This window comes from Hymenobacter rubripertinctus, from assembly GCF_003583925.1.
GTDB lineage: Bacteria > Bacteroidota > Bacteroidia > Cytophagales > Hymenobacteraceae > Hymenobacter > Hymenobacter rubripertinctus.
Genome location: NZ_QYCN01000002.1, coordinates 1 through 55696 on the forward strand (window position 1 = coordinate 1; position 55696 = coordinate 55696).

The window sequence follows — 55696 nt, forward strand, 5'->3', positions numbered from 1 at the left end:
TTTGAACATCTTTCGCAAGTTCAGCCTCTTTCTTCTCACGCATGAACCGAGTAAGATTAGTCTGAAAAGAAAGCGTAAAAAGGCCGCCAGAGACGACGGATTTATGCTGGAACTGCTCAAAAGTGCCTAATTTGGTGCGGTAGCCCTATTTCGCCAAACATTTTGATTTCCGTTTCGCCGTTTTGCAGACGGCGGCCCCGGGTGCCCTCCGCCTGGTAGCCCACGAGCAGCAGCGTATCCTGAGGTCGGGGCAGGCGGTTGAACAGGTGGTGCACGATGCGTCCGCCGGTGAGCATACCGCTGGAGGAGATGATGATGGCCGGCCCGGTTTTCGCGTTCAGACCCTTCGATTCCTGCGCTTCCGTCACGAAGCGTACCCCCGGAAAGTCGAATATATTACCGTGTCCGAGACGGTGGGCGGAGGGGTGGCGCGGGTACAGATCCGACACGCGGATACCCATCGGGCTGTCGACGTAGACCGGCACCCGGGGCACGCGGCCTTCGGCAATGAGCTTTTTGAGGTAGTAGAGCAGGGTTTGGGTGCGGCCCACGGCGAAGGCGGCAATGAGCAGCACGCCGCCCCGGTCCAGCGCCTCCGTCACCACCTTAACCAGTTCGGCCTCGGGGTCGTCGATGCGGGCGTCCCGGTCGCCGTACGTGGACTCTACCAGCAGCACGTCGGCGGTGGCAATGGGCGTGGGGTCGAACAGCACCGGATTGTCGTAGCGGCCCAGGTCGCCGGAAAACACCAGCTGCTTGCGTTGCTGCGCGCCCTGCACGGCCAGCTCCACGATAGCCGAACCCAGGATGTGGCCAGCGTCGCGGAAGGTGAGCGTGAGCAGGCCGTCGAGCAGGCTTACCGGGGCATCGTAGGCCACGGTTTCTATCAGGGGCAGCAGGTGCTCTACGTCGGTTTGGGTGTAGAGCGGTTCGGCCGGATGGTGCTTGGAGTAGCCCTTTTTGTTGGCGTACGCGGCTTCTTCTTCCTGGAGTTTGGCCGAATCGAGGAGCATGATGTTGAGCAGGTCGGCAGTGGCCTCGGTGCAGAGGATGCGGCCCCGAAAGCCGTCCTTCACCAGCTTGGGCAGGTAGCCGCTGTGGTCGATGTGGGCGTGCGTGAGCACAACCAGCTCTACACCGGCCGCCGTCAGCGGCAGCGGCTCGCGGTTGCGCAGGCGCAGTTCTTTCAGCCCTTGAAACAGGCCACAGTCTACCATTAGCTGGTGGGGCCGAGCGGTGTGGTCGTCGAGGGTGAGTAGGTATTTAGAGCCCGTAACGCAATGCGCGGCGCCCAGAAATTGCAGGGTAACATCCATGGTATTAACAGAAAAGCTGGCCCGAGTAATTACACCACAAGGGTACGCTAGCCACAGCCCCCAAGCCTTGACGAAAGTCATCTTGAATGCTTGATCTTGGACAGGGAGGTTGGCGGCGACAGACCGGTTCTTTGTACTAATCCGGCACCTTCAAGCTTGCTACCCGGCCCAGCTGAATCTTGTTACCCAAGCCACCAAGGCCAGCGCCAATACCTGAGCCCGGGCCAATCCGCCTCACGCAAATTCGCACACTGTCTAAAGTAGACCTCAGAATCAGTCTTTTTTCTCATCAAATGCAAAAATTAGTGCTGCTGCGCCACGGCCAAAGCATCTGGAACCAGCAAAACCGTTTCACTGGCTGGACCGATGTGGACCTGACAGCCGAGGGGATGCGGCAGGCCGGGCAAGCGGGCCAGCTTCTGCGCCAGCACGGGTACAGCTTCGATATCGGGTTTACCTCGGTGCTGAAACGAGCCATTAAAACGCTGGATATCACCCTGGAAGAGCTGGACTTGCTCTGGATTCCGGTGCAGAAATCGTGGCGGCTGAACGAGCGGTTTTACGGCGCGTTGCAGGGCCTTAACAAAACGGAAACCAGCGAAAAATACGGTGCGGAGCAGGTGCAACAGTGGCGGCGCGCCCCCCAGGCCCACCCGCCGGCCCTCACCCGTGCCGACCCTCGCTTTCCGGGCCACGATGCCCGTTACCAGCACCTAACCGCCCGCGAGCTGCCCCTAACCGAGAACCTAAGCGAAACGCTGGCCCGCGTGCTGCCTTTCTGGACCGAGCAGATAATACCCGCGATTCGGGGCCACCAGAAAGTGCTGGTGTGCGCGCACGGCAACAGCCTGCGGGCCCTGGTGCAGTACATCGACCACCTGACCGATGCCGAAGTAACCGGGCTTGACATTCCTTGCGGGGTGCCGCTGGTGTACGAGCTCGACGACGACCTGAATCGCCTGCGCCACTACTACCTGGAGTAGGTAAAGGGTTGTCAGTTGCTCGTTGTCAGTTGTCAGTCAGATTAATATAATCCACTAGCAACGAGCAACTGACAACGAGCAACTGACAACTAATTCCTGCTGCTCCAACCCGGCTATTCCCCAGTGGCGGGCAGGATGGCCTCTTTCAGCTTACGCAGTAGCAGCGCCACCATCGGCTCGCCTTCGGGCAGGCCTTGCTGCCGCCACAGTTCCGCGCCGTCGCGCAGCAGTACGAAAGCGGGCACGCCCCGGCCATCGAAGGCATGTACCACGGCCGGGTGGCTACCTTCATCCACTTTCAGGACGTGAATAGCGGTGCCGAGCTGGCGCTGTAAGTCTTGCAGCAGCAAGTTGGTGGCCGTGCGGGCGAGTAGGCTTTCCTGGCGGCTGCCCGGACCCACGGTGGGCAGCAGCACCAAGAGCACGGCCGCGTGGGCGGGTAGCAGCGGAAGGATGGCGGTTGGAAACATGGGCCGGGAAAAAACAAGCAATCAAGCTAAACAGTAGACCTTAGCAAGCTAACCAGGCACGTGCTGTAAGCGGGTCAGCATTAGGTAGTCATAAAACTACCGCAAGCTGCCGCGAGCCTGTATGATGGATATCAGGGAGCCAGCGTGACATTTGTCAAGTCTGGCAGTAGAAGTCCGCGCGTGCTAACTACCTTTCGGGGGCCTCCGCACCGCTAATTCGTTGCCATGCCCATGCTCTCGCAGGCCTACCTGGCCGCCCTTACCGAACTGCTCTACACTCACTCCGGCGAAATGGCGGGGGTGTACGACCTGCGCCTGGGTTGGTTCACGCACGTTAACCCGGCCGGGGTGCAGCTGCTGGCCTACCCCTCGGAAGAAGCCTTTCTGGCCGACCCCAACCACTCGTTGCGCACCCCGCCCTGGACGACCGCCCAGTGGCAGCAGCTGTGGGACATCACCCGCCGCGAGGGCCACCACGAGCTGGAAGCTGACATCCGCCGCCACGTGGGCGAGCCCTTTCGGGCCTACGTGAAGCTAACGTATTTCGAGGTCGAGGGTCGGCCCTTGCTGCTGGTCAACCTCACCGAGCATAGCCGCCTGCAACAGGCCGAGCGCGCCCTGGCTCACAGCGTGCGCCGCTTCGAGGCCGTGTTTACCAACGCCACGCTGGGCATCATCGTCTCTGACCGGGCGGGGCAGATGGTATCGGCCAACGAGCGGGCCGGGCAGCTGTTTGGCTACGCCCCGGCCGAGCTGCTGGGCCAGCAGATTGAAGTGCTGGTGCCCGATGCTGCCGGCCGGCACCACGCCCAGCTGCGCGAATCCTACAACGCCAACCCGCAGGTGCGCGAGATGGGCCACGACCGCCCGCTGGCCGGCCAGCGCCGCGACGGCTCGGTGTTTCCGGTGGAGGCCAGCCTGAGTTATTTCTACCTGGATGAGGAGTTGTACGTGGTGGCCTACCTCGTAGACCTGAGCGCCCAGCAGGCCGCCGAGCAGGAGCTGCACACCCAGCACCAGCGCGTGGCCCGTCTCAATGCCGAGCTGGAGCAAAAAGTAATCGACCGTACCAACGCCCTGCTGCTGACGTTGGAGCAGCTGGAAAAGCGCGGCGACCAACTGGCCCTGGCCCTGCAAGCCGAGCAGGAACTGGGTGAGCTCAAATCGCGCTTCGTGCGCATGGCGTCCCACGAGTTCCGCACGCCCCTGACGGCCGTGCTCACCTCGGCCGACCTGATTGAGGAGTTTCCCGGCAGCCACCAGCAGGCCCAGCGCCTGAAGTACGTGGACCACATCCGCACTTCGGTGCAGCACCTGAACAACATTCTGGAGGAATTCCTATCGGTGGGCCGCATTGAGGAAGGCAAGATTGAGGCCCACCCCGGCAACCTGAACCTCACCAGCCTGGTGCACGATACGGTGGCCGACATGCAGAGCCTGCGCCAAGCCGGCCAAACCATCGACTGGCACGTGGAATGTCCCATTCCAGTGCGGCTGGACGCCTCGCTGCTGCGCAAAATTCTGATGAATCTGCTCTCCAACGCCCTCAAGTACTCAGGCGAAAACTCGGTGGTTACGGTGCGGGCCAGCTGCCAACCCTGGGAACTGACGATAACCGTGCAGGACCAGGGCGTGGGCATCTCCCAGGAAGACCAGGCCCACCTGTTCGAGCAGTTTTTCCGGGCTCCCAGCGTCATTACCGTGCCCGGCACGGGCCTGGGCCTCTACATCGTAGCCCGCTATTTGGAATTGATGGGCGGCACCATCGACCTGCAAAGTGCCCTGGGTGAAGGCACTACGGTTACCGTTCGGCTGCCGCTGACTACACCCGATTAGCGGGTTAAAGGCCCAGCAAACGACAAAAAAAGAATGTCATGCTGAGCTTGCCGAAGCATCTCTACCGCAGTAGTATATGATTACCATTGCGGTAGAGATGCTTCGGCAAGCTCAGCATGACGGGCCGCTAACTTCTTTACTCTCCCTTCCGCTATGCCTGCCATCCTGCTCATCGAAGACCATCAAATCATCCGCGAAAACACGGCCCAGCTGCTGGAGCTGGCCGGCTACGGGGTGCAAACAGCGGAAAACGGTGAACTGGGCGTGCAACTGGCCTTGGCCGCGCGGCCTGACCTGGTCATCTGCGACATTATGATGCCCGTGCTCGACGGCTACGGGGTGCTCCAGATTTTCAACCAGCACCCCCAGCTCACGGGCGTGCCGTTCATCTTCCTCACCGCCAAAACCGACTTGGCCGACCGGCGGCGCGGTATGGCCCTGGGGGCCGATGACTACCTGAGTAAACCCTTCGAGAAGGCCGATTTGCTCAGCGCCGTCAGTGGGCGGCTCAACCGCTTTCAGCACCTGAAGCCGGAACCCAACCCAAACGGGGACCAGCTGCATCAGTTGCTGGATGAGGCGGAGCAAACCGGCGACCTGGCCAGCCTCTCGCTGGACCGCAAACCCCATCTGATTCGCAAGAAACAGGATATTTACCTGGAAGGCGACGAAGCCACGCGGCTGTACTTTGTGCAAAGTGGGCGGGTGAAAACGGTGAAAACCACCGAGGGCGGCAAGGAGCTGCTGGTGGGCCTGCACGGCCCCGGCGAGTTCTTCGGCTACCTGCCACTGCTGCAACACACGCCCCACGGCGACTCGGCCATTGCCGTGGATGAGGCGGAGCTGCTCTATATTCCGAAGGAAGATTTTATGGCGCTGCTGCTGCGTAACCCCGAGGTGGGCCAGCAGTTTGTGCGGCTGCTGGCGGGCCAGGTGAGCGGGCAGGCCGAGCTGCTGCTGACCATGGCCTACAGCTCCATCCGCCGACGCGTAGCCGACGCGCTGGTGCAACTGCACGAGCGGCAGGCGGGCACTGAGGCCGCCGAAACAGGCATCCAGCTCACGCGCGATGACATGGCCGCTATGGTGGGCACGGCCCCGGAGTCGCTGAGCCGCACGCTCAACGAGTTCAAACACGACGGCCTGATTGCGCTGACTCCGAACACCATCCGGGTGCTGGAGCCCGAGAAGCTGCGGCGGGCGCACTGGTAGTCTGCGGGGCGGGGCTGCCTTAGCGGGCGGCGCAGACGAAGGTTGACAAAGCTCATCTTTGGAGGATAAGATTTGTCATTTCCGGGATTTGTAGGGGCTGGTAGCTTTGGCTCTGCCTGATCAGGGGCCTTTCCCGGCACCTGGGGGCATTACCTTACCCGCTCCTTCCATGATGAAAAACCTGCCATTTGGTACGGCCGGCCGCGCTGGTTTGCTGCTGGGGCTACTGCTACTGGCCGGGCGGCCGGGGGTCCTGCTGGCCCAGTCGGCCACCCCGGCCGAGGGGCCAATGCTCACGCAACCCGCCGTGCTGGGGATGCTGGCGCTGCTGCTCGTTATTGTTATCGGGGCCGCCATTGTGCTGGTGTCGCGGGTGGCCTCGCTGGTGCGCGGCAGCCAGCCGCCGTCCACCGAAAACGAGGCCGGCCGCTTCGACGAAACCGTAACCAACCTCTCGCCCGCCCAGCTGACGACTATCGTGGCCCGGCAGCAGGCGCAGGACTTCGGCCTGCAAGGGGCGGAGCTGGGCAGCAACAACCCGGCCCGCGACCCCCAGGGGCTGGTGCAGCACGTGGAGATGGACGTGCATTCGCCCTGGCTGCACGAGAAGCGGCATGTGGCCCGCCTCGACAATCTCGACCCCCAGTTGGTGCGCCTCGTGTCGTGGTATTTGCTGTGCGCGGCTTTCTGGCTGGTGCTCGGCACCACGGTGGGCTGGTACGCGGGCGTTAAGTTTGTGAGCCCCGACGTCGACCACGTGGCGGCGCTCTCGTTCGGCCGGCTGCGGCCGGTGCACACCAACATGGTGTTTTGGGGCTGGACTTCGCTGGCGATGCTGGGCCTGGGCTACTTCGTGGTGGCGCGCACCAACAACACGCCGCTGTTCAGTATTAAATGGGGCTGGTGGACGCTGGGCCTTATAAACGCCAGCGTGGTGCTGGGGACCGGCTGCTTGATGGCCGGCATCAACAACGGCGGGGGCGAGTACCGCGAGTACATCTGGCCCGTTACGCTGCTGTTTGCCGTAGGCGTGATTCTGGCCCTGGCCAACTACTACCAGACCGTGGCCCGGCGCACCACCGAGGAATTCTACATCTCGAACTGGTACATTCTGGGCGCTACCATCTGGGCCATCGTGCTCACGGTGGTGGCCTACCTGCCCTGGTACCAGAACGGCATGGGCGAGACCATCATCCAGGGCTACTACATGCACATGGGCGTGGGCATGTGGTTCATGACCTTCACGCTGGGCCTGATGTACTATTTCCTGCCCATGTCGCTCAACAAGCCCATTTATTCCTACTCGCTGGGGGTGCTGGCTTTCTGGACCCAGCTGTTGTTTTACTCGCTTATCGGCACCCACCACTACATTTTCAGCCCCCTGCCGTGGTGGCTGCAAACCATTGCCATCGTCTTCAGCGTGGGCATGATTATCCCGGTGCTGGCCGGCACTATCAACTTCCTGATGACCTTTAAGGGCGGGCGCAAGCGGGTGGGCGACTCCTACTCGCTGCCGTTTATGCTGCTGGGCACCTTGTTCTATTTCGTGGGCTCGTTCCAGGGCTCGTTGCAGGCCCTGCGCTACACCAATCTGGTCTGGCACTTCACTGATTTCAATGTGGCCCACTCGCATATCACCATGTACGGCATCGTGTCGTTCATGCTCTGGGGCTGCATTTATACGCTCGGGCCGCGGCTGCAAGGCCGCGAGCCGCGGCAGGCGCTGGTGGGCGTGCACTTCTGGTTCGCGCTGGTGGGTTTGCTCGGCTACAGCATGTCGCTGATGATTGGCGGCACGCTGAAAGGAATGAGCTGGATGGCGGGCGAGCCGTTCATGAATTCGGTGGTGCTGATGGCCCCTTACTGGCTGTGGCGGGCCATTGGTGGCACGTTTATGCTGCTGGCCCACTTCGTGTTTTTCTATAATCTGGTGGAGATGTTGCGCCCCCGTAAAACGGCCTCGGCACCCTTGGCTACCACCCCCGAACCCCGCCCTTATGAAATCCTGGAGTCCGTATAAAAACCACCGCCTGTTCGTGGGCACCGTGTTCGGGGTGTTTGTGGGGCTCACGCTGCTGATTGCCGTGCAGCCCGCCGCCCAGATTCAGGCCAACAACGCGCCCTTACCAACCGCCGAGGCCCTGACGGCCGAGCAGCAGGCGGGCCTGCGCGTGTTTATCGGCGAGGGCTGCGTGGCCTGCCACACCCAGCAGGTGCGCAACATCGACATGGACAAAGCCTGGGGCGGCCGGCCGGGCATTCCGGCCGACTACGCCTGGCGGCAGCGCCTCGACGTGTGGCGGGCCACCCCGTCTACGCTGGGCTCGGAGCGCACCGGCCCCGACCTGACCGAAGTAGGCGAACGGCAGCCGAGCGACCTCTGGCACCTGCTGCACCTCTACCAGCCCCGCAGCGTGGTGGCCGCCTCCATCATGCCGGCCTTCCCGTGGCTGTTTGAGGACAGCGTGGCCGGCACCCCGGCGGGCCTGGCCCTGAACATTCCGGCGGCCTGGCGCGCGCGGGGCAGCCAAGCCACTATTGTGCCCACGCGCCGGGCGCAGCAGTTAGTAGCCTACCTGATGTCGCTCAAGCAAGCGGAACTGCCCACGGGCAGCGAGCCCGCCTTCCTGGCCTTGTCGCCGCCTAAAGCCGAACCGGCCGCCGCGCTTGGCACGCCCGGCGTGGCCCTGCTGCCCGACGGAGCAGCCCTCTACACCACCCACTGCCAGGCCTGCCACCAAGCCAACGGCGAAGGCCTGAAAGGTGCCTTTCCGCCCCTGAAAGGCAGCCCCGTAGTGAACGATAAGGACGCTACGCTGATGGTCAATATCATCCTGCAAGGCTACAACCCCCGCCCCGAATATGGCGTCATGCTGCCCTTTGCCGACAAGCTGACCGACGCGGAAATAGCGGCCATCGTTAGCCACGAGCGTAGCGCCTGGGGCAATACCGGTGCCCCGGTCACCGCCGATTTCGTGAAGCAGCTCCGCGCTTTAGTGCAGCCGGTGGCGGCCCTTTAAATCCTTCTTACCATGAAAAAGAATCTGCTATTACTACTGGCCGGCCTGCTGCTTACGGTACCGGCTTTGGCGTGCCCGGTCTGCGAAAAACGCCAGCCCAAAGGCTTTGCCAACGTCACCCACGGCGTGGGGCCGGGGGGCTGGTTCGATTACGCCATGCTCTACGGCTCGATTACCATCGTGGTACTGGTGTTTGCGTGTTTCTTCTGGTTTCTGTTGCGCCCCGATAACGCGCGCAACCGCGCCCGCCGCCAGCAGATTTCCTTCTCCTAAGCACTCGGGCATAACGTACTTTGCTTTACAAAACGAAAGCTAACAGCTAGTGGCTACAAGCCAACAGCTAAATATTCAACGACTCCCTCGCCATGCTCACTCCCGCGCTACTGCCTGCCTCCGAGGAACAGCAGGTGCTGCTGTTTCTCGACGACAACCCCGTGCCGTTTGCCCGCTACGCCCCGCCGGTTAAAATCGACCTTGATACCACCCGGCTTGTAGATGGGCCGCACTCGCTACGGGTGGTGGCCCGCTCCTCCAGCGGCGTGGAGGGCGTGCAGAACATTGCTTTCATCGTGCGCAACGGCCCGGCCATTACGGTGCTAGGCCTGCAGAACGACGATATTGTGTCGGATGTGGTGCCGCTGACCGTGACGGCTTACGGGAGCGAGCGAACCGACTCATTCGTGATAAAAGCGTCGGAAACGCCCCAGATTATTCCAGCCTGGGTGTGGGCCACGCTGCTGGCTTTTATTGGCTGGGGGGCCTACTACCTCATCACCTCGCTGGTGATGCCGGTGCCCGCCACCTGACGTTTTCCCCGCAACAACCGCCCTCCAATGCCCACTTCCGCGCGGCCCGACCTGAATGACCTGCACGACTCCGCCGATATCCGGCGGCTCATCGACGCATTTTACGCCCGCGTGCAAGCCGACGGGCTACTCGGGCCGGTGTTTGCCAGCCGAATTCCCGCCGGCCACTGGCCTACTCACCTCGACACCATGACCCGCTTCTGGAGCGCGGCGCTGCTGGGCCAGGATGCTGGCTACCGGGGTAACCCGGGGGCCAAGCATTTGGCGTTGCCCCTAGAAGCAGCGCATTTCACCCGCTGGCTAACCCTGTTCGGGCAGACCGTCGACGAGCTGTTTGCCGGTGCCCGCGCCACTGAAATCAAAGCCCGAGCCCAAAAGATGGGCGACCTATTCCAGGCCAAAATAGCTATGGCCCGCGCCAACGGCGGCCTGGCCATTTTGTAAGCACAACCACCCGCTAGCCAACCACCACCTTATTTCCCCTTCCCCATGAAAACCAGCTCAACCGATGCCACCCCCCAACGGCCAGAAGGCCCGCGCCTGCTGGATGCCCCGCTGGTCGTGCTGGACCTGCCCGCCCTGCTCACCCAAATCCGCCAGGAGCCCAGCTGGCAGGAGGGCGACCGGAACTCCATCACGGCCTACAAAACCGATGGTCTGCGGGTCGTGCTGCTGGCATTACGCGCCGGGGCCGAGCTGAAAACGCATACCGCGCCGGGCGTTATCAGCGTGCAGGTACTGGAAGGCCGCATTGCCTTCACAGCCGGTGCGCAAGTGGCTGAGCTGGCCCCGGGGCAACTGTTGGCCCTGCACGCGGGCATCCCGCATAGCGTTGTTGCGGTAACGGAAGCGGTGTTTTTACTGACCCTGGCAGTCAGTAAACCGTAGCGGCCGTCGCCACGTTTCTGGACGCCGCGTACGGCTTCCCGGCCGGGGTGTGGCCTGCTGACCGGGTTTTTTTTGATGCTTTACAACGGGGCTTCTCCACCGGCTAGGCAAGCCGGTTTTATCAAAGCGAGCTGCCATGAGAACCTTCATTTTGCTCCTAACGGCTCTGCTCTGGGGACCGGTGGCCCATGCCCAGGCCATCCCCGATGCTCAGGTGCCGCCGCTGGCCTTCATGGCGCTGCAACAGCTGCATCCGCAGGCCCAGAATGTGAAGTGGAAACGCGTCCAGGGCTGGTATCAGGCCAGCTACATGCAAAGCAACGCCCCCCGGTTGGTGAGGTTTGACATCAACGGCGAAGTGCAGGCCACCGGCCACGATATAGCCCTGGGCGCGCTGCCGTTACCGGTCCAGCACACCCTGGTCACGTATTACCCCACCCGCACCATTTGCCAGGCGTACGAAGTCGTAAATACCCACACCGGGGGCCTATCCTACGAAATGGCCACCTGCGAAACCAATTTCAGCCGCACTATTACGCTGACGGGTAACGGCCGGAAACCATCTCGCCGCCGCCCCCAATAAAGGGGGACAGCAGCCTGGCGGCGGGCTTTATGCTACTCCTTTACCGGCGCAGCCAACGTGCTCCGCAGCAGCGCGTAGCCCAGCCCACTGGCAACTACCGACGCCACCAGCACCGCCAGCTTAGCCATATCGGTATCGGGCGAGTGGGCACCTAAGGCCAGTAGCGTGACGAAGATGGACATGGTGAACCCGATGCCGGCCAGCATGCCCACGCCCCACACCTGCCGCCAGCTTACGCCGGGCGGCAACGAGCCCCAGCCCAGGCGCACCGTGAGCCAGCTCAGGGCCCCTATGCCCAGGGGCTTGCCCACCACCAGCCCTACCAAAATACCCAGGCCCAGCGGCGAAAGCAGCCCCCGCACGGCTGCCGGCGCGATTACCAGGCTGCTGTTGGCGAAGGCAAACAGGGGAATAACCACGAACGCCACTACCGCGAACAGTTGGCTCTCCAGGCGTTGGGCCGGGGAGCTGCTACGGCGGCCCAGGTTCTCCATTTGCGCGCTGATGCCATGCGGCTTGGCGTCCTCGCCCTGCGTTTCGTTGCGCAGCCGGCTCAGCTGCTGGTGCAGCCGTTGCAGCATATCGGGGCGCGGGCGGGCGGCCCGGAACGGAATGGCGGCCGCCAGCAGCACGCCGGCCAGCGTGGTATGGATGCCCGATTCGAGCATGAAGAACGTTAGCAACACGCCCAGCGGCAGGTAGGCCCACAGGGTGCTGATGCGCAGGTAATTGAAAACCAGCAGCAGGGTCCAGGTGCCGATAGCCAGACACAAATAGTTCAGGTACAGTGTTTTGGTATAGAAACCGGCAATAACGACCATGGCCCCCATATCGTCGACTACGGCTAAGGCCGTGAGAAACACCTTGAGGCCCAAAGGCACGCGCGGCCCCAGCAATTGCAGTACGGCCAACGCAAAGGCAATGTCGGTAGCCATGGGAATGCCCCAGCCACCGGCTGTGGGCGTGCCGTAGTTGAAGACCGCATAGAGCAGCGCCGGCACCAGCATACCGCCCAAAGCCCCGGCCAGTGGTAGGGCCGCCTGGTGCAGTGAGGATAATCCGCCGCCCAGCACCTCCCGCTTGATTTCCAAGCCGACCATTAGAAAAAATAGGGTCATCAGCCCATCATTTATCCAGTCGAGCAGCGAGTGGTCGAGCACTAGGTTGTGCACGGTAATGCGCAGGTGCTCGTGCCAGATGGCCGGGAAGTAGCGGGCCGGCCCCCAACTGGTGTTGGCCAGCACCAGGGCCAGCACCGCACTGGCCAGCAGCAACAGGCCGCTCGCCGTCTCTAGGCGGAAGAACCGCGTGAAGGGCCGCACCAGCGAGTGAAAGAGTCGGGCAATGGGCATGGGAAGAGAGGAAGGATGGCTGTCAGTTCGTTGGTACCACGCGCGAGGCTTGGCTAAAAAGGACGAACTCAGGTAGCACGACTGGGTGCTACGGATGCGCTTGACGCCCGCGGTTGTGGCTCCACGGCCACCATCCGCCGCCGGATGATAAGCTTCTGGATTTCCACCACCCAGAACACCACGCTGGCCACGGCGGCGGTAATACCCAGCTCGGCCACGGTAAGCGGTTGGGTACTGAAGATGGCGTTGCCCAAGGGCACGTAGATGATGAGCACGTGCAGCCCCACCGTCAGGACCACAGCCCCCAGCATGGCCTTGTTGGAGAGCAACCCGAGGCTGAAAATGGATTCGCGGCCCGAGCGAATAGCCAGCGCCAAGCCCAGCTGACTGAAGCAGAGCACGGTGAACGTCATCGTCTGCCAGTGCGGCAGGCCCTGCCCGATGGACCAGGCCTGCATGCCCATGGTGAGGCCGCCCACCAGCAGCCCAATACCCAGGATAAACCAGCCCAGTCCGCCCCCGAAAATGGTCTGGCGTGGGTCGATGGGCGGGCGCTGCATGGTGCTCTTCTCCGCCGGCTCGTAAGCCAGCGCCAGGCCCGGCAGCGCGTCGGTTATCAGGTTAATCCACAGGATGTGGATGGCTAACAGCGGCACGGGTAAACCGAAAAGCGGCGCGCAAAACAGGGCGGTTATTTCCCCCATATTGCCTGTCAGAATGTAGCGGATAAACTTGAGGATGTTGTCGTAGATGCGCCGCCCGTGCCGTACGGCCTCCACGATGGTGGCAAAGTTGTCGTCGAGCAGAATCATGGCCGCGGCCTCCTTGGCCACCTCGGTGCCGTTGATCCCCATCGCAATGCCGATATCGGCGTTTTTGAGAGCCGGCGCGTCGTTCACCCCGTCGCCCGTCATGGCCACGAACTGGTGGCGGGCCTGCAAAGCGCGGATGATGCGCAGCTTCTGGGCTGGGTCGACGCGGGCGTACACCCGCACTTTTTCTACCACCGCGGCAAAGGCCGGCTCATCCAGCGCCGTTAGCTCGGGGCCAGTTAGCACCAGCTCTTCCTGAGAGGAAATAATGCCCAGCTTTTCGGCAATAGCCTTCGCCGTGAGCTTGTGGTCGCCGGTAATCATGACGGGAATAATGCCGGCGGTCTGGCACTCGGCCACGGCCTGACGGGCCTCCTCGCGGGGTGGGTCCATCAGGCTGGCAAAGCCGAGGAAAGTGAGGCCGGTTTCCACGGCGGCGGGGGTGAGGTCGGGGGGCAGCTCGGGCAGTATTTTGGCCCCGTAGGCCAGCACCCGATAGCCCTGGGCGGCTCGCGCATCCACGCGCCGCCGCAGGTCGGCCACGCTGGCCTGCTGGCTGTCGGCGAGCTGCCCGAACAGCGAGCCGGCGGCTCCTTTTGTCAATACCAGCACGCCCTGCGGGGTTTGGTGCAGCGTGCTCATGCACCGGCGCTCCGAATCGAACGGCAGCTCGGCCAGGCGCGGAAACTGCTTTTCGAGCGCGGGGCGGGCGTATTCTTTGCTAGCCGCGTACCTGGCCAGTGCTACTTCGGTCGATTCGCCCAGCCAGTTGTTCTCGGGGCCGCACGTGGCGTCGGTGTTCAGGGCTAAGGCCGTAAGTAGGGCGTTGCGGTCGGCGAGCCCGGGCAGCGTTACCACCGGCACTTCGTAGAGGTCGTCCACCGTCATCTGGTTGCGGGTGAGGGTGCCGGTTTTATCGGTGCAGATGTAGGTAACCGAGCCCAGCGTTTCTACGGCCGGCAGCTTGCGCATCAACGCGTGGCTTTTCATGAGCCGGCCGGCCCCCAGCGCCAGCGAAATGGTGACCAGCGCCGGCAGGGCCTCGGGCAGCGCCGCAATGGCCAGCGAGATGGATACCAGCAGCAGGTTCTCCCAGGGCTCACCCCGCAGCCAACCCACCCCAAAAAACAGGGTCGCCAGCCCCAGCACTACCACCGAGAGGTGCTTGCCCAGCGTGCCCAGCCGCTTTTGCAGCGGTGTCACCACTTCGGCCGTCTGAATGAGGGCGGCAATCTTGCCCAGCTCAGTTTGCATGCCCGTCGCCACCACGTAGGCCGTGGCCCGTCCGTTGGTAACGGAGGTGCCCTTGTAGCCCAGGTTGACCCGGTCGCCGAGCGGATAGTCGCCGGGCGGCAGCGTACCGGGTGTTTTCTGCACGTCGCCCGATTCGCCGGTCAGCGACGACTCGTCTACTTTCAGGGCGTGAGTTTCCACAAAGCGCACATCGGCCGGCAGCACGTTGCCGGCTTCGAGCAGCACCACGTCGCCGGGCACCAGCTCGGCGGCGAGTACCTGCCGCGGTTGGCCGTCGCGGAGCACCAGGGCGTGGCTGGCGGCCATTTTTTGCAGGGCCTCCATCGCCTTGTCGGCCCGGTACTCCTGCACGAACCCGATGATGCCGTTGAGCCCCACAATGGCCAGAATGACGTAGGCCGACTTGGCCTCGCCAATGAGCACGGCCACCCCGGCAGCGGCCAGCAACACCAGAATCATCACGTCGGACACCTGGTGCAACACCAGCTGCCAGATGGTTTTCTGCCGGGAATCGGCCAGCTGGTTGGGGCCGTGCTCGGCCAGGCGCTGGCCGGCCGTGGTCGCGTCGAGCCCGGCCGGTGAAGTCGTCAGCGCAGCGGCTACGTCGGCCACCGGGGTTAAGTGACAGTCCATTGGTTGGTTAGCTTTTAGCTGATGGCTAGCGACTTATGTTGTTCGGAATTAGGAGAGCAGGCGCATAAGCTTGTAGCACGAGGCAGGCGCTTCATGCATCGTTGCTGGTGATGGTTCAACAATGGGCTGAAAGCATCGGCCAGCTACTGCGTGTCTTCTTCAGGCTATTTCCGCAGGCTACGATCAAATCGAAGTTGTCAAACACGGCCCCGAAAGCGTGGCTCAGCGAGTAGCCCGGTTCGCTGCCTTCCTGCACGCAGTCTGGCAGCCCAGTTATCGGCCGACGGCTCCAGTTTCTACGGAGGGCCTAAGGGCCGTGCCAGGGAGAAAGAATTAACGGGCCAGGTATCCCCCATCAACCGGGTAATATGAACCGGTCACGAACGAAGACTTAGCGGAACTAAGCCAGATAACCAGCTCGGCCACTTCCTCGGCCCGGCCCAGCCGGCCGATGGGGTGCAGGTCCACCAGCCCCTGCTTGGTTTCGGCCGAAAAAGCCCCTAACAGCGGCGTATCAATATAGGCTGGGCCTACCGCATTGATGCGGATGCCTTGCGCGGCATACTCCATGGCGGCCGTTTTGGTGAGGCCTACTACGCCATGCTTGGCCGTAACGTAGCCCGCCAGTGTGGGCGTGCCCACCTGCCCCAGAATAGACGACATATTGATAATCGAACCGCTACCCTGTTTCAGCATTACTTCCAGCTCATATTTGAGGCAGAAGAATACGCTGTTCAGGTTTACGTTGATAATCTGCTGCCAGCCTTCGAGCGAATAGTCCGCCGTCAGGCTCAGTTCGCCCGTGATGCCCGCGTTGTTGCAGGCCACGTCGAGCGTGCCAAACGCGGCTACGGTTGCCTGCACCAACTGCTGGCACTGGACCGGGTCGCCCACATCGGCCCGGAAAAACCGGGCCTTTCCCCCGGCAGCCTCAATCCGGGCGGCTACCTGCCGGCCCTGGGTTTCGTTGATGTCCGACACCATGACGTTAGCCCCGTATTGCCCATAGAGCAGGGACACGGCCTGGCCAATGCCGGAGGCACCCCCAGTAATTAGTGCAGTTTTCCCTTGCAAATCGTTGTTCATCGGTTTTTCTTGTCGGTAAGGATATTAGTAATCAACTCAGTTGCCCAACAGGTATGCGTTCAGCTGGCTACTGATAACAGGGTGTCGCGAGTAGTTTTAGGCTAGGGTGGGCAGCACCAGCACGGGCACCGTGCTAGCGAGCAATACTTCAGCCGTTACACTACGGCCAAACAGTTTCCCCCAGAAGCTGCGAGGCCGCGCCAGCATTACCAGTAAGTCCGTGTCGCCGGCCTGGGCAGCGTGCAGAATACCGTCGGCCGGCCGGGCCGCCACCGTGCGGCGGAAGCGCATGGGAACCGGCAAATCAACGCCCAGTCCCGTGCGCCGCACCGAATTCAGCACCTCTTCCTCCGAAACGTCGGTGGCGGCATCCGGCGCCACGTGGAGCACGGTTAGCTCCACGCCCAGCGTGCGCGTCAGGTGGCGCATGGCCCCGGCGTGGGGGCCGATGGTGAAATCCTCCCCATCAACCGCCAGCAGCACGCGCCGCGGCAGGGCAGGGCTGCTGACAGTATGCGGCACAATCAGCATCGGATACGGGGCCGTGCGCAGGATGTCGAGGGCAGTGGTTTGGACCAGCTCGTCGGGCGTGGCCGAGTAGTCGGGCCGGCCCAGCACTATCAGCAGCGGGTGGTGGCGGCTCACGACATCGGCCACGGCGAAGGCCACCCGGCCGTGCCCAATCTCAACCGTCATCGGCACAGCCAAATCATCGGCTACCCGGCTCAAGGCCAGCGCCGTGGCTTCCTTGCTCAGGTTCGAGAGCTGGCCGGTGAACATTTCCGGGTCGAGCAGCGAGTCGCGGCGCACGTGTAGCAGCACCAGCCGGGCCCCGAGGGGTTTGGCTAGGTTGGTGGCGTATGCCAGGGCCTGGTCGGCGGCCCGGAAAAAATCGGTCAAAATCAGTAGCGAAGGCGTCGTCATCGGGCGATGTTTGGAGCAGAGGTAACAGTGGGGGTAAAGTACCGGGAGGCGAGCGATAACTGCCATGTTCAATATCAAGCCCCCGCCATGACTTTCGTCAGGAAGTCGGCAGCGCGGAGGGCATACGCTCTTGTGTCTCCGCTCCTTGCTGATTTCTCGAAGCCCGCCTTTCAGTCCGGGTGCTGTCGGCAACTCCTCCCTGCGGCCCACTTTCTCCCCGACTCACCATTGTCTTGTCCTGAAAAATACTGCTCGGAATTCTGAACAGCGCGCGTTTACCTTGGTACCCTTTTCTTGAACGAGGTAGCGGGGCCTTACAGCAACGAGAGAAAGGCAATGAAAGCTTGTTCTTTTTCGGCTTCTTGGTTGGGGCTCAAAAAAAGGTTGAGCCGTTCCTCAACTGCTGCTCGGTCAATCAGGTGTAAGTCGAGCCACTCATGACTCCAGAAATCGAGGGTGCCTAGCAGGGTTTCGGATTCGACTTCGACCCGTTCTAAGTAGCCAAAATCGCCTTCCCCGCAGGAGCGATAGACCAGCGAGCACCCGGTTAATTGGGGCGCCATCTCTTCTTTAAACCAAGCGAGCGTATAGCGGGTAGGCATGTTGAAACCATTAGCCGGACGAGGATTCCGAAGGCTTAAACATACCCTCCTTTCCGTGAACACCTCGCAGCTGCTCGGTACCTGGTGGCCAGTTGGCCCCAACAGAGCGGGGCGAGTTTAAGAAACTCGTCTACGATTCAACGTTTACGAAATGCACCGAAGGGATGAGTTTCGTAAACTCTCAAGATTGAGCCTAGTCCCCCGCCAAAGTACCACGTCAGCCTAGTGCCGTTCCGTAGGGCCGAAACCACCACTTTTTCGAGGCGGGTCGGAGAACTAATCTTATGTTAAGAGATAGAACCTAGACAAGGAATGACGAATTTTTGCTGCCTCACTACCCCTAAAATCCTGCCGCAAAAAACCGGGTTTTATCAGAGTCAGTGGGCAGCAGGCACAGCATCAGAAAAGTGGGTTGTAGGGATTATGAGGGCGGATGTCGCCAAGTTGAGGGTGTGGCCGCTAAGCCCCCACAACGGCCCGCACGGCTTCGGCGCACCGCTCGCCGTCCATGGCGGCCGACACGATGCCGCCGGCGTAGCCCGCGCCCTCGCCGCACGGGAATAGGCCCCGCAGCACCGGGTGCTCCAGCGTGTCCCGGTCGCGGGGAATGCGCACGGGCGAGGAGGTACGGCTTTCCACGCCCACGATTTGGGCCACGTTCGTGGCATAGCCCGGGATTTTACGGCCGAAGTTCTGGAAGCCTTGGCGCAGCCGCTCAGCCAGGTTCGTGCCCAGCACCTCGTCCATTGGCACCGACACGAGGCCGGGCTGGTAGCTGGTTTCCAGCAGCTGGCCGGAGGTTTTGCCATTCAGGAAGTCGCCCAGCAGCTGGGCCGGGGCCTTTTGGGAGTTGCCGGCCAGCTGGCAGGCGCGCTGCTCGATTTGCTGCTGGAGGCGCAATCCGGCCAGGGCGCCATGCTGGCGCACATCCATATCAGTTAGCTCCACGGCAGCCACGATTCCCGAGTTGGCGAAGCGCGAGTCGCGGCGGCTGGGGCTCATGCCGTTGACCACCACCTCGCCGGGGGCCGTGGCGGCGGGCACAATAAAGCCGCCCGGGCACATGCAGAACGAAAACACGCCCCGCTGCTCATTGCCTACCTGCGTCTGGTGCACCAGGGCGTAGGAGGCGGCCGGCAGCGGGCCGCGGTCGGGGCGGCGGTACTGGGCCTGGTCGATGAGCTGCTGGGGGTGCTCGACGCGCACGCCCAGCGCGAAGGGTTTGGCCTCGATGAGCACGCCCCGGCGGTGCAGCAGCTCGTAGATGTCGCGGGCCGAGTGGCCGGTGGCCAGAATCACGGCATCGGCCGTCAGCTCCTCGCCGGTGGCCGTTACCACGCCGCGCAGGCGGTTTTCGGTGATGAGCAGGTCATCTACCCGCGTTTCAAACAGTACCTGCCCGCCGGCCTCCCGCACCGAGTCGCGCAGGGCGGCCACCACGGCCGGCAGCTTGTTGGTGCCGATGTGGGGGTGGGCATCCACCAGAATATCGGGCGTGGCGCCGTGCTGCACCAGCAACCGCAGAATGCGCTGCACGTCGCCGCGCTTGGTGGCCCGGGTGTAGAGCTTGCCATCGGAATACGTGCCGGCCCCGCCCTCGCCGAAGCAGTAGTTGGAATCGGGGTTGACGAGGTGCTCCTTGTTGATGGCCGCCAGGTCGCGGCGGCGGGTGCGCACGTCCTTACCGCGCTCCACCACAATCGGCCGGATGCCCAGCTCAATGGCCCGCAGCGCCGCGAACAGCCCCGCCGGCCCGGCGCCCACAATCAGCACCGTCCGGGTGGCCTGGCGCACATCGGGGAATGTGAACCAGGGCCCGAACAGCTCGGCCGGCGGCGGCTGGCGGTAGATGTCGGCCCGCAGGCGTACCAGCGGCTGGCGGCCCCGGGCATCGACCGAGCGTTTGCGCAGGTGCACGAAATCGGCCTGCCCGGGGCGCAAGCCGGCGGCGGCCAGCAGGGCTTCGTAGCGGGCCAGCTCGTCGTAGGCCTGTTCGGGGGGCAGCAGCAGCTCAATTTCCTGGGCCGCAGTAGGAGGGGAGAGGGACATAAGATGGGGAAAGCAAGGGAAAGGGAGTTATCCTTTTACGCGGGGCAAAGATACGCCCCCGCCCGGCTCCGGCGGGAGTCCGACCCCGGAAAAACGCTGCCCGAACTCGTCCGGGCCTCAGCAAAAACCTCCTCCGGGGGCAGGCGGCCAGTTGGCGACCCGTCCCCGGAGGAGGTTCAGAAAGGAGAAACTCGCAGGTTTACCCGTTGGCTGAAGGCGCGTCGGGCCGGCGTTTGGGCCAGAACTGCTCCATGCTCTCGTTGAACAGGGCCAGGGCCTGGGCGCGAACTTCGCCGGAGGGGTGGCGCAGCAGCCGACTGAGCAGGTGACGGTACATTTCGGTGGTCACCTCAAACCCCTGCGAACTGATGAGCCCGTGGTGAAGCAGGTCGCAGTTGGCGGCTACCGAGTTGGTCACCGAGTCGGAGAGGTCCTCCCGGGCCTCATCGGCCGCCCGGAACGACTCTTCCAGGCGCGTGTTCATATCGGAGGGGTAGTACTGGTCGGGAGCCATAGGGCCGTAAGGTGAGAAAATGAGCGAATGGATTGCTAAACCCCGCCGGGTTCGGATAAAGTTCAGCTAAGACCCGGAAAAGTCTTGTTTCAGCCAGGCAATGATAGTATAGGCAAAAGATAGTCAGATTATTACGGTTCGACGGTGGTGGCCGGGAATATTTCCGGGTCCAGGATCCGCACGGGCCTTTTGTGCTCATCGATGGCCACGAACGTAAACAGGCCCGACACGGCCCGGTGGCGGTCTTCGGAGTACATCTGCTCCACGAACAGCTCCACCCGCACCTTCAGGCTGGTGCGCCCCACGTGCTCCACCCGCCCGATCAGCTCCACGAGCGTGCCGCCGGGAATGGGGTGGGTGAAATCGACTTTGTCGGAGGATACGGTCACCATTTTGAGGCGGCTGAAGCGGGTGGCCGTAATGAAGGCAACCTCGTCCATGAGGTGCAGGGTGGTGCCCCCGAACAGGGTGTCGTAGTGGTTGGTGGTGTTGGGGAAAACGGCCTTGAAAATGCGGGTTTCGGCCCGGCTGATTTTTTCGTCGAGGGTTGGCATGGTGGAAAGGGGGGAAGAAAGGGTGGAAAAAGCGACTTTCCCGGTCTGTTTGCCGGAGCCTGCCCCTTGCCGGATATCCCTGCTGCGTGCCCCGCGCCCGGCCCCGCCGGTAGTGGCAGCCCGGCCGGGCGGAACCAGCTTCGGCCCGCCGCGGCACTCAGCAAGGCACCCGGGTCGCGGGGTAGCCTCCTTGGTCGAAAGCGGCGGGCAGGTTTCCTGACTCGGACCCGGCCCCCCGCCCTTCTCACCCGCCAAAGCGGGCAATGGGCAACGTGGGGGAGCCGTAGCCGCCGTAGCGGCCGGTCCTCACAGTAGCGCGTCTGTCCGGGAGTTGCACCCGGTTCCCTTTTCAGGCCCCACCCGAAAGCAAGGCCACCTGCCGCTCGCGTCTGAATGGAAAAACAGACGAAGAACGGGGCGAAGGTAGGACGAATTGGCCTTATTGCCGGAACCGGGGCTGCCGGCCGTTGCCGCCCCGGACTGCCCCGATTCCGGCTGCCGAGCAAGTATCAGGACAATGCGCCTAAATTTGCGCGGACAAGTTTCCCGTTTTCACCAGCTTATTGCTTCACCGAATGATTCGTATTTCCCGGCCTTATTTCTCAGGTAGCAAGGATATCAAGCAATTAGTGAGCGATTTGCTGCGGCGGCGGCAGGCCAGCCTGGCCGGCAAGCAGGTGCTGGACGTGCCCGCCGGCAATGGCGATACGGCCCAGCTGCTGCTGGAGCTCGGGGCCCGGGTTACGGCCTCGGACCTGTACCCGGAGTTCTTCCGCTACCCGACCATTCCGTGCATAAAAGCCAACCTGAACGGAACGCTGCCCTTCGCCGATGCCAGCTTCGACGTGGTGATCTGCCAGGAAGGCATCGAGCACATGCCCAATCAGCTGCACCTGTTTCAGGAGCTGAACCGGGTGCTGCGGCCGGGGGGGCGGGCCATCATCACCACGCCCAACTATTCCAACCTGCGCACCCGCCTGAGCTATTTGCTGCTGGAAAGCGAAGGCTACAAGCTGATGCCGCCCAACGAAGTCGATTCGGTGTGGGCGGCGGAAAATGCCCGCGTCATCGACGACGTGTACCTGGGCCATATTTTCTTCGCCAACCTGACCAGGCAACGGGCGCTGGCGGCCCTGTCGGGGCTGGGTATCGTGGAGGTGCACCCCACGCGCGTCAACTACACCTCGTTGCTGCTGCTGCCCTTCTACTACCCGTGGATGCGGCTGGCGGGCGGGCTGGCCCGGCGGCGGGGCCTGAAGAAGGGCACTCCCTCGGCCCGCCGGCCCGCCACCTACGCCGAGCTGGCCCAGCTCAACCAAAGCCTGACCGTGCTCACGGGCGGCCACCTCATCGTGGAATACGAAAAACAGCTGGAAACCTCCGACGCGGTGCAGCTGCTGACGGGCAAGCTCGCCCTGGAAACCGCGCGCACCTAACCAGCCGTCCGGACTTACTTAGCAGATTTCGCGTCATGCAGCAGGTGCTTGAGCTCTTTTCCAGTGGCCGGTATTACCGTTCGGGGCGGTTGTCGCAGCACTTGCTGTGGCTGGCCTGCGGGGCGGGGGTGGCGGGGCTGCTGGCGTTTCGGGCCCTGATTGCGCTGAGCCCGCTGGTGGGCGTGCTGGCGGTAGCGGCCAACCCGGCACTGCGCCCGGCCGCTGCCCGGTACCGGCGCAACGGGGCGGCGCTGCGGGCGGCGGCCCTCGTGGGGTTTCTGCTGCTGAGCGGGTTCTATACCAGCGAATGGGCCACTTGGCGGCACGAGCTGTTCCGGAGCCTGACGTGGCTGGGCGTGCCGTTGGCCTTTACCCTGGCCGTGCCCCTGAGCGGCCGGCAGCGGCTGGCCGTTGGGGCGCTGTTCGTGCTGGGCGTGGCCGCCGTGGGCCTGGCCACCACGGGCCAGTACCTGCGCACTGCCCCCGCTGCCAACGAGGCCATCCGCGTCGGGCAGAACATGCAGGCCGTTACCGGCACGTTTCACGTTGCCTTCGGCATTATGCTGGCTCAGGCTTTCTTCTGGGGCCTGTTGCTGCGGCGCAGTGCGCTGGCCGGGCGAGTGCTGCGGGGGGCATTGCTGGCGGCGGCCCTGGGCATCGGGCTCACGCTGCACGTGCTGGCCTACCGCACGGGGCTGCTGGTGCTCTATGCGGGGCTGCTGGCCTATGTCGGGCACTTGCTGGTTGGCCGCCACCTGGCCCTGGGCTTGCTGGCCCTCGGGGGGCTGGTGCTCGTGCCCTGGCTGGCTTACCACACCCTGGGCTCGGTGCAGCAGCGGGTGAGCGCGACCATCTACGATGTCCGCCAGTACACCCGGGGCGGCGATATTAATGAGTATTCGCTGGCCCGCCGGCTGGCGGCCGTTGCCACGGCCCGGGCCGTCATTGAGCAGCACTGGCTGCTGGGCGTAGGCCCCGCCGATGCCCACGCCGCCATGCTCGACCAATACGGCTGGCGCGACTTTGGACTGCGGCCGGAAAACCGCATCAACGTGCACAATCAATACCTGAGCACGTTGGTGGGAGGTGGGCTAGTGGGGTTGGCCCTGTGGCTGGCCCTGCTCTTCGGCCCCCTGGTCCGGCCGGCTGCCCGCCGCAACCCCTACGTGCTGGTGTTCATCTTCACCCAGGCCACCACTATGCTGGTAACCGACATTCTGAGCCTGCAAATCAGCCTGAACCTGTTCGTGTTCGGGTACGGGTTTCTGGTGGTAGCTGCCGAAACCGATGAGCTGGTGACCCGGCCACAAGCCGCCGCCGCCACGAGCCTCGGCGGCGGCGAGCAACCTATTGGCGAACTTGAGGTATAGTTATTGCGGCTGCCCGTTACCGCTCCGGTTTTGGGGGCTCCGCCCAGCATCACCCCGCTTTCTATGCCCGTTACGTGTACCCGCTCTGCTTCCGTGCGATTTTCTCTCCTGCTCCTGCTCGCCCTCGGGTTTCAGCTGAGCGCTTGCTCCGAGCAGGCCCCGCCCGCCGAAGAACGGGCCGCCCGGCCCAGTCCGCCCGCCACCGTTTCCACTACCGTGCCCGGCGGGGCGCACCTCACCATTCGCTACAGCCGCCCTTCGGCCAAGGACCGTAAGGTATTCGGCGGATTGGTGCCCTACGGGCAGGTGTGGCGCACGGGGGCCAACGAGGCCACCACCTTTGCCGTCGACCGGGCCGTAACGGTGCAGGGCCAGCCCCTGCCGGCCGGCAAGTACGCCCTGTTCACCATCCCGACGGAAAAGGAGTGGACCATTATCTTCAACAACACGGCCACCCAGTGGGGGGCCTACGAGTACCAGGCTGCCCAGGATACGCTCCGGGTGCAGGCCCGGCCCACCGCCCGCACCCCGCGCCTGGAGCAGTTTACCATTTCCGCCAGCCCCACCGGCCAGGTGCTCATGGCCTGGGAAAATACGCAGGTCGCGTTTGAGGTCCAGTAGGGCGGGAGAGCATCGAAAAGGATGGGACCGGCTGCCGGCTGCTGCCGGAACCGTTTTTCAGCAGGTGCAGGGAGTGCGCGAGGAGCTCTTTGGGGTGCTAAGCTGCGGCGGGTGGCATTGCTAAGGCCGCGAGACATCGTTAGCAAGAACAGGGAGAGAAAGAGGGCAGGCCGTAGCACCGGTGTCAGGGCTTCGCTATGTCGTCAAGGGTAGGTATTTCCGCACGCAGGCCGGTTGGCGGAAGCAGGTCGCTAACCTGGCGGGCCAGTACTTGGCTGTTAAGCGGAATGCCGCGCGTGTTCAGGTGCGTCGCGTCGCGCCAGTAGCCGATGTTGTGGGACAGTTCCGCAATGGGTTGACTGGCGTAATTCAGGTAGGGCACCTGCGCGCGCTGTAGCAGTGAATCGACCAGGCGGCCGGCGGCCGCAACGTGGTGGGGCTGCTGGTAGTAGCTGTTGGTAAAGCAAATCAGGCGGACGTTCTGCTGCTGGCAGAGCTGCACGAAATCCTGCAGGTAGCGCAGGTGGCCCCGGTTGAGCTGGCCGGACTCCGCGTTGAGCTTAGCCAGCGAGTAGGCCGTGCGCAGACTGTCGGCTGCCGCCGGCACCGAGGGCTCGTAGCCCTGGTTGAGCGGCTGATCCGGGTGCCGCCGCTGCATGTACCAGTTGCGCAGCAACCCCGGAATCCGGCCGTTGTGCCGGTAGAGGCCGAAGCACTGCTTGAGCGGTTCGAGCCACGAGGCTTCCCGGCTGTAGGCCGTTACCAGCGGAGCCTGCCCGTAGTAGTATTTGAGCAGGTGAATGTCTTCGGCCCGGGTGGGGCGGATGTACTCATCCAGGTCGATGTGCAGCAGGATGGCCGGGGGCAGGCGCTGCTGCTGGTGCAGCACACTTAGCAGGCCGGTCTGAAATACCTGGGTAGTGCCGTTGTGGGCCAGACTGAAGGCACCGGGCAGGCTGTCGGGGCACACGTTGACGGCCGTGCGCGAGTTGCCCAGCACGACCAGCTGGGGCAGATCCGGCAGGCGCAGATAGGTAATGAGCAGCCCGTCGCGCTGGCCCAGCACTACCCGCTCGTGCAAGCGGTCCAGCACCCAGGCTCCGCCCTGGTCCAGTGCCAGCAGCAGGGTGGAAAACAGCAGAAAGAAGAAGCCAAACTTTTTCATGGCAGCAGTCGGCGGGCCGGCGTTAAAACTGGAAGTAGATGAACTGGTCGCCCGTAGCCACCCCAAAGGTCAGAATCAGCAGCGTCAGGGTCAGGGCCACGGCCAGCGGGCGACCCCAGCCGTAGGCCGGGCTCAACTCCTGGAAGCGGTGGCGGCGCAGCCACGCGAATTCAACCAGCAGCAGCAGCCCCACGCGCACGCCAAAGGTGGCTACCATCCCCCAGTCGGTCGTCAGGGCCACTTCCCGCACGGGCTCGATCAGGTGACGCGTGATGTAGAGGGCCTGCTCCAGGGTAGTGGCCCGGAAAAACACCCACGTCAGGCAGATCAGGTGAAAGGTGAGGGCGACGCGCCCCACGCGCCCGGCCCAGCTCATCGGCCGGTCTACCTGCACGCCCAGCAGCTTTTCCGTGCTCAGGTACAGTCCGTTGAGGCCGCCCCAGATAACGAAGTTCCAGGATGCCCCGTGCCAGAGGCCGCCCAGTAGCATCGTCAGCAGCAGGTTGCGGTAGGTCAGCAGCTGGCCCAGCCGGCTACCGCCCAACGACACGTACAGGTAGTCGCGCAGCCAGGTGGAGAGGGACATGTGCCAGCGCCGCCAGAACTCGGTCACGCTCTTGGCAAAATAGGGCATGCGGAAGTTCTCCATCAGCTTGAAGCCCATCACCTGCGCCGAGCCCAGGGCCATGTCGGAATAGCCCGAAAAGTCGCAGTAGATCTGCCCGGCGAAGGCGTAGGTGGCCAGCCAGAGCGAGAGGCTGGAGTGCATCTCGTAATTATTGTACACCGAGTTGACGTACTCGGCCAGCACGTCGCCAATCACCACTTTCTTGAACAGGCCCCAGAGCATGCGCTGCAGCCCGATGACGACCTGATCGAAGTTGAAGTGTTTTTCCTCGTGAAACTGGGGCAGCACGTTCTGGGGCCGCTCAATGGGACCGGCCACCAGTTGCGGGTAGAACATCACGTACAGGGCGTAAATGCCCAGGTGCCGCTCGGCCGGGTAGTTGCCCCGGTACACCTCAATGGTGTAGCTCATGGCCTGAAACGTGTGAAACGAGAGGCCGATGGGCAGAATAATATACAGGTAAGGCAGCTCGTAGCGGACCACGTGCAGCCCGTCGAGTAGCGCGTTGATGTTATCGGTGAAGAAATTGTAATACTTGAAAAACGCCAGCACGCCCAGGTTGGCCACCAGGCTCAGCACCAGAAACTGCTTGCGCCGGCGGCCGGCGGCCTGCTCAATCTGAATACCGGCCACGTAGTCTATGCCGATGGTGAGCAGCAGAATCAGGATATAGACCGGAATGAAGGCCATGTAGAAACCGCAGCTGGCCAGCAGCAGCAGCAACCAGCGGTAGCGGTGTGGCAACAGGTAGTAAAGCACCGTCACGACCACGAAAAAGACGAGGAATTCGAAGGAATTAAACAGCATAGGATAAACCGGATAGGCATCAGGAGGCCGTGCCCTACGTCAGCGGGGCCGGTGTACTCGTCAACGAAGCCAGGTGGCGGGCCTTGGTCGCGCCCACTCCGGCAGATGTCGGGTCAGGGTAGCGGAAGCGGCCGGAAAGAGACAGGCGTTTGCACAATGATCAGGTTAAGGCAAACGATGCTTTGAGGTGCTTTTATCAAATATATGCTTAAAAAACACATATTCATAATGAAAATAATTATATTGTGTAAACAAATTTCACGTCCCCATGCGCAGGGCTTGTTCACTTCGTCCGCCGTGGCATCGGGTACTTTCGCTCCACGTACATGAGGCTACCACAACTGCATACAAGCTGGCTGGCCGGGCTGGCCGGGTTACTGACGACGAGCAGCGGGGCGGCGCAGGCCGTGCGCATCATGCCCGTGGGCAACTCCATTACCCAGGCCGATAACAACTACAACAGCTACCGGCGGGCGCTCTGGCAGCTGCTGCGGGCGGGCGGTTACAGCGTAGACTTTGTGGGCTCGCAACGCCTGCACCAGGGGGGGGGGCACCTCCCAACCCCGACTTCGATCAGGACCACGAAGGCCACTGGGGCTGGCGCGCTGATCAGCTATTGGCCCAGATGCCGGGCTGGGCGCAGACCCAGCGGCCCGATATTGTGCTGCTGCACGTGGGGTCCAACGACATATTTCAGGATCAGAGTGCCACCAGTACCCGCGACGAAGTCGGGCAACTGATTGATGTGCTGCGGGCGGCCAACCCGGCGGTGAAGGTGGTGGTGGCCCAGGTCATTCCGAATGCGCAGGCCGGTGCCACGGCCAACCTGAGCGTATACAACAGCCTGCTGCCCGGCCTGGTCGCACAAAAAAATACGCGCCAGTCCCCCGTAGTGCTGGTGGATCAGTTTACGGGCTTCGTGCCCGCCACTGACAGCTATGATGGCACGCACCCCAACGCAGCCGGCGAGGCCAAGATGGCCGCTAACTGGTACGCGGCCCTGCGCCCCCTGCTGGCTGCGCCCTTACCCGTGAGCCTGACCCGGTTTATGGCCACAGCGGTGGCGGCGGGCGTGCGGCTGGACTGGCACACGGCCACGGAAGTGCGCAACGCGGGGTTTCAGCCCGAACGCAGTACGGACGGCCGGCAGTTCGGGCCGCTGGGCTTCGTGCCCGGGCAGGGCAGTACGGCCAGCGGGGCCACCTATTCTTACCTGGACACGTTGTATCGCCCGGCGGGCGTGGCCTACTACCGCCTGCAGCAACTGGATACGGACGGAACCCGCACCTTTTCGGGGGTAGTGCGCGTGGGACCGGGTCCGGGCCGGCCGCTTACGCTGTACCCGGTACCGGCCACCGACTGGCTAATGCTGGAAGGCATCCCTGGCCAGCAGCGCACCCTCCAGGTATACGACCTGCAGGGCCGGCAGCGGATACTGCCGCTGCTCGCGCCCGGTCAGCGGCTGGATATCCGCCAGTTGCCGGCCGGGGTCTACCATATCCGGAGTGCGACTGCCTGGGGCCGGTTCGTGAAACGGTGAGCCCTGCGGCCGGCCGGTTGCTGGATGGGATAGTCAGGACACTGGGTTCCCTAGGGGGCTACTGCGCGCTGCCCAGCACGCTTTCCACCCAGCCCTTGCCCCAGTCCTGGAGCTCCTGGACCGTCCAGAGTTGGGGGTAGAAGATGCGGCGCTGGAACTTAGGGGGCAGGTACTGCTGCCAGTTGGTGCCCCCGGTGGCGGCAATGGCATCGGGGTTGCGCTCCAGGTAGCGCACGGCCGACTTGTAGTGCATCAGGGGCCAGTTCACGTTCACGTTCACGTCGAGCTGACGGAGCTGGTGGAGCAGGCGCGGGTGCTGCTGGCCCTCGGGGCCGGCGGGCAGGCGCTGCACCACAGCCCAGAGGTTGCGATGCTCGTAGTGGCGGGCGTGGTCGGCGAGCAGGCCGGTGTACTTCTTCTCAAACTCGGTAAGCGTGAGGGCCTTGGCCCCGGTTTCAACCACCGTGGCCCCGGTTTTCCAGTAGATGCAGCCCAGCAGCTCGTCGTGGGCGGCGGCCTCGCCCAGCAGGCGGCGCTGCTCCTCGGGCACCAGGTTGGAGAGGCTGGTGCTGGCCAGCTCGATCATGCGGTACTGCACGCTCTGGAAGCCCGAGGCCGGCATCAGGGCCAGCCGGAACTCCAGAAACTGGTGCTTGTCCATGCCGTCCACCATCACGTCGAACGAGTCGATCAGGTTCTCGAAGTAGCGGTTGATGCGCCCCACCCGCAGCGTTACTTCCGCCACCGTGGGCGCGGCCAGCTCGCCGAGCTGCTCGTACTCGCAGAGGCAGAGCTTGAAGTAGAGCTCCGTAATCTGGTGGTAGATGATGAAGATCCGCTCGTCGGGAATGGTGGTCAGCGGGCGTTGCAGACTCAGCAGCGTTTCGAGCTGAATGTAGTCCCAGTAGCCCAGGTAGCGGGTGTGGTAAAACCCTTCGAGGTAGGCGGCCAGGTCTTGGTCGTCGGCGGCGTAGCGGGTTTGCAGGCGGCGCAGCTGGGCCAGCACCGCCGGGGAGAATTCCGATTCGGGTGTCGTCATAAGCGGGGGTAAAGGTAGGATTTATGGGGAAGTGGGCGGGAAGAAGTAAGAACTGAGAACCTCATTCCGAGCGGAGCCGAGGAATCCCGCGTGCTGACGTTGCGCCAACTCTTCAGCCGACAGGGGTGTTATTGCACGCGTCATTCCCCGCTCCGCCCGGAATGCCGTTCTCCCTTCTCACCTCTCCCTTCGCCATAAATCCTACCTTTACCCCGCTATGGCAGAGAAATCCAGTATTTTCGACATGATTGGGCCCGTGATGATCGGGCCGAGCTCCTCGCACACGGCCGGGGTAGTGCGCATTGCGCGGGCGGCCATCCGCATGCTGGGCAGCGCCCCCACCCACGCCCTGATCACGTTCTACAACTCCTTCGCCCGCACCTACGAGGGCCACGGCTCCGACCGCGCCATCGTGGCCGGGCTGCTGGGCATGAACACCGACGACGTGCGCATCCGCGAGGCCTTCGACCACGCGAAAGAGGCCGGCTTGAGCTACTCGTTTCAGGGCGTGGGCAATGCCTCCACCATGCACCCCAACACTATCCGGCTCCAGCTGCGCGACGAGCGCACGGGCGGGGCCGTGGAAGTCATCGGCCAGAGCCGGGGCGGGGGCGTCATCCGCATTGTGGAAGTGGATGGGTTTCCGGCCGATTTCTCCACTTCCCTGCACACGCTCATCATCGACGCCGACGACGAAGTGGGCTCCATTGCCTTTATTGCCTCCGTTATTTCGCGCGATGAATGCAATATTGCCACTATGTTTGTCTCGCGCAAGGGCAAGCACGACGCGGCCCGGCAGTTCATCGAAATCGACTCCGAGTTGCGCCCCATCACCCTCGAATACCTGCGCCAGCTGCGCTGGGTTCACCGCCTTACCTACATCGCGGCCCTCGACTGAGGCCGGTTCAGGGCCGGTTCAGGGCCGGTTCAGGGCCGTAGCCGGCGCGTTGGTTGATTGCCGGGCGGCGGTTTCGGGGGCATCGGCTACCTTTGGTGGCCCCGGCCACCGGGCTCCGTCGGGGGCGCGGCCGGCCGGCCGGCGTTGTAGTATCCGCCATCTAGATCATTCTTCATGAAGCGTTTTTATTGGTTACTGATGAGTTCCGGCCTGCTGGTGGTAGCCCCGGCCCAGGCCCAAACGGTGCCCGCCCAGCCCCCGGCCGGCAGCATGGCGGCCCCCGCGCCGGCCGGCCCCTGGTCGTTGCAGGCCGCCGTCGACTATGCCCTGGCGCATAACCTGACGGTGAAACAGGCGCGCCTGAGCGCCCAGACGGCCGACGCCACGCTGCTGCAAAGCCGGGCCGCCCAGTTGCCCTCGGCCAACCTGAGCGGGACGCAGAACTGGAACTACGGTACCAGCATCAACCCGCTGACCAACGTGTTCCAGAACCAGACCACGCGCACCAACAACTTCTCGGCCGCTTCCCAGCTCACCCTGTTCTCGGGCTTTCAGCTGCGCAACACCGTCAAGCGCAACGCCCTCGACTACGAGGCGGCCCTGAGCGACATCGAAAAGGCCCGCAACGACCTGTCGCTGAACGTGGCCTCGGCCTATTTGCAGACCGTGCTGGCCCAGGAGCTGCTGCGCACCAACCAGGTGCGGGCCAACAGCACCCAGCTGCAGGTGGAGCGCACCCAGAAGCTGCTCAAGGCCGGGGCCGTGGCCGAAAGCAACCTGCTCGACATCCAGGCCCAGTTCTCTACCGACCAGCTCAATGTGATTACGGCCCAGAACCAGCTCACGCTCACGCTGCTGCAACTGGCCCAGTACATGAATCTCGACGAGGCGGCCACCGAAACGCTGGCCATCAGCACGCCCGAGCTGCCCGACCCCGATGAGCAGTCGTTGGCCGACCTGAACCCGGCCCTGGTGTTTGAAACGGCCCAGACCCGGCAGCCCGAGATTAAGGCCGCCGACCTGCGGGTGCAGAGCTCCGGCCGGGGCGTCGACCTGGCCCGGGGCGCGTATTATCCGCGTCTGGCGTTCGGGGCCAGCATTTTCACGGGCTACTCCTCGCTCTACGTGCGGCCCATTTCCACCGGCGACTCGGTGCAGATTCCCTTCCCGGTCTTCACGCCCGACCCCGTCACGGGCCTGCCCATTGCCACGCCCTTCTTCGCCCTCTCGCCCAAGCAGGCCATCCGCGGGGCGGAGTCGTCCACGTTCGGCAGCCAGCTCCAGGACAACCTGGGAAAGTCGTTGCAGTTCTCGCTGCAAATCCCACTTCTCAACGGCTTGCAGGCCCGCACCAACGTGCAGCGCGCCAAAATCAACCAGCAGCAGGCCGAAGTGCGCTCCGAGCAGGCCCGGCTGGTGCTGCGCCAGACGATTCAGCAGTCCTACGCCGACGCGCTGGCTGCCCAGCGCCAGTACCTGGCTTCCCGCCGCCAGGTGGAGTCGTTGCAGCTGGCGTACAGCAACGCCGAAATCCGCTTCAACAACGGCCTGCTCAATGGCACGGAGTTCAACATTGCCAAAAATAACCTCACGGCCGCCGAGTCGAGCATGATTCAGGCCAAGTACAGCTTCATCTTCCGCCGCAAGGTGCTCGATTTCTACCAGGGCAAGCCCATTGCTTTGTAGGGCTCAGGGCGTAGGTTTTAGAACCCGGGGCGACGACAGGCGGGGGCAATATGGCTGCCGTCAGTGCCCGCCTTCCGTCAAGCCGCCAGCCCTTCGCCCTTCGATGCCATGCTCTGCCCCCCAAGCTCTGACACCTACGCCCTAAGCCCCAAAACCTAAGCCCTGAGTAATGAAAAACAACCGTACGCTGTATATTCTGCTGGCCGTTTTGCTGGTGCTGTTGGGGGGCTTTGTCGTGGCCAAGAAGCAGGGCTGGATTGGCAAGCCGGCCGGCACGGAGGTGTTGGCCGCCCAGGCCGTGGCCACAACCATCGTGGAAAAGGTCAGCGCCTCGGGCAAGGTGCAGCCCGAAACGGAAGTGAAAATTTCGCCCGACGTATCGGGCGAAATCACGGAGCTGTACGTGCAGGAGGGCGATTCGGTGAAGAAAGGCCAGCTGCTGCTGCGCATCCGGCCCGATAACTACCAGGCCGTGGTGAGCCAGCAAAGCGCCGTGGTAGGTACCCAGCAGGCCAGCGTGGCCCAGACCCGGGCCCGCCTCCAGCAGCTCATCGCCAGCGCCCGCCAGACCGAGCTGACCTACCGCCGCAACGCCTCGTTGTACAAGCAGAAGGTGATTTCGCAGGCTGATTACGAGGCCAGCAAGGCCGCCTACGATGCGTCCCAGGAGGAAATCAACTCGGCCCGCCAGAGCATCCGCGGGGCCCAGAGCAGCGTGCGCTCGGCCCAGGCCGGCCTGGAGGAAGCCCGCCGTACGCTCGATAAAACCACGATTTACGCCCCCGTGAGCGGCACCATCAGCAAGCTCAACGTGAAGCGCGGCGAGCGGGTGGTGGGCACCAGCCAGATGGCGGGCACCGAAATCATGCGCATCGCCAACCTCAACGAGATGGAGGTGCGGGTGAGCGTGAACGAGAACGACATCATCAACGTGAGCCTCGGCGACTCGGTGGACGTGGAGGTGGACAGCTACGCCAGCCAGGACCAGCGCTTTAAAGGCCTGGTGACCAGCATTGCCAACACGGCCAAGGACGCGCTGACGGCGGAGGCCGTAACCGAGTTCGAGGTGAAAATCCGCCTGCTGCCCGAGTCCTACACCCACCTGATCCGCTCGGTGCAGGGCCGCACCATCGTGCCCTTCCGCCCGGGCATGACGGCCTCCGTCGACATCATCACCAACCGCAAAAGCAACGTGCTGAGCGTGCCGCTGGCCGCCGTAACCACCCGTTCCGACAGTGCCATGACGGCCGCCGCCGCCGATAAGAAAGGCGGCTCGGGCGTGCGGGTAAACCGCGGCCCCAGGGCCGACGCCGAGCCGGCCGCCGCCACCGGCGTGAAGCCCGCCGTGCAGGAAGTGGTCTTCCTCATCCGCGACGGCAAAGCCCTGATGACGCCCGTAAAAACCGGCATCAGCGACTTCCAGAACATGGAAATCCTGAGCGGCATCCAGGCCGGCGACCAGGTGGTGAGCGGGCCGTTCCGGGCCGTATCCAAAACCCTCAAGGACGGGGCGCTGGTGGTGGTGAAAGACGCCAAAACCCTCGACAAAGCCGCCCTCACGGAAGATGCCCCCGAAGAGGACGGCAAGTAACGGGAGCGAGTGAATGGGTTGAACTGTCATTCCGACGAAGGAGGAATCTGGGGTAACGTGTTGGACCGAGCTGTTCAATGACGTATTCCAGATTCCTCCTTCGTCGGAATGACAGTTCAGGCCGTTAACCCGTTACCTACTTCATTCCCCCATCCACCCACTGCTTCACTACTTCTCTCCCTTGGAAAAAATAGCCATGCTCGGCGGCGGCTCCTGGGCCACCGCCCTCACCAAAATCCTCTCCGAAAACGGCAGCCGCGTGCACTGGTGGATGCGCAGCAAGGACGACGTGCAGCACCTGCTGCGCACCCGCCACAACCCGCGCTACCTGTCGTCGGTGGCCCACGACCTGGACCGGGTGCTGCCCACCACCGACCTGAACGCGGCCGTGGCCGCCGCCGACTGGCTGGTGCTGGCCGTGCCCGCCGCCTTCGTGCAGGGCAACCTGGAAAAGATCGACCGCGACGCGCTCAAGGGCAAGCGGGTGATTTCGGCCATCAAGGGCATGATTCCGGGCAAAAACGTGCTCGTGACCGACTACGTGGCCGAGCGCTTCCGCCTGCCCCACACCCGCCTGGGCGTGGTGGCCGGCCCCTGCCACGCCGAGGAAGTGGCCCTCGAAAAGCAGAGCTACCTCACCATCGGCTCGCCCGATGCCGAGCTGGCCGAGGATTTCAGCCGCCTGCTGCGCAACCGCTACGTGAAGGCCAACCCCGCCACCGACCTCGACGGCATCGAGTATTTCGCCGTGATGAAGAACATCATTGCCCTCACCGGCGGCATTGCCCACGGCCTGGGCTACGGCGACAACTTCCAGGCCGTGCTGGTGAGCAACGCGGTGCAGGAAATGCGCCGCTTCGTGCACGCGCTCAACCCCCAGCCCCGCGACTTGTCGGGCTCGGCCTACCTGGGCGACTTGCTGGTGACGGCCTATTCGCAGTTTTCGCGCAACCGCACCTTCGGCAACATGGTGGGCCGGGGCTACTCCGTGAAATCGGCCCAGATGGAGATGAACATGGTGGCCGAGGGCTACTACGCCGTGAAAAGCATCTACGAAATCAACCGCAAGCTCCAGGTGTCCATGCCCATCACGTCGGCCGCCTACCACATTCTCTACGAGAAGATTTCCCCGGCCATCGAAATCGAGCTGCTCAAGGAAAAGCTGAAGTAGGGAGGAGGTTACGTGGCACGCTTTACAGAGCCAGCCCGACGTTGACCAGCTGATGCGTACGTACCGCGGTTTTCACAACAGCTGCCTCAAAGAACTGGTTGTGCAGACCCGCGAATACGTGGACGAGCGACTGGCCATGCATGTTGATGACCGGACGGTGATTAAGCTACGGTTTCAAAGTCAGTACTCGGCAAACTCCACGCTGGAGCTGCTGTTCGAGGATATTGTCGCGTTCAACTGGGTGCAGGACGAGCGCAATGCCGATCCGGGACACACCATCATAGTAGAGGCAGTATGCTGCTGGGAAAAGAACGGTGCCCCCAGTCGGTTGTAGAGACGGATCTTGGCGTCTGGTCAGTGAACGAAAGGCAGCACGAACGCATGAACGGTAGGCCCCGTCATTTTTAGCATTCAGGGCTACTGTAGGGGGGGGCGTTTCCGAAGCCGCACGCTCATCAAGGTGTCTTCAGACGCGGCCAAAGCATTCGGCTGTTTGTTCAGGCGTTTGCCCTGCAAAAAAGGTAGGTTATTTTTCTGCGGTAAAAAAATAACCTACCTTTTTTGAAATATCCCCCCTACGGGACACCCGGTCGTTGTCGAGCCGCCTGGTTGCGGCTCGTCGTTCGCGCCGTGGTTACGTTGTCGTTCAACGCCGGGCCGCAACCAGGCGGCTCGACAACGACCGGGGGCATCGTTCACGAAATGGCTATATTTCCAGCTCACAGTTCATTCTTCACTTTTTCACGCGTCATGGGAGCCTGGGGCTACTATAATTTCGATAACGATACGGCCGCTGATTTTGCCGGAAATTTCAAGGATGAGCCTTCGGCCGACATGCTGGCCCAGGCCTTCGCGGCCGTTACGGATGGCGAATACCTGGACGGCGACGTGGCCAGTGAGGCCCTGGCCGCGGCCGAAATCGTGGCTGCCATTCTGGGTAAGCCCGCCCGTAACTTCCCCAACGACTTGCTGGGCATCATCCCGCGCCTGACGCTGGAACACGTGGAGCCCTTGCGCCGCCCGGCCCAGCACGCCGTAATGACCGTGCTGCGCGAAGAGTCGGAGCTGCGGGAGCTGTGGGAGGAAAGCGACGAATTTGAGAACTGGGAGGGCCAGCAGCGCCAGCTGCTCAAGCGCCTCGACAAGCCGGTCTAGCCCCGCGCCTTCGTGCCCTGGCTGCTGCTGGCCCTGCTCACGGCCCTGTGCCTGGCGGGCTATAATTTCTTCATCAAACTGGCCGCCGACCATATCTCGGCCGCCGCCGGGGCGGTTGTCCTGCAGCTGGTGGCCGCCGCCCTGGGCAGCGCCTGGCTGCTGCTGCGCCACTGGCAGGGCTACCCGCTCGACATCAGCCGTAAAGGGGCGGGGCTGGCTTTGCTGGCGGGCCTGGGCGTGGGCCTGGCCGAAATCCTGACCTTCGTGGTCTTCAGCCGGGGCGTGCCCTCCTCGGTGGGCACGCCCGTGATTGTGGGCGGCTCGGTGCTGCTCACGGCCCTGCTGGGCCTGGTAGTGCTGCGCGAAACCCTGTCGTGGAGCCAGGCGCTGGGCCTGGTCAGCATTGTGGGGGGCATTGTGCTGCTGGCCCGGGGCCACTGAACAGCTGCTGCGTGCTTGGTGAGTATGCTGGCTGCGCTGAATTGGCAGGTAAGCAATTCTGCCCCAGGCACCGGCGGATTTAACCCGCTGGTGGCCCTGTCGCCTCAGCCTCAGCCTCAGCCTCTGCGGGGAGGGGCGGGGCTGCCGGATACTGGCGGCGCGAGGGCGTCATTTTCGGCGGCAAGCGGGGCAGGGGGGCGGGGAAACCCGGCCGTGCGGCCCGCAGAGGGTGCAGGTCCCTGACGCATTGCCCCGCTGGTTGTGATGCTTTCGTGATACTTGCGACGCTTCTTTGCAGCTCCACCAACCCACCTGACCATGTCCATCATCCCGAAGTACCTGGTGTTGCTGGCCCCGGGCGCGTGCCGCTGCTGGTGCCGCTGCTGGTGCCGCTGCTGGTGCCGCTGCTGGTGCGCGACATTGCCGCCCACGACCTGCCCCACGTCTTCGACCGGTTCTACCGCTCCGACCAGGTGCGCGAAAAGGCCCGGGACGGCCTGGGGCTGGGCCTGATCATTGCCCGCAAAATCATCACCTTCCACGATGACGACCTGACCGTGGCCAGCACCGAAGGGGCAGGGACCTACTTCGCGTTTTCGTTGCCCGTGTACGTGCCGGGGTAGTGAGTTGCCAGTTGCCAGAGCGGGCGGGGCCGGTTTGCGCCTCCTCGGTGAGCTGGTCGCGGCCGGGCCGCGCTGGGGGAGGGGAGAGGGTGTAGACCGGACCGGTCCCGGCAAGTCCGCCGCCACCAGAACTACCCGTCTCGGGCCGGGCAACGGGCCGGGCGTGCCCACCAGCTGCCGGCCCTGTCGTCCAAAACCACGATAAAATACCCAAAGAAAAAGCTGCTGGCCAGGCAGAAGATAACCAGCGTATAACCCGTCCGGAGCTCAAGCAGCGCTTTAGTTAACCGCGTGCCTGAGCCGGGCCGCTGGGCGGCGGCGGGTGGAGGCGGACGGGCGGGCGGCACACGGCGGCTGCTTACCTTCGCTGCCGGAGGGGCTGCGTGGCCCACCCGCTCCCGGCCGCCAAATCTGCTCCGATGTCCGCTTTCGAATACCCCGCCGTGCTGCTGCGCTTTGTGCTGCGCTTTTTGCGCCACCGCTTCAACCTGCGCGACGACATGGCCACGCCGGCCGAAATCCTGGCGGATATCGAGGCGAGCGTGTCGTTTCGGGGCACCAACCTGTGGGTGCTCATCTTCGCTATCCTCATTGCCTCGGTCGGGCTCAACGTCAACTCCACGGCCGTCGTCATCGGGGCCATGCTGATTTCGCCCCTCATGGGGCCGCTCGTGACGCTGGGCTACGGCCTTTCCACCAACAACCCCGGCCTGCTGCGGCGGGGCCTGCGCAGCTTGGGGCTGGCCGTGGGCATCAGTCTACTCACCTCCACGCTCTACTTCTGGCTCACGCCCCTGAGCGGGGCGCAGTCGGAGCTGCTGGCCCGCACCGAGCCCACCATCTGGGACGTGCTCATTGCCCTGTTCGGGGGATTGGCGGGGGCCGTGGGCCTCACCCGCCAGGAAAAAAGCAACGTGCTGCCGGGCGTGGCCATTGCCACGGCCCTCATGCCGCCCCTGTGCACGGCGGGCTACGGGCTGGCCTCGGGCAATTTCAAGTACGCGCTGGGGGCATCTTACCTGTTTTCTATCAACTGCGTGTTCATCACCCTGGCCTCGTTTCTGGTGATGAGCTTTCTGAAGCTGCCCACCTACAACTTTCAGGACGAAGACCGGGCCAAGCGGGTGCGCCGCCTGATGCTGCTGGCCGCCGCCGTAGTGGCGGGGCCCAGCGTGTGGCTGGGGGCACGCATCGTGCAGCGCTCGGTGTACGAGCACGCTGCCGAAACCTTCGTGGCCGAGCAGCTCAACTTCCCCGGCAGCTACGTGGTTACGCGCCAGGTGAACGCGCTGGAGCGTACCATCAACGTGCTGCTGGTGGGCCGGTTCGTGGACACGGCCCGCCTGCGCACGGCCCAGCAGCAGCTGGCCCGCTACGAGCTGCAACCCACCCGGCTCACCATCCGCCAGGGCTTGCAGGCCTACGATTCGCTCGATGCCAACGCCCTGCGCCAGAACCTGCTCGAAGATGTGCGCGCCCGTCAGAGCCAGACCCAAAGCCAGTACGCGGCCGAGCTGGCCCGCCTCCAGCAGCTGGTGACCGCCAGCCAGACCAGCCTGCCCGCCGCCGCCGATCTGCTGCGCGAGGTGCAGGTAGAACACCCCGCCGTGCGCCGCCTGGCCCTGAGCCAGCTGGCCCGCCCCGCCCAACCCACCGACTCGCTGCCCGCCGACACGGTGCTGGTGGTGAGCCTGGATGTGCGCCCGCTGCCGGCGGCGGCCGAGCAGCAGCAGCTGGCCCGCTGGCTGCGCGTGCGCACCAAGCAGCAACGGCTGCAATTACTAATCGAGCCCCTGCCACGCGGCCCCGGACCCAAGGGCCGGGCCGGCAGCAACTAGCGGCCGGCTCCCTAAAGCCCTGGTTTGGTCCAAACGGGCTTAGCGCCTGCTGCTGAAACACTACCGGGCCGCCGACCCGCAGCGCGTTGCGCCCCACCACCCACTGGCCCGGCAGCGTCGCCAGGTTGCCACATCAGCATGCCCCCAAAAGCGCGCGCCCCGGMCCGGAGKCGGGGGCGCGCGCTTTTGGTTGTGGAAAAGGGGGACGGTGTTGGCTTGCGGCGGCCCGAGGGAACCGCTCGGCCAGAGGGATAGACAAAGGTGCCATTCTGCCCGCCCGCTGCCAAGGCCAGTGCCCTCGCTCTTGTGACACCCGCCCGCCGCCGGCAGCAGGAGCGAAAAATGCTTATCTGAGCCTGCAAACTTCTGATTCCGGTGAGGAGCAGGGTAGTTATCGGCTGAGAAAGCGGCTGGTTGTGACCCGGCCGCCGGCCCGCCGGCCTCTCGCCGCCCACCTCATCCGGCAGCTTATGCCATCTGATTTGCTGCGCGAAAGGAAGAAAAAAGGCTGAGCCCGGCGGAGTCAGCCACGAGCGCGCCTGGGTAGATGCTTGCAGAACTGGCCCGCGAAAAACCGGTCAGCCAAGCACTTACCCTGCCAGGGGCAGCGGCAGCAGGAGGCAGTACTCGGTGCCCTGGCCCGGGAGGCTGTGGGCCGTGAGCGTGCCGCCGTGGCCCCGGGTGATGAGGTCGTGGCTCAAGGCCAGCGAGAGCTCGCCCCCGGTGCCGCCCGGAAACCGCTGAAACACGGTTGCCAGCGCCTCCGCCGACCGCTCCGCCCCGTTGTCGCGCACCCGGATTTCGAGGCTGGTAGCGGTGCGGTGGGTGCTGAGCTCCACCTGGGGCACGTAGTCTTCCTGGCCGGTTTGCAGGCGCTGCTGCACGGCCAGCAGGGCGGCGCTGAATATGCCCACCAGGGCCCGGCCCACATCCTGGCGCACCACGCTCAGGCGCTCCATCGCCGGATCCAGGCGCAGCAGCAGGGCCACGTTGAGGTGACGGTTCTTGGCCCGCAGGTCGTGGTAAACCAGGCGCAGGTATTCCTCGGCCAGGGCGTTGAGGTCGGTCAGCTGGCGGGCGCTGCCGCCGCCCTGGGAGTACTCCAGCATGCCGCGCACGATGGACTCGGCGCGCTGGCTGTGGTGCATGATTTTGCGCTGATTCTGCTCCAGGTTACGCAGCAGCTCATCGGCTATTTCGGGTTCCGGCGCATCGGTGGGCTCTTGGCGGCTGGTTTGCTGGCGCAGCTCCTGGCACAAGGTGGCGCTCACGGCCGCGAACCGCCGCACATTGCTCACCGGCTGCTGAATCTCGTGGGCCACGCCGGCCATCAACTCCCCCAGGGATGCCATTTTCTCGCGGAGCACCAGCTGGCTCTGGGTAATTTTGAGCTCCTTGAGGGTCCGGATCAGGTTGTCGCGCTGTTCGGTGAGTTCATCGGCCTGGTGGCTGAGTTGGGTGTGCAGCTGCTGCAGACGCTGGTTGGCCCGCTGCTGGCGGCGGTTGCTGCGCCAGAGCAGCAGCGAGGCCAGCAGCAATCCGGCCAGCCCCGCCGCCAATGCCCCGGTGCGCAGGCGCGCCAGCAGCTGGTGGCGCTCCGCCTCCAGCTCCAGCAGCCGGTTTTGCTCGGCGAAGCCAATGGCATCCAGCTGCTTGATGCGGCGCGGGTCGTAGAGGCTGTCCTGGGCCGTGAGCATCACGTGCAGGTAGCGCAGGGCGCTGTCGAGCTGGTGGCGGGCCTCGAAGGCCTGGGTGAGCAGGGTGCTGTTGCGCAGGATGCCCACCACGAAGGGCAGCGGATAGGCCAGGGCCAAAGCCTTACGGGCGTAAAAAATGCTGGAATCGGGCTGGTGCTGCTGCTTAAACAGCTCGGCCATGTACTGGTAAGCCCGGCTGGCGCTGCGCTGGTCGTTTTCGGGAAAGGAGGCCTGGGCGCTGCGCCGGTAGAAGGAGAGGGCCTCACCCTGGTGGCCCTGCTGCATCTGAAGCAGGCCGATTTCGCGCAGCAGATAGGGGGCCGGATTGCCCCAGCAGCTCCAACCCCCTGCCCGGGCCCGGTTGGTCAGCTGCCAAGCCTGGTTGAGAAAGAACGCGGCCGAATCGAGCCGGCCCAGCCCCTCGTAGCTGGCTCCCAGGTTGGTAATTACGCTCACCAGCTGGGAGGTGTCGGTGGTGCCGGCCTGGCGGTAGAGGCCCAGGGCCCGGAAGTAGTAGCGCAGCGAGGGCCGGTAATCGTCGAGGGCGAAGTAGAGCAGGCCGGTCTGGTTGAGGGTGCGGGCCGTGCCTTCGGCATCGTGGCTGGCCTCGTTGAGGGCCAGGGCCCGCAGGTTCACGCGCAGCGCCTGGGGCAGGTTGCCCCGCTCGCCCGGCAGAATTGCCATCCGCGATAAACTGCGCCCCTCGCCCTTGGCGTAGCCGATACGCCGGGCCAGGCGCAGCCCCCGCTGGGCGTAGTACTGCACCGAGTCGAAGCGCGAATAGCGGTAGGTAGCCGCCAGGTCGGCCAGCAGCAGCACCCGGGCCGTGTCGGTGGTGGCGCGGGCCAGGGCCCGTTGCAGGGGGCGGGTCTGGGGGCTTTGGGCGGCGGCGGCCAGGGAGAGAAACAGCAGCCATCCGCCGACAAAAAAAGCACGCAGGAAGCGGTAAAACATGGGGAAATGTAAGGCGCGGGGGCTGATTCTCCTAACCAGATGCGCAATAAAACTGTAATTTACAGAGGTAAAATAGTGATTAATGTAGTCAAAAAATATTCCCGGCAAGGACTCCCGCCGCCGCCTTTTGGAAACAGGGACTACCCTCCAGCGCTCCGGCCCGCCAATCCGAGTTTTGGGGATATGCTTCTGCCAACCTTTTCTGCCCGTTTAACGCTAAGCCATTACCTGGTACTGTGTGCCAGATTTCTTCCCTTTTTCCAACAGTCCTTTTCCCCATTTTTCCCCCTTCTCTATGTCCATTTTTACGCGCTTATTTGCTGCGGCCCTGGTGGCCGTGGCCGTGCCGGTGGCCGGCGCCTCGGCCCAGACACTCTACGACAACTTCGAGAACGTCCGGCTCGTGAACTACTCCTTCACGTCGGGCGTCCTCTCCCCGAACACGCCCAACCCCGGCTCCAATGCCGTCAACAGCAGTCCTACCTGCGCCAAGTACGTGCGCAACGCCGCTGAGCAGTTCGACGTGATTCAGATCCGGCCCATTGCCGCGCCCAACAAGCTGGCCGATGTGGCGGCCTACGCGGCCGGGACCAAGAAAATGACCCTCAAATTCTGGAGCCCGGCCGTGGGCGTGGCCTTGCAGGCCGTGCTGCAGAATGGGGCCAAGGCCGGAACAGGGTATCCGAATGGCAACTTCGGCGGCACTCTCGATGTCAAAACCACGGTGGCCAACGCCTGGGAGCTGCTCACGTTCACTTATACGGCCGGCACCTCCGACCCCACGGTAAAATCGACCGATGTGGACCAGATTGTGCTGCTCATCAGCCCCAATACCAATACCGGTGGCACGTACTACTTCGATGATCTTACGGGTCCGGAACTGCTCACCGGCACCGCTCCCGTGGTAACCGACCAGCTCTACGACAATTACGAGGGCACCCGGGCCATTGGCTACAGCTACGCCAAAACGTCCGGCGGCATCAAGCTCGATACCCTTAACCCGGCCGTTGGAGCGGGTAACCCCAGCGCCCGCGTGATGCGCTACACCCGCTCGACCCAACAGTACGATGCCCTGGTGGTACATCCCACCGGCGCCCCCCTGGCCGATGTGGCCCCCTTCCTGACGTCGGCCAAGCAGATGACCATGAAGGTTTACAGCCCGGCTCCCGGCATCACATTCCAGGTCACGTTGCAGGATTCTACCGTAGCCGGTCCCTCCAACTACCCCGCCGGCCGTCATTCCGAGTACCTGGCTACCACCACCGCCACCAACGCCTGGGAAACGCTGGTCTTCAGCTACGCCAACCGCCCCAGCGCAGCCGTGAGCAACACCAGCATCAACGAAATCGTGCTGCTTATTGCGCCGAACACCACGGCCCGCCGCCGCGTGTACCTCGACGACTGGACCGGTCCGCGTAAAACCAACTTCGTACCCACGAGCGTGCGGGCAGCTACTTCGGCCGCTGCTCTGCTGGAGCCGGTGTACCCCAACCCAGCCACTGGCCGTGCCCTGCTGCCGGTGCAGCTGCGCAAAGCCGCTACCATCAGCCTGAGTGTGCATGACGCGCTGGGCCGCCGCGTGGCCACGCCGCTGCCGGCCGGCCGGCACCCGGCCGGTTCGTTTGTGGTCGAAGTCCCGACTACGGGCTTCGCGCCGGGCCTCTACCTGCTCCGTTTTGAGGTAGATGGCGTGGTGCTGACTCAGCGCCTGAGCGTACGGTAACCCTTCCCGCAGTCGGTTGGCGGCTGCGCCATTGCTGAAAAGCTCCCGGTTTCCGGCAGGCCCTACCGGGGGCCGCGGGAGCCGGGGGCTTTTCTGTGGCGCCGGCAGTGGGGGCCGGCCGATTCCCCGGGTGGGTTGTATATTTGGACTATGCTCTTTTTATTTCCGGCCGCGCTGCGGCACGGGAAGTCGGTTCTGGTGCTGAGCGCAGCCCTGGTTACTGCTTCCTGCTCCACCTCGCACGACCCCGCACCGGTCGTGCCACTTCCGCCGACTCCGCCCGTTGTACCCGCAGTGCCGCTGCCCGAGCACCTCACGCTGGGTAACCCCAGCGGGGCCACGGCCGATACCACGGCCTACACCAACTACCTGCTGCTCAAGCCCGAATTTGCCCTCAGCTACCACCGCGCCCAGGGCAAGCCCAACTGGGTGAGCTGGCACCTGACCCAGGCCGACCGGGGCAGCGCCGACCGCCAGGACGATTTCCGGCCCGACGCGACGCTGCCGGCCGGCTGGTACCAGGTGAAGGCCACCAGCTACGTGGGCTCGGGGTTCGACAGGGGCCACAACTGCCCCTCGGCCGACCGCACGGCGACCAAGGACCAGAACTCGGCCACGTTCGTGATGACCAACATGCTGCCCCAGGCCCCGCGCAACAACCAGCAGACCTGGGCCAACCTGGAAAACTTCGGCCGGGCCCAGCTCAGTGGGGGCGCCAACGAGGTGTATATCATCATGGGCAGCTACGGCAAGGGCGGTACCGGTTCCAAGGGCTTCCTGACCACGCTCGACAACGACCACGTGACGGTGCCCGCCCGCGTCTGGAAAGTGCTGGTGATTCTGCCCGTGGGCGAAAACGACGCGGCCCGCGTCACGGCCGATACCCGCGTCATTGCCGTCGATACGCCCAACGACAACACCATCAGCTCCGACTGGAGCCAGTTCCGCGTCAGCGTCGACGCCCTCGAAGCCGCTACCGGCCTGGATCTGCTCTCCGCCGTAGCGCCCGCCATCCAGCAGGTAGTAGAAGCCCGCGTGGATAACGGCCCGCTATAAGGCTGCGGCCGGCACCGGGTCCATTCCCTCCGCCACGCCCTGATCACCTCATGTGAAAACGAATGCGGAAAGCCGGGCCGCAACTCGGGGTAGGGGGCTTTCCGGGGTGAGAAGAATAAGCGCCAGAAACCGGGCAGTGAGGTGCCGGGCCGCTGCCGGTAGTTTTTAGTGCTAAAAAGTGCAATAAACTGCTACCGGTGCTACCTTTGGGGTGTTCCCTGGCCCGGCCCCCGCCCGGCTACGCCGCCGGTAAAGTTTCGTTGTTCACGCTGTTTTTTTTGCTTCATGCTTCCTCCACTCTCCGCCCCCGGTACGTTTTATTCTTTGTGGCAGCTGCCGGAGCACTACATGCTGGTGGCGCCGGATTTCACCATCCTGGACGCCAGCGACCGGTACCTGACTGCCACGCTGCTGGAGCGCGCCGCCATTGTGGGCCGCGACGTGTTCGAGGTGTTTCCGCGCGAGGAGCAGAGCGAGTGGCAGGTGCTGTTTGATTCGCTGGACCACGTGCGCCAGCACGCCACGGCCCACACCATGCCCCGCATCCGCTACGACCTGCAGCGCCCCGCCGGGCAGGGCGGCGGGCTGGAGGAGCGTTACTGGCAAACTACCAACTACCCCCAGCTCGACGACCAGGGCCGGCTGCAGTACATCCTGCTCAAAACCGAGGACGTAACCGAGCAGCACCGCGCCGAGCAGCAGGCCACGGTGATGGAGCGCGAGCTGCGCGAAAGCCAGGAACGCTCCCGCTTTATTCTCGAGTCGCTGCCCGTGATGGTCTGGACTACCCGCCCCGACGGTGCGGCCGATTACTTCAACCAGCGCTGGCTCTCGTTTACGAGCCAGCCCCTGGCGGCCGAAACCGACTGGGGCTGGCTCGAAGGCGTGCACCCCGACGACCGCGCCGGCGCGGCCACGGCCTGGCGCGGCGCCTACGAGTCGGGCCAGGCCTACCAGACCGAATACCGCCTGCGCTGCGCCGACGGCCACTACCGCTGGGTGCTGGCCCTGGGCGTTCCGCGCCACAGCGCCGAGGGAATCATTTCCATGTGGGTGGGCTGCTGCACCGATATTCACGATCAGAAAACGATGGTGCAGGAGCTGCTGCTGGCCAGCGAGGAGCAGGCCGCCCTCTCCGACCAGGCCTACCAGGCCTACCAGTTGGCCCGGTCGCAGCGCGAAACCTTCTACGCGCTCTTTATGCAGGCCCCGGCCCTGATCGCCATCCTGCGGGGGCCGGAGTACGTGTTCGAGCTGGCCAACCCGCTCTACGAAGAGCTGCTGCCCGGCCGCGACCTGCTGGGCCGCCCCTTGGCGGAGGTGTTGCCCGAAATTATCGAGCAGGGCTTCGGGGCGCTGCTTGATCAGGTGTACCAGACCGGCGAGCCGTACTATGGCAAGCAGGTGCTGGCGCAGCTGCAGCGTCACCCCACGGCCCCGCCCGAAGACCGGTATTTCGATTTCACCTACCAGGCCTTCAAGGAAAACGGGAAAACCGTCGGCATTTTCGTCTTTGCCTTTGAAGTGACGGAGCTGGTGCAGGTCCGCCAGCAGCTGCAAACGCTCATGGCCCGGCCCCCGGCGGGTGCCTGAGCCGGAACGGTTTTTTCGCTGACGTTGCCTCCCTCTTTTCCCTATGGACTTAACCACCCTCGATCTTCAGCAGGCCCGCATCAAGCAGATTCTGTTTAAGTCGCAGCTGCGGTCGGTGCTCTATGGCGTGCGCGAGGCCGATGAGGCGATGTTCTCGCCCCAGACCAACGCGCTGGGCCTGTGGCTGAGCACGGAGGTGAAGCCCCGCTACCCCGGCCGCCCCGAAGTGCGCGAAGCCGAGCGCCTGCTGCGGCAACTGCTCAGTATAGGCCGCGAACTGGCGGCCCAGTACCGCCAGGGCCAGCTCGACGAGGCCCGCCGGGGCCTCACCCGCATCGAGCGGGTAGGTGAGGAGCTGGTGGCCGTGCTGCAACAGCTGAGCGCCGCCGCACCACCTCAGGCAGCTTGAGGCGAAGTGTGGCCCTCCACTAGGCCGGAGCTGCTGCACCGTAAAGCTGCTGCACTGTAACAGGAACCCGACAAGCGGCCTCTTGCGTGCACCTGAGCCGGGACAAGGCCCGGCGGCCCGGCAAAAACAGCGGCCTGCCCGGTCGCCTCATGGCTACTGGGCAGGCCGCTCAAGCACTGCCATCGACCCGCTGCTTACACGGCGGACCAAGCAAGGTTACTTGTGGTCTCCGGCGTTGGAACCGATAATGCCGGGCTCATTTACGCCGCGGATAAAGCCCTGACTGTCGCGTGGGACCATGGCTTCGTCAACGTTCTGCTGCTGTTCCTCCGTCATGTACTCATTGGTAACAGAGCTGGCGTCTTCGTTTTTCGCGGCAACGGCTGCTTCAGCCTGGGCGTGGTGCAGTGTGAAAAGCGGGTCACCCTCTTTCGGCACGGCTATTTTAGTGGGCTCATTGGCCTGCTTGTCTTGCTGCTGCTGGTCTTTCTTGGAAGTATCGGTCATAAACATCAGCAGGCCGACCGGGATGTAAACGGCCACCTGCTACACTTTACTACGGCCTGACAGGGGCGCAGGTTAGGCCCGGGGGAGGGGCAGGCGCGTAAAGTGGGCTGAGGGCACGGCTTTCCGCTGGTGGTCTGGCAGACGTTAAGCCCTTGTAAACCAGGGGTTGCTCACTGGGCTGGACCTGTTTTACCTGCACAGGACGTTTGCACTTCGGGTATTGTATCAGACTTTCAAGCGAACATGGTGCCCATAGGCGCTTGAAAGTCAGCCGTCCTTCGGTTCGAGCTACCAGCTTACTCCTCGGCAGCCACCACCGTGGCCACCCGGCGGCGGGCAAATCGGAACAGTTCGTTGCCGTAACGGCTCAGCCAGAGGTGGGGCTCCGGCGTGGTCGCGGCAGCGGAATCAGGGGCAGGAAGCATAAAAACGCACGATTGCCGGGCGGAAGCGGTGTTGCTCCGCCGGCCCAGGTTGAAGGTAGCAAAAGTCGGTCCTTCGCGGCCCCACCCTACAGCTTGTCCTGCCGGATCAGCCGCCGGTAGAGCCTTGCCAGCCGGGGCTGCGGCACGCCCAGCCAGTAGAGCCCGGTAATGAGCGTAAAGGCGGCCTGCAGGCGAAATACGCCGTTGTCCAGGTACTTGCGGGCCGAAGTGGTTACGGCGCGCGGCAGCACCCGAAACGGCCCCTGCGCCCGCAGCCGCCGCACGATTTCCTGGTCCTCCAGCAGCAGCAGGTCCTCGCGGAAGCCGCCTACGCGGGCAAACAACTCGCGCTGCACGAACAAGCTTTGGTCGCCGAAACGTACCACCAGCAGCGGCAGGCGCGTGCACCAGGCGCTGAAGCGCAGAAACCAGTGCCCGTGGTCGAAGGCCAGGCGGTAGCAGCCGCTGCCGTAGCCCTGCCGCCGGGCGTGCCGCAAATCGGCCACGAAGCCCGGTGGGGGGTAGGAGTCGGCGTGCAGGAAGTAGAGAATCTCGCCGCCGGTCTGGCTGGCCCCGTAGTTGAGTTGGGCGGCACGGCCCTTGCGCAGACTGCGCACCACGGTGGCGCCCGCCTGCCGGGCCAGCGCCCGGGTGCCGTCGGTGCTGCCCCCATCCACCACCACAATTTCCAGGTCTGGCTCCTCGGCCGTGGCCTGGCGCAGGTAGGCCAGCAGCCGCTCGATGCCCGGCGCTTCGTTATAAGCGGGAATGATGATGCTGACCGTTGCCAAGCCTGTGTCTGTCCCGCCGAAGCGCGCCGGAACACAGGGTACAGGCAGGGGAACAGGGGCGGGGGCTAGCATGAATCCGTTACGGGTTGGAGGAGTTGGTTATCGTCTTTTTTTCGCGCTTTTCAACCTTAAAAGCGGTATGCGCCGGGGGGGGGGGCGCTCCCCCCCCGGCGCTCCCCCGAATACGCCCACCTGGCGCGGGACGTTGCCCGGCCGGACAACTAATGAGGGCCGGGTGTAATGATTTTTTTCGCGTCCGACCACCCGTCTGCAGACGGGTTCTTCACGGACCGGCGGTCTTTTTGTTACTGCTTTTTTCTGAAACACGGATGCTGCACCGTAGAAAAAATCTGGTCGTAGCTGCCCCTGGCCCTCCTGGTCATTATCCTGCTCACGCTTACCGCGCCCGTTTCGTCGCAGTACAGCAGGTGGTTGTTGGCCGCCAGCGACGCCAGGAAAATAAGCTGCCAGGTTTTCGCCTCCGCCTGCGGGGCACCCTCCTCCAGCCGGGGGACGATATGGTCACGGCAATGGCGCACCATGTCTTCAGGCAGACACACTACCTCGTAGGGCAGGTAGTCGTCCACCGGTTCAGGCTCAGGCCGACACCGGCCGTGCCCGATACCCCGCGGTGTTAGCAAGGCCCACAACTGGTGGCCAAAGGCCTGCCGCTTCTGCTCAACGCGACCGGCCGCCGCCGGGGCTTCGCAGGGGTCGGGCAGGGGGATTGCCAGGGCGCTGTCTGCGCACTCCTGCCGGCTCAGCCACATCAGGTGCGTGCTTTCCGTCAGCACCAGTACGGTTTCTCTGTAAGCTGCAGCTTCCGCCGTATACAGCTCCCCGGGCAGGGTGTCGCAGCGCTGAGCGGGCGTTATGTGGGTGACCTTCCCCCGAAGCCGCTACGTGCCGGAGCCGGTCGGCCTTCCACAGTTGCGGGGTCACTTCCTCCGCCCGCAGCAGGTCGGCGTGGCAGAGGCGTTCCAGCACCCATTGCAGCGGCGGGACATGGCCTATCCCATGTTCGCTCACCCACTCCAGGACGGTCGCTGCTGTCATTTCCCGGAAACCCACGTACAGCCCCGGCAACGTACAGGCCTGCACCTGCTGCCCGGTGTGGGAGAGGATGCCGTAGCGAGTACCGGAACGAAAGCCGTAAAGTCGGGGACTGATGCGCCAGGGGGCATCGTAAATGGCGGGCAGGGCAATTTCACCGGTGAAGAATCGCAGGCCGGATTTGCCTTTGGCAGAAAACGAAACTAGCATACGTATCGCCTGGCTCCGTTACGGCGGCGTTGCTGTGGAGGGCCAGGAATGTGCTAGTGGGGTGGCAGTCTGAGCTGCCGGAGCCGCACCGTCGAGCGGCTGCGGGGTATGGAGCGTTCAACGACCGCCGGCCGGAAAGGCTACGCAGCAACCCGTTAAAAGTGCGGGGGGGAGTGATGAAACGCATGACCACCGACGAGAAGTACGGCTACGACCAGCAGGGCGCTTTCTACGCCAACGTACTCAGGGCCTAGCGGGTCGTGCTCATTGCCGTGCAGAAACGTGCCCCGAAGGGCCAGGAGCCCGCCGTGTGGGTGCATGAGATGACGCCGACCCAGCTGGAGCAGGGCCGCAAGAAGTACGGCAAGTTGCTGCGGTGCGCGGCCGGGCAGCACAAGGCTGCAGCGTATTAGCCGACCAACTCAGCCAACGGACCTGCCCCAGCGTTTTACATGTTGGGGCTTTTTCGTGTTTACCCACCCCGCCAAAGTGGCAAAATTATTCCCGTCAAATTCCACACTCCACCTCCCATCCCCCAAAAAAAACAAAAAAGTCCCGGCCAAGCCGAACAGAGCCCGAATCAACTCCCTGCCCAACTAAGGCTCGCCCCAGTCCCGGTCCTTGGTGAGGCTAAATTATTGCCTTATTGGTACTTAGCCTCCCAGCCCCCCCGTTTCCTCGCCGACAACACTTTAACGCCCTAGCCCCATGACCGACGAAGAACTTATCACTCAGAAAATCGCCGAAATTGCCGCCACCGCCGATCAGTACCCTGCCGTCGTCATCATCCATCACGTTCCCACCCAAACAGTACGCTACCTGTCCGAATGGGGCTTACGCCTCCTGGGAGCTACTTTGGAGCAGCTGACGGCCTTAGGGCCTCAGTTCTCACCCACCTACTTCAACGCAGTAGAGTCTGACGAGTACATGGCGCGGGTATTTGGGCTGATGTACGAAAACGGCATCCCCGATGTCCATACGTTCTACCAGCAGGTGCGCACCACCGAGCACGCAGGCTGGACGATGTACCTCACGGCCATGCGCCGGTTTCTGGTTAACGCCCACGGCGCGCCGCTGCTGGTGATGGGTATGGCCGTGCCCCTGCACCCCGATAACCACTTCGCTACCAAAGTGGCGCACCTGCTCGAAGACAACGCCTTTCTGCGCCAGCACGCCGCCAACTTCGCCCTACTCACCACCCGTGAGCGGCAGGTGCTCGCCCAGGTAGCCCGCGGCCATAGTTCGGCAGACATTGCCGCCGCTCTGCACATTTCGGTCGAAACCGTAGACACCCACCGCCGCAATCTACGCCACAAGCTGCACGTCAGCACCGCCTTTGAACTGGTCCGTTTTGCCAGAGCGTTTGATCTGATTTGAGGACGGGCGGGCGCAAAAAAAAATACCCACTAGCGGGTATTGCGCCAAGTAAGACTTGGGTATATTTTTACAGTAAATTGAATATGTAAAACTTTTTAACAACAAAATGATAGTAATTCACCCTGCCTTTCACCTGTAGCGGTGGGACGCCTAATTGGGTCCGGCTGCTGGGTATTACCACCCTGCTGTGGGCGATAGTTGGGTTTAACGCGTTGTGGAATGCCTCTTCTGTTCCATTTACGATAACACGCTCCGGAGTACTGTTTCAGAATTGAACTGACCGCTGGTGACCACCAGGGACGTGCAGATTTTCCAAAATCTGGCACTCGAAAATCTGGTCTCAACAACAGTAAATTGAACGGGCGGCTCAGTGTGTATGAAAACATAAACAGTTAATAAGATTCTGGTTTTCAGCAGTTTATTGGCTATTAGGTTTTGCTTTAAAAACAAGTACACATGCTTCACTTTTTTCCGACTGTTTATGAAAAATCTCAACTCATGGCTCACGTTTCTGGCGCTGACGTTAGCGGCTCCGCTCTCGCCGGCTACAGCCCAGACCCTTGACCCCTCCTTCGTTGCAACGAGCCTGTATGCTCCGGGAAGTATCAGCTCGGTTGTGGTGCAACCCGATGGCCAGCGCATTATTGTGGGTAGCAACCTCAGTCGTGTAAATGGCACGCCACTGCCTAACCCTGGCAACAATATCAGCCGTCTCCAGGCTAATGGCACCCTGGACGCCGGATTTCAACAAAACGTAGGCGCTACAAGCACCCTTTTTCTGCGGGTTCGCGGCCTCCCCAATGGGCAGTTGCTACTGACAGCCAATTCTATCAACAGCACGCCAATGATGGCGGGCGGTATTACCCGGCGCGAACCGCTACGCCTGAATGCCGATGGCACCGGTGACGCGACGTTTGACGCGGGCGAGGGCGCCAAACCAGCTGCGGGCGCCACTCAGGGCCGCGTTGCCGATATGGAGCCTCTGCCGGATGGACGCCTCATCGTGGTCGGTACTTTTGGCAGCTTCAACAATGTTGCTGCTTTTGGGATTGCCCGACTCACAGCAACCGGAGCCGTAGACGCTAGCTTCAACGCCGGTTCTGGACTGAGCACCAGCTTAGCGAATACCGGGATATCGACCATTGGGACCCTGCCCAACGGGAAGTTCATTATCGGCGGCAACTTTACCAGCTACAACGGCAATGCCTGCAATGGCTTGGCCCGACTCAACGCCGATGGCAGCTTCGATCCCACCTTCGTGCAGGCCCTAGGAATCAGCAGTTCGGTTGGAAGCGTGGTGGTTACGGCCGATGGCAGAATATTGATTACCGGCACCCTCAATGGCGTTCCGAATAGCAACCGTCTTGCCCGTCTGCTATCTACTGGTGCCTACGATACCAATTTTACCCCCCCCAGCACTATCACCGGAAATATTGCTTCTGGCTTCGGCGAGTCCGTTCTGGCGCTGGCCGATAATAAAGTAGTCTTCATCAATGGCAGCACCCTGACGCGTTTGAACGCCAATGGGACAAACGACCTCTCCTTTCAAGCTCCTTTTATCTCATCTGCTGACCAGCTAAGTTCTTTGGCGCTGCTACCTAACGGCAATGTGTTGGTGGCGGGCTTTTTTCCCGGCCTCGACCGCGGTGTAGTAGAGCTAACCGGCACTGGTGCACTCGTACCTGCGTTTCAACCGCTTTTGCAGACGCGAGGCGCAATTATCGCCTTGGTGCGCCAAGCCGATGGAAAGCTGGTGGTGGGCGGCAATTTCTCCGAAATAAACGGGCAGGCCGTGCGCCGACTGGCCCGCATCAATGCCGATGGCACCGTGGATGCCAGCTATGCCACTGGCAATACCCTCAACGAAACCGTGTCCGATTTGGCACTGCAAGCCGACGGCCGGGTGGTGGCTGCCATTGGAGGAGTAGTTGGAGCCGGCGAGGTACGGCGTTTTCTCACTACCGGCGCCCCCGACATCAGCCTGAGCGCGCCGGCCCTCAACCGCAGCGCGACGCGCGTGTTGGTACAGCCTGATGGCCGCATTCTGGTTGGCGGCAGCTTTACTACGGCGGGCGGAGTAACAGTTCCCGGCTTTTTGCGCTTGCTGTCCGACGGCTCCCGCGACAATTCCTTTACGCCGGCAGCGAGCGGTACCAGCAGCTTCGTCGTGTTCCGAACCTTTGGCCTGCAGCCGGATGGCAAAATAGTAGTAGCCGGTCGGTTCACTCCTGCTAGCGGCACTGCCATAAATACTGTTGCGCGTTTAGAGAACTCCGGCGCGCTGGATGAAAGCTTCGCTCGCGGCGATTTTTTAAACCGATTTTCGCAATCAAGCACTCCTTTCAACCGGCTATTGGTACAGCCGGATAGCAAAATTCTAGTGGTCGGCGACATCTCCAGCTATAATGGCACCTCCCGTGCCGGCCTCGCCCGTCTGAACGCGAATGGCAGCCTCGACGCGGGGTTCGTACCGCCGGCTATCAGTGGGGTCGTTTTTACGGTAGCTCTCCAGCCCAACAGCCGCTTGCTGGTCGGGGGGGCCTTCACCGGCGGCGGCCTACCCGCCAATCTGGCCCGGCTGCTGCCTGACGGGCAGGCCGATGCCTCCTTTGCCGGCACGGCCGTGCCCGATGTCACAGTCACTGCCCTGCTCATTGAGCCCAATGGGGCCCTTGTTATAGGCGGGCCTTTCACCACCGTCGGTGGGCAGCCACGCCTGGCGCTAGCTCGCATAATAGGAGCCAGTGTACTGTCGGTCAATGCCCCACATGCCGTAGCCGAGCACACCGTTGCCTGGCCCGTGCCGGCCCATGGCACCTTGTTCGTGGCACCTGCTCCCACGGCCCGGCCCCAAAGCCTGGAACTGCTTGACGCCTTGGGCCGCTCCGTACGGCGGCAGGAACTGCGCGCCGGGCCCCCGGCCCAGGTATCGGTCGAGGCGCTACCTGCCGGCCTCTATATGCTGCGCGTGCGCTATGCCGAGGGCATGGTAGTACGCGCCATCCAGGTTCAGTAGCGCACTGGCTGCCGGTGTCTCGTCCGGCTAAACGTTGAAAGGAGTAGGGTCAGCCGGGTATCAACTTTCTGGGCGTGGCCGAAAAAGCACGATGCTGCGGATGGCGCGAAGTAGTCGGAAAGAGAGGGTGGGAGGGCTCAGCGGTAAATCCACAGCAGCGTGCCGGGCTTCAGCCAGGGCCGCATCCGGGCCAGCGCCTCCGCCGACACGGCCGGGCACCCGTCGCTGCGGCCGATGCGGCCGGCGCGCACGCTGCCCGACGAGTGCAGCACGATGCTGCGGGTGATGGCGTTGTCGTTGGTGGCGTCCAGGCCCGCCAGCCGGTAGGCCCGCCCGAACCGGCCCCGGTACGCGCGCACCACCACGTAGCGGCCCAGGGCCGTGCGTTTGCTGCCTTCCCAGTTGGAGAAAGCCCGGGCGAACTTCCCGCCGCTGCCCTGTCCGTGCATTACGCGGGTACGCAGCAGCGGCCGGCCCTTGCGCAGGTCGTACACGGCCAGGCGCGGCTCCGACGAGGCGCGGTCCATATCAATCAGCACCGCGTGCCGGGCGTTGAACAGCGGGTTCCGGCGCGTCATGGCCCGCGCCGCGGCCAGCCGGTCAGCGCCCGCCGGAACGCCGGTGAAGTACAGCAGCCGGTAGCACCAGGCCGGATACACCTCTAGCAAGGCCCCGCCCAGCACTACCGCCAGTGCCGCCGCCGCCAGCAGCGGCAGCAGCCGGTGCTGGCGGCGGCGCGGCCGGGAAACAGAACGTAGTGCCGACATCAGCGGTAGGGGTGCGGTACGGGGGAGGGGAATAGCTGGCTGTGCGCAGAGCAGGAGGGCACCCCGGCGGCGCCAAATTACGAAGGCGGCGCTTTTTCCCATGCCGGCCGTTGCCGATATTGCCCTCCTGATTCCATCTTCCCCCGGTTTTATATGCCCTCCATAGTTCACCCCTGGATTCTGTCGCCCGATGGCCCGCCGCTGATTGAGGGGCTGTGCAGCGACTGTACCGGCCACCTGTTCAGAGTAGACAACCTAACGGTACGCCACAACGGGCTGAGTGTGCGGCGAATGAGCTGCAGGCACTGCGGCGCGCCCGATGTAATGTCAATGGAGTGGCTGGCCCCGCCACCGCCCGGCTACGCGGTCTACCGGGTGCAGTGGCGGCCGGCCCCCTTCGGACCGGCTGCCGAGCCGTACCAGGCCGTGCAGATAGTGGCCGCCTCCCGCCGCCAGGCCCACCGGCAGGTAACAACTTACTGGGCCGGCGAGGCAAGCGCCTACGAGTGCCTAATCGACGGAGAACCGTACCTGCCTGAGGAATGAAGCCGCCCGTTTTCCTTCGCTGTTCCTGCCCGCTTTGTCAATGCCGCCTGCCTTTCGTCCTCTGCTGCTTACCGGCCTGCTGGCCCTGCTGCCGCTGCTTTTCGGCTTTGTCGTGAACTACACGGCATCGCGCCCGCCCACCACCGCCCAGGTAGCCGGCCGCTGCACCCGCTACTGCCACGACCACGCCTGCCCGCACGCCACGCCGGCCACCAGCCCGGCCTATTTCCGACTGCGCCCGCTCTACGGGCTCACCATCCGGGCACTGTCGGCCGGCGGGGGCGGGACGGCCTACGTGCTGGCCAACCTGCTCGTGTACTTGGTGGTCATCCCGCTGCTGCTGCTACGCCTGACCTACGCCGTGCTGCGCGACGCGCTGCTACTACGCCGCCTGCCGGCTGCCCCGACCAATGACTAACGCCGTGTTTTCCCTGCTCATGCGCCTGGGCCGGCTGGCCTACTGGTACTGCGTCGATTTCATGGTGAACCTGGCCGACCTCACCGGCACGAGCTACCCCGAGGCGAACACCTGGATTCTGCTGCTGCTCATCCCCGGGCTGTTGGTCGGGCTGCTGCTGGTCCGCCGGTGGCAGCGCCGTCGCCTGCGGCAGCTACGGGCGCCCGCCCCGTAGCTGCCGCACACGGTCCTTGTTTGGCAATTAGCCCACC

54 protein-coding genes and 1 riboswitch are annotated in these 55696 nt (G+C 63.6%); of the genes, 33 read left to right on the forward strand and 21 right to left on the reverse strand.

Annotation, left to right across the window (positions count from 1 at the left end):
• Positions 1–116: 116 nt before the first annotated feature.
• Positions 117–1316 (reverse strand): MBL fold metallo-hydrolase, encoded by a 1200-nt coding sequence (locus tag D0T11_RS01065; protein ID WP_182888190.1) that lies wholly within the window; start codon positions 1314–1316, stop codon positions 117–119.
• A 293-nt stretch (positions 1317–1609) separates the two neighbouring features.
• Between D0T11_RS01065 and gpmA the strand changes: the two genes are divergently transcribed.
• A complete protein-coding gene (gpmA, locus tag D0T11_RS01070) occupies positions 1610–2299 on the forward strand; it encodes a 2,3-diphosphoglycerate-dependent phosphoglycerate mutase (RefSeq protein ID WP_119653933.1) in 690 nt (229 codons plus the stop codon).
• A 113-nt stretch (positions 2300–2412) separates the two neighbouring features.
• Here gpmA and D0T11_RS01075 read toward each other — a convergent pair whose 3' ends face one another.
• Positions 2413–2769 (reverse strand): thioredoxin family protein, encoded by a 357-nt coding sequence (locus D0T11_RS01075; RefSeq protein WP_119653934.1) that lies wholly within the window; start codon positions 2767–2769, stop codon positions 2413–2415.
• 225 nt (positions 2770–2994) lie between these two features.
• Here D0T11_RS01075 and D0T11_RS01080 point away from each other — a divergent pair, with 225 nt between their 5' ends.
• The 9 genes from D0T11_RS01080 to D0T11_RS01120 all read left to right on the forward strand — a co-directional run bounded on the left by D0T11_RS01080 (position 2995) and on the right by D0T11_RS01120 (position 11114).
• Positions 2995–4605 (forward strand): sensor histidine kinase, encoded by a 1611-nt coding sequence (locus D0T11_RS01080; protein WP_245990566.1) that lies wholly within the window; start codon positions 2995–2997, stop codon positions 4603–4605.
• Positions 4606–4758: 153 nt separating this feature from the next.
• Positions 4759–5817 (forward strand): response regulator, encoded by a 1059-nt coding sequence (locus D0T11_RS01085; RefSeq protein ID WP_119653935.1) that lies wholly within the window; start codon positions 4759–4761, stop codon positions 5815–5817.
• Positions 5818–5986: 169 nt separating this feature from the next.
• Positions 5987–7837, forward strand: coding sequence for a cbb3-type cytochrome c oxidase subunit I (locus tag D0T11_RS01090; protein ID WP_245990567.1), 1851 nt, complete (start codon positions 5987–5989; stop codon positions 7835–7837).
• Positions 7815–8837 (forward strand): cbb3-type cytochrome c oxidase subunit II, encoded by a 1023-nt coding sequence (locus tag D0T11_RS01095; RefSeq protein WP_119653936.1) that lies wholly within the window; start codon positions 7815–7817, stop codon positions 8835–8837. The genes D0T11_RS01090 and D0T11_RS01095 overlap by 23 nt, the downstream gene beginning before the upstream one ends.
• A 12-nt stretch (positions 8838–8849) precedes the next feature.
• Positions 8850–9110, forward strand: a complete 261-nt coding sequence (locus tag D0T11_RS01100; protein WP_119653937.1) for a hypothetical protein — start codon at positions 8850–8852, stop codon at positions 9108–9110.
• 92 nt (positions 9111–9202) lie between these two features.
• Complete coding sequence (locus D0T11_RS01105) at positions 9203–9643, forward strand: cytochrome C (protein ID WP_119653938.1); 441 nt, start codon at positions 9203–9205, stop codon at positions 9641–9643.
• Positions 9644–9670: 27 nt separating this feature from the next.
• On the forward strand, positions 9671–10087 hold the full coding sequence (locus D0T11_RS01110; protein ID WP_119653939.1) for a group III truncated hemoglobin: 417 nt from the start codon (positions 9671–9673) through the stop codon (positions 10085–10087).
• A 45-nt stretch (positions 10088–10132) separates the two neighbouring features.
• A complete protein-coding gene (locus D0T11_RS01115; protein ID WP_119653940.1) occupies positions 10133–10531 on the forward strand; it encodes a cupin domain-containing protein in 399 nt (132 codons plus the stop codon).
• 136 nt (positions 10532–10667) lie between these two features.
• Positions 10668–11114: a hypothetical protein gene (locus D0T11_RS01120; RefSeq protein ID WP_119653941.1), complete on the forward strand. Its 447-nt coding sequence runs from the start codon at positions 10668–10670 to the stop codon at positions 11112–11114.
• Positions 11115–11146: 32 nt separating this feature from the next.
• Here the strand turns inward: D0T11_RS01120 and nhaA are convergent, their stop codons facing one another.
• The 9 genes from nhaA to D0T11_RS01165 form a co-directional block, all read right to left on the reverse strand.
• A complete protein-coding gene (nhaA, locus tag D0T11_RS01125; RefSeq protein WP_119653942.1) occupies positions 11147–12466 on the reverse strand; it encodes a Na+/H+ antiporter NhaA in 1320 nt (439 codons plus the stop codon).
• 68 nt (positions 12467–12534) lie between these two features.
• Entirely contained in the window at positions 12535–15165 is a 2631-nt protein-coding gene (locus D0T11_RS01130; protein WP_119653943.1) for a cation-translocating P-type ATPase, read from the reverse strand.
• A 115-nt stretch (positions 15166–15280) separates the two neighbouring features.
• The gene (locus D0T11_RS23505; protein WP_182888191.1) at positions 15281–15421 is read right to left on the reverse strand and encodes a phosphoketolase family protein; all 141 of its coding nucleotides are present in this window, start codon (positions 15419–15421) and stop codon (positions 15281–15283) included.
• A 77-nt stretch (positions 15422–15498) separates the two neighbouring features.
• Positions 15499–16251 (reverse strand): SDR family NAD(P)-dependent oxidoreductase, encoded by a 753-nt coding sequence (locus D0T11_RS01140; RefSeq protein WP_119653945.1) that lies wholly within the window; start codon positions 16249–16251, stop codon positions 15499–15501.
• 96 nt (positions 16252–16347) lie between these two features.
• The gene (locus D0T11_RS01145; protein ID WP_182888192.1) at positions 16348–17175 is read right to left on the reverse strand and encodes a universal stress protein; all 828 of its coding nucleotides are present in this window, start codon (positions 17173–17175) and stop codon (positions 16348–16350) included.
• A 314-nt stretch (positions 17176–17489) separates the two neighbouring features.
• On the reverse strand, positions 17490–17777 hold the full coding sequence (locus D0T11_RS01150) for a hypothetical protein (protein ID WP_119653947.1): 288 nt from the start codon (positions 17775–17777) through the stop codon (positions 17490–17492).
• A gap of 459 nt (positions 17778–18236) precedes the next feature.
• Complete coding sequence (locus D0T11_RS01155) at positions 18237–19826, reverse strand: NAD(P)/FAD-dependent oxidoreductase (protein ID WP_119653948.1); 1590 nt, start codon at positions 19824–19826, stop codon at positions 18237–18239.
• 199 nt (positions 19827–20025) lie between these two features.
• Positions 20026–20340 carry a hypothetical protein gene (locus tag D0T11_RS01160; protein WP_119653949.1) on the reverse strand — a complete coding sequence of 105 codons (315 nt, stop codon included), beginning with the start codon at positions 20338–20340 and terminating at the stop codon, positions 20026–20028.
• Positions 20341–20471: 131 nt separating this feature from the next.
• Complete coding sequence (locus D0T11_RS01165) at positions 20472–20894, reverse strand: acyl-CoA thioesterase (RefSeq protein ID WP_119653950.1); 423 nt, start codon at positions 20892–20894, stop codon at positions 20472–20474.
• Between the two features lie 189 nt (positions 20895–21083).
• A riboswitch (cobalamin riboswitch) is annotated at positions 21084–21289 on the reverse strand.
• 180 nt (positions 21290–21469) lie between these two features.
• On the opposite strand from D0T11_RS01165, the gene D0T11_RS01170 reads away from it, so the two are divergent.
• The 3 genes from D0T11_RS01170 to D0T11_RS01180 all read left to right on the forward strand — a co-directional run bounded on the left by D0T11_RS01170 (position 21470) and on the right by D0T11_RS01180 (position 24321).
• Positions 21470–22330, forward strand: coding sequence for a class I SAM-dependent methyltransferase (locus D0T11_RS01170; RefSeq protein WP_119653951.1), 861 nt, complete (start codon positions 21470–21472; stop codon positions 22328–22330).
• Between the two features lie 35 nt (positions 22331–22365).
• Positions 22366–23700 (forward strand): O-antigen ligase family protein, encoded by a 1335-nt coding sequence (locus D0T11_RS01175; protein ID WP_119653952.1) that lies wholly within the window; start codon positions 22366–22368, stop codon positions 23698–23700.
• 93 nt (positions 23701–23793) lie between these two features.
• A complete protein-coding gene (locus tag D0T11_RS01180) occupies positions 23794–24321 on the forward strand; it encodes a DUF2911 domain-containing protein (protein WP_245990568.1) in 528 nt (175 codons plus the stop codon).
• Between the two features lie 184 nt (positions 24322–24505).
• Here D0T11_RS01180 and D0T11_RS01185 read toward each other — a convergent pair whose 3' ends face one another.
• From D0T11_RS01185 to D0T11_RS22380, 3 genes are all read right to left on the reverse strand, one after another.
• Positions 24506–25486 carry a hypothetical protein gene (locus D0T11_RS01185; protein WP_119653954.1) on the reverse strand — a complete coding sequence of 327 codons (981 nt, stop codon included), beginning with the start codon at positions 25484–25486 and terminating at the stop codon, positions 24506–24508.
• Between the two features lie 22 nt (positions 25487–25508).
• The gene (locus D0T11_RS01190) at positions 25509–26921 is read right to left on the reverse strand and encodes an MBOAT family O-acyltransferase (protein WP_119653955.1); all 1413 of its coding nucleotides are present in this window, start codon (positions 26919–26921) and stop codon (positions 25509–25511) included.
• Between the two features lie 374 nt (positions 26922–27295).
• Positions 27296–27475 carry a hypothetical protein gene (locus D0T11_RS22380; protein WP_182888193.1) on the reverse strand — a complete coding sequence of 60 codons (180 nt, stop codon included), beginning with the start codon at positions 27473–27475 and terminating at the stop codon, positions 27296–27298.
• Between D0T11_RS22380 and D0T11_RS01195 the strand changes: the two genes are divergently transcribed.
• On the forward strand, positions 27400–28461 hold the full coding sequence (locus D0T11_RS01195) for a GDSL-type esterase/lipase family protein (protein ID WP_262681519.1): 1062 nt from the start codon (positions 27400–27402) through the stop codon (positions 28459–28461). The two genes, D0T11_RS22380 and D0T11_RS01195, sit on opposite strands and share 76 nt — an antisense overlap.
• A 58-nt stretch (positions 28462–28519) precedes the next feature.
• Here the strand turns inward: D0T11_RS01195 and D0T11_RS01200 are convergent, their stop codons facing one another.
• Positions 28520–29500 (reverse strand): tryptophan 2,3-dioxygenase family protein, encoded by a 981-nt coding sequence (locus tag D0T11_RS01200; RefSeq protein ID WP_119653957.1) that lies wholly within the window; start codon positions 29498–29500, stop codon positions 28520–28522.
• 217 nt (positions 29501–29717) lie between these two features.
• Here D0T11_RS01200 and sdaAB point away from each other — a divergent pair, with 217 nt between their 5' ends.
• The 9 genes from sdaAB to D0T11_RS01250 all read left to right on the forward strand — a co-directional run bounded on the left by sdaAB (position 29718) and on the right by D0T11_RS01250 (position 38903).
• Positions 29718–30398: an L-serine ammonia-lyase, iron-sulfur-dependent subunit beta gene (gene sdaAB, locus D0T11_RS01205; protein ID WP_119653958.1), complete on the forward strand. Its 681-nt coding sequence runs from the start codon at positions 29718–29720 to the stop codon at positions 30396–30398.
• 198 nt (positions 30399–30596) lie between these two features.
• Positions 30597–32084, forward strand: coding sequence for a TolC family protein (locus D0T11_RS01210; RefSeq protein ID WP_182888195.1), 1488 nt, complete (start codon positions 30597–30599; stop codon positions 32082–32084).
• A gap of 169 nt (positions 32085–32253) precedes the next feature.
• Positions 32254–33675: an efflux RND transporter periplasmic adaptor subunit gene (locus D0T11_RS01215; RefSeq protein ID WP_119653960.1), complete on the forward strand. Its 1422-nt coding sequence runs from the start codon at positions 32254–32256 to the stop codon at positions 33673–33675.
• 181 nt (positions 33676–33856) lie between these two features.
• On the forward strand, positions 33857–34846 hold the full coding sequence (locus D0T11_RS01220) for an NAD(P)H-dependent glycerol-3-phosphate dehydrogenase (protein WP_119653961.1): 990 nt from the start codon (positions 33857–33859) through the stop codon (positions 34844–34846).
• Between the two features lie 52 nt (positions 34847–34898).
• Positions 34899–35180, forward strand: a complete 282-nt coding sequence (locus D0T11_RS01225; protein ID WP_119653962.1) for a hypothetical protein — start codon at positions 34899–34901, stop codon at positions 35178–35180.
• Between the two features lie 416 nt (positions 35181–35596).
• Positions 35597–36001, forward strand: coding sequence for a DUF4259 domain-containing protein (locus tag D0T11_RS01230; protein ID WP_182888196.1), 405 nt, complete (start codon positions 35597–35599; stop codon positions 35999–36001).
• Positions 36002–36013: 12 nt separating this feature from the next.
• On the forward strand, positions 36014–36442 hold the full coding sequence (locus D0T11_RS01235; RefSeq protein ID WP_119653964.1) for an EamA family transporter: 429 nt from the start codon (positions 36014–36016) through the stop codon (positions 36440–36442).
• A 362-nt stretch (positions 36443–36804) separates the two neighbouring features.
• A complete protein-coding gene (locus D0T11_RS01245) occupies positions 36805–37065 on the forward strand; it encodes an ATP-binding protein (RefSeq protein WP_119653965.1) in 261 nt (86 codons plus the stop codon).
• Between the two features lie 419 nt (positions 37066–37484).
• On the forward strand, positions 37485–38903 hold the full coding sequence (locus tag D0T11_RS01250; RefSeq protein WP_119653966.1) for a DUF389 domain-containing protein: 1419 nt from the start codon (positions 37485–37487) through the stop codon (positions 38901–38903).
• A 590-nt stretch (positions 38904–39493) separates the two neighbouring features.
• Here the strand turns inward: D0T11_RS01250 and D0T11_RS01255 are convergent.
• Positions 39494–41554, reverse strand: a complete 2061-nt coding sequence (locus D0T11_RS01255; RefSeq protein WP_119653967.1) for a tetratricopeptide repeat-containing sensor histidine kinase — start codon at positions 41552–41554, stop codon at positions 39494–39496.
• A 295-nt stretch (positions 41555–41849) separates the two neighbouring features.
• On the opposite strand from D0T11_RS01255, the gene D0T11_RS01260 reads away from it, so the two are divergent.
• The 4 genes from D0T11_RS01260 (at position 41850) to D0T11_RS01275 (ending at position 46335) form a co-directional block, all read left to right on the forward strand.
• The gene (locus D0T11_RS01260; protein ID WP_119653968.1) at positions 41850–43277 is read left to right on the forward strand and encodes a T9SS type A sorting domain-containing protein; all 1428 of its coding nucleotides are present in this window, start codon (positions 41850–41852) and stop codon (positions 43275–43277) included.
• 150 nt (positions 43278–43427) lie between these two features.
• Complete coding sequence (locus D0T11_RS01265) at positions 43428–44333, forward strand: DNA/RNA non-specific endonuclease (protein ID WP_119653969.1); 906 nt, start codon at positions 43428–43430, stop codon at positions 44331–44333.
• A 285-nt stretch (positions 44334–44618) separates the two neighbouring features.
• Complete coding sequence (locus tag D0T11_RS01270; protein WP_119653970.1) at positions 44619–45926, forward strand: PAS domain-containing protein; 1308 nt, start codon at positions 44619–44621, stop codon at positions 45924–45926.
• A gap of 43 nt (positions 45927–45969) precedes the next feature.
• Complete coding sequence (locus D0T11_RS01275) at positions 45970–46335, forward strand: CZB domain-containing protein (protein WP_119653971.1); 366 nt, start codon at positions 45970–45972, stop codon at positions 46333–46335.
• 216 nt (positions 46336–46551) lie between these two features.
• Here D0T11_RS01275 and D0T11_RS01280 read toward each other — a convergent pair whose 3' ends face one another.
• The 4 genes from D0T11_RS01280 to D0T11_RS01290 all read right to left on the reverse strand — a co-directional run bounded on the left by D0T11_RS01280 (position 46552) and on the right by D0T11_RS01290 (position 48852).
• Positions 46552–46842, reverse strand: coding sequence for a hypothetical protein (locus tag D0T11_RS01280; protein ID WP_182888197.1), 291 nt, complete (start codon positions 46840–46842; stop codon positions 46552–46554).
• 296 nt (positions 46843–47138) lie between these two features.
• Positions 47139–47267 (reverse strand): hypothetical protein, encoded by a 129-nt coding sequence (locus D0T11_RS23290; protein ID WP_262681374.1) that lies wholly within the window; start codon positions 47265–47267, stop codon positions 47139–47141.
• 86 nt (positions 47268–47353) lie between these two features.
• Positions 47354–48058 (reverse strand): TIGR04283 family arsenosugar biosynthesis glycosyltransferase, encoded by a 705-nt coding sequence (locus tag D0T11_RS01285; RefSeq protein ID WP_245990569.1) that lies wholly within the window; start codon positions 48056–48058, stop codon positions 47354–47356.
• 305 nt (positions 48059–48363) lie between these two features.
• Positions 48364–48852, reverse strand: coding sequence for a hypothetical protein (locus tag D0T11_RS01290; RefSeq protein ID WP_119653974.1), 489 nt, complete (start codon positions 48850–48852; stop codon positions 48364–48366).
• Positions 48853–49593: 741 nt separating this feature from the next.
• Between D0T11_RS01290 and D0T11_RS22385 the strand changes: the two genes are divergently transcribed.
• From D0T11_RS22385 to D0T11_RS01300, 3 genes are all read left to right on the forward strand, one after another.
• Positions 49594–49734 carry a hypothetical protein gene (locus tag D0T11_RS22385; protein WP_182888198.1) on the forward strand — a complete coding sequence of 47 codons (141 nt, stop codon included), beginning with the start codon at positions 49594–49596 and terminating at the stop codon, positions 49732–49734.
• 295 nt (positions 49735–50029) lie between these two features.
• A complete protein-coding gene (locus D0T11_RS01295) occupies positions 50030–50698 on the forward strand; it encodes a response regulator transcription factor (RefSeq protein ID WP_119653975.1) in 669 nt (222 codons plus the stop codon).
• A 481-nt stretch (positions 50699–51179) separates the two neighbouring features.
• Positions 51180–53714: a hypothetical protein gene (locus D0T11_RS01300; RefSeq protein ID WP_119653976.1), complete on the forward strand. Its 2535-nt coding sequence runs from the start codon at positions 51180–51182 to the stop codon at positions 53712–53714.
• Between the two features lie 137 nt (positions 53715–53851).
• On the opposite strand, the gene D0T11_RS01305 is transcribed toward D0T11_RS01300, so the two are convergent.
• Positions 53852–54481, reverse strand: a complete 630-nt coding sequence (locus D0T11_RS01305) for a murein L,D-transpeptidase catalytic domain-containing protein (protein ID WP_182888199.1) — start codon at positions 54479–54481, stop codon at positions 53852–53854.
• A 153-nt stretch (positions 54482–54634) separates the two neighbouring features.
• On the opposite strand from D0T11_RS01305, the gene D0T11_RS21930 reads away from it, so the two are divergent.
• The 3 genes from D0T11_RS21930 to D0T11_RS01320 are packed head-to-tail and all read left to right on the forward strand — an operon-like array spanning position 54635 to position 55659.
• Complete coding sequence (locus D0T11_RS21930) at positions 54635–55027, forward strand: hypothetical protein (RefSeq protein WP_147374467.1); 393 nt, start codon at positions 54635–54637, stop codon at positions 55025–55027.
• A 40-nt stretch (positions 55028–55067) separates the two neighbouring features.
• Positions 55068–55445, forward strand: a complete 378-nt coding sequence (locus tag D0T11_RS01315; protein ID WP_119653979.1) for a hypothetical protein — start codon at positions 55068–55070, stop codon at positions 55443–55445.
• Positions 55438–55659 carry a hypothetical protein gene (locus D0T11_RS01320; RefSeq protein WP_119653980.1) on the forward strand — a complete coding sequence of 74 codons (222 nt, stop codon included), beginning with the start codon at positions 55438–55440 and terminating at the stop codon, positions 55657–55659. The genes D0T11_RS01315 and D0T11_RS01320 overlap by 8 nt, the downstream gene beginning before the upstream one ends.
• Positions 55660–55696 lie beyond the last annotated feature (37 nt).

Bases quoted from the DNA above. Each gene is read 5' to 3' on its own strand.
- D0T11_RS01065 (WP_182888190.1), bottom strand. From the start codon at position 1,316: ATGGATGTTACCCTGCAATTTCTGGGCGCCGCGCATTGCGTTACGGGC.
- D0T11_RS01075 (WP_119653934.1), bottom strand. From the start codon at position 2,769: ATGTTTCCAACCGCCATCCTTCCGCTGCTACCCGCCCACGCGGCCGTG.
- D0T11_RS01250 (WP_119653966.1), top strand. From the start codon at position 37,485: ATGTCCGCTTTCGAATACCCCGCCGTGCTGCTGCGCTTTGTGCTGCGC.
- D0T11_RS01080 (WP_245990566.1), top strand. From the start codon at position 2,995: ATGCCCATGCTCTCGCAGGCCTACCTGGCCGCCCTTACCGAACTGCTC.
- D0T11_RS01255 (WP_119653967.1), bottom strand. From the start codon at position 41,554: ATGTTTTACCGCTTCCTGCGTGCTTTTTTTGTCGGCGGATGGCTGCTG.
- D0T11_RS01185 (WP_119653954.1), bottom strand. From the start codon at position 25,486: ATGAAAAAGTTTGGCTTCTTCTTTCTGCTGTTTTCCACCCTGCTGCTG.
- D0T11_RS01215 (WP_119653960.1), top strand. From the start codon at position 32,254: ATGAAAAACAACCGTACGCTGTATATTCTGCTGGCCGTTTTGCTGGTG.
- D0T11_RS01130 (WP_119653943.1), bottom strand. From the start codon at position 15,165: ATGGACTGTCACTTAACCCCGGTGGCCGACGTAGCCGCTGCGCTGACG.
- D0T11_RS01085 (WP_119653935.1), top strand. From the start codon at position 4,759: ATGCCTGCCATCCTGCTCATCGAAGACCATCAAATCATCCGCGAAAAC.
- D0T11_RS01265 (WP_119653969.1), top strand. From the start codon at position 43,428: ATGCTCTTTTTATTTCCGGCCGCGCTGCGGCACGGGAAGTCGGTTCTG.
- D0T11_RS01315 (WP_119653979.1), top strand. From the start codon at position 55,068: ATGCCGCCTGCCTTTCGTCCTCTGCTGCTTACCGGCCTGCTGGCCCTG.
- D0T11_RS01095 (WP_119653936.1), top strand. From the start codon at position 7,815: ATGAAATCCTGGAGTCCGTATAAAAACCACCGCCTGTTCGTGGGCACC.
- D0T11_RS01320 (WP_119653980.1), top strand. From the start codon at position 55,438: ATGACTAACGCCGTGTTTTCCCTGCTCATGCGCCTGGGCCGGCTGGCC.
- D0T11_RS01260 (WP_119653968.1), top strand. From the start codon at position 41,850: ATGTCCATTTTTACGCGCTTATTTGCTGCGGCCCTGGTGGCCGTGGCC.
- D0T11_RS01280 (WP_182888197.1), bottom strand. From the start codon at position 46,842: ATGACCGATACTTCCAAGAAAGACCAGCAGCAGCAAGACAAGCAGGCC.
- D0T11_RS01225 (WP_119653962.1), top strand. From the start codon at position 34,899: ATGCGTACGTACCGCGGTTTTCACAACAGCTGCCTCAAAGAACTGGTT.
- sdaAB (WP_119653958.1), top strand. From the start codon at position 29,718: ATGGCAGAGAAATCCAGTATTTTCGACATGATTGGGCCCGTGATGATC.
- D0T11_RS01110 (WP_119653939.1), top strand. From the start codon at position 9,671: ATGCCCACTTCCGCGCGGCCCGACCTGAATGACCTGCACGACTCCGCC.
- D0T11_RS01090 (WP_245990567.1), top strand. From the start codon at position 5,987: ATGATGAAAAACCTGCCATTTGGTACGGCCGGCCGCGCTGGTTTGCTG.
- D0T11_RS01190 (WP_119653955.1), bottom strand. From the start codon at position 26,921: ATGCTGTTTAATTCCTTCGAATTCCTCGTCTTTTTCGTGGTCGTGACG.
- D0T11_RS01270 (WP_119653970.1), top strand. From the start codon at position 44,619: ATGCTTCCTCCACTCTCCGCCCCCGGTACGTTTTATTCTTTGTGGCAG.
- D0T11_RS21930 (WP_147374467.1), top strand. From the start codon at position 54,635: ATGCCCTCCATAGTTCACCCCTGGATTCTGTCGCCCGATGGCCCGCCG.
- D0T11_RS01145 (WP_182888192.1), bottom strand. From the start codon at position 17,175: ATGACGACGCCTTCGCTACTGATTTTGACCGATTTTTTCCGGGCCGCC.
- D0T11_RS01165 (WP_119653950.1), bottom strand. From the start codon at position 20,894: ATGCCAACCCTCGACGAAAAAATCAGCCGGGCCGAAACCCGCATTTTC.
- D0T11_RS01170 (WP_119653951.1), top strand. From the start codon at position 21,470: ATGATTCGTATTTCCCGGCCTTATTTCTCAGGTAGCAAGGATATCAAG.
- D0T11_RS01140 (WP_119653945.1), bottom strand. From the start codon at position 16,251: ATGAACAACGATTTGCAAGGGAAAACTGCACTAATTACTGGGGGTGCC.
- D0T11_RS01150 (WP_119653947.1), bottom strand. From the start codon at position 17,777: ATGCCTACCCGCTATACGCTCGCTTGGTTTAAAGAAGAGATGGCGCCC.
- D0T11_RS01210 (WP_182888195.1), top strand. From the start codon at position 30,597: ATGAGTTCCGGCCTGCTGGTGGTAGCCCCGGCCCAGGCCCAAACGGTG.
- D0T11_RS01230 (WP_182888196.1), top strand. From the start codon at position 35,597: ATGGGAGCCTGGGGCTACTATAATTTCGATAACGATACGGCCGCTGAT.
- D0T11_RS23290 (WP_262681374.1), bottom strand. From the start codon at position 47,267: ATGCTTCCTGCCCCTGATTCCGCTGCCGCGACCACGCCGGAGCCCCAC.
- D0T11_RS01200 (WP_119653957.1), bottom strand. From the start codon at position 29,500: ATGACGACACCCGAATCGGAATTCTCCCCGGCGGTGCTGGCCCAGCTG.
- D0T11_RS01120 (WP_119653941.1), top strand. From the start codon at position 10,668: ATGAGAACCTTCATTTTGCTCCTAACGGCTCTGCTCTGGGGACCGGTG.
- D0T11_RS01155 (WP_119653948.1), bottom strand. From the start codon at position 19,826: ATGTCCCTCTCCCCTCCTACTGCGGCCCAGGAAATTGAGCTGCTGCTG.
- D0T11_RS01305 (WP_182888199.1), bottom strand. From the start codon at position 54,481: ATGTCGGCACTACGTTCTGTTTCCCGGCCGCGCCGCCGCCAGCACCGG.
- D0T11_RS01175 (WP_119653952.1), top strand. From the start codon at position 22,366: ATGCAGCAGGTGCTTGAGCTCTTTTCCAGTGGCCGGTATTACCGTTCG.
- D0T11_RS01300 (WP_119653976.1), top strand. From the start codon at position 51,180: ATGAAAAATCTCAACTCATGGCTCACGTTTCTGGCGCTGACGTTAGCG.
- D0T11_RS01275 (WP_119653971.1), top strand. From the start codon at position 45,970: ATGGACTTAACCACCCTCGATCTTCAGCAGGCCCGCATCAAGCAGATT.
- D0T11_RS01105 (WP_119653938.1), top strand. From the start codon at position 9,203: ATGCTCACTCCCGCGCTACTGCCTGCCTCCGAGGAACAGCAGGTGCTG.
- D0T11_RS01160 (WP_119653949.1), bottom strand. From the start codon at position 20,340: ATGGCTCCCGACCAGTACTACCCCTCCGATATGAACACGCGCCTGGAA.
- gpmA (WP_119653933.1), top strand. From the start codon at position 1,610: ATGCAAAAATTAGTGCTGCTGCGCCACGGCCAAAGCATCTGGAACCAG.
- nhaA (WP_119653942.1), bottom strand. From the start codon at position 12,466: ATGCCCATTGCCCGACTCTTTCACTCGCTGGTGCGGCCCTTCACGCGG.
- D0T11_RS01295 (WP_119653975.1), top strand. From the start codon at position 50,030: ATGACCGACGAAGAACTTATCACTCAGAAAATCGCCGAAATTGCCGCC.
- D0T11_RS01100 (WP_119653937.1), top strand. From the start codon at position 8,850: ATGAAAAAGAATCTGCTATTACTACTGGCCGGCCTGCTGCTTACGGTA.
- D0T11_RS01115 (WP_119653940.1), top strand. From the start codon at position 10,133: ATGAAAACCAGCTCAACCGATGCCACCCCCCAACGGCCAGAAGGCCCG.